Origin of the sequence: Streptomyces sp. SYP-A7185, from assembly GCF_046103685.1 — a bacterium.
Lineage (GTDB): Bacteria > Actinomycetota > Actinomycetes > Streptomycetales > Streptomycetaceae > Streptomyces.
Genome location: NZ_CP122310.1, coordinates 745698 through 802022, shown reverse-complemented (window position 1 = coordinate 802022; position 56325 = coordinate 745698). Strand labels below are relative to the sequence as shown.

Here is a 56325-nt window from a genome sequence, read left to right as displayed (position 1 = left end):
CCGTCGCCGACGCCGACAAGTACCTGCCCGATCTGCGGTCCATGGGCGTCAACACCATCCGGACCTGGGGCACCGACGCCTCCAGCAAACCGCTCTTCGACTCGGCGGCCGCCCACGGCATCAAAGTCGTCGCGGGCTTCTGGCTCCAGCCCGGCGGAGGCCCGGGAAGCGGCGGCTGCGTCAACTACCTGACGGACACCGCGTACAAGAACCAGATGCTCCAGGAGTTCCCCAAGTGGGTGGACACCTACAAGGACAACCCCGGTGTCCTGATGTGGAACGTCGGCAACGAGTCGGTGCTCGGGCTCCAGAACTGCTACGCCGGTGACGAGCTGGAGAAGCAGCGCAACGCGTACACCACCTTCGTCAACGACGTCGCCAAGAGGATCCACGCCGTGGACCCCAACCACCCCGTCACGTCCACCGACGCCTGGACCGGCGCCTGGCCGTACTACAAGAAGAACGCCCCCGACCTCGACCTGTACGCGGTCAACTCCTACGACGCCGCCTGCGACATCAAGGCCGACTGGGAGAAGGGCGGGTACACCAAGCCCTACATCGTCACCGAGTCCGGGCCCGCCGGTGAGTGGGAGGTGCCCGACGACGCCAACGGCGTCCCCACCGAGCCCACCGACCAGGCCAAGGCCGCCGGATACACCAAGGCCTGGGACTGCGTCACCGGTCATCGGGGCGTCGCGCTCGGCGCCACAATGTTCCACTACGGCACCGAGTACGACTTCGGCGGGGTGTGGTTCAACCTGCTGCCCGCGGGCCAGAAGAGGCTTTCGTACTACGCGGTGAAGAAGGCCTACAAGGGCAGCACCGCCGGGGACAACACCCCGCCGGTCATCTCCGGCCTCGAGGTCGACGGCGACGCGGGCAAGGTCCCCGCGGGCGGCCCGCTCACGCTCACCACCAAGGTCAGCGACCCCGACGGCGACGCGCTCTCCTACGAGGTGCTCGCCAACAGCATGTACATCGACAAGAACAAGGACCTCACCCCGCTGACGGCGACGGACCTCGGATCGGGCCGCCTGAAGGTCACCGCCCCCGACAAGCCGGGCGTCTGGAAGATCTACGTGAAGGTCTCCGACGGCAAGGGCAACGTCGGCATCGAGACCCGGTCCGTGCGCGTGGTGGTACCGCCCGTCGACGGGACGAACATCGCCCAGGGCAAGCCGGCGACGGCCTCCTCCTTCCAGCCCGGCAGCGGCGACTGCCCGTGCACGGCCGCCAACGCGGTCGACGGCAAGCAGAGCACACGGTGGGCCAGCGACTGGAGCGACCCGCAGTGGCTCCAGGTCGATTTGGGCTCCACCACCTCCTTCAAGCACGTCCAGCTCACCTGGGAGACCTCGTACGCGAAGACGTACACGATCCAGACCTCGGACGACGGGCAGAACTGGCGGACCGTCCACGAGGTGCGTGGCGGCAATGGCGGCGTCGACGACTTCGACGTGAACGGGTCCGGCCGCTATGTGCGGGTCAACGGTACGGAGCGGGGCACCGGATACGGCTACTCGCTCTACGAATTCGGCGTCTACAAGTGACCTGACGCCGACGCGCGCCTCCTGTCGGGGGCAGGAGGAGCACGAATGACGCGGGACGAATTGCTGAAGCTGGTGGGCACGCTCGATCTGGAGCGCAAGGTGGGGCTGCTGACCGGAGCCACCGTGTGGCGCACCCGTGCCGAACCGGCGGTAGGGCTGCGGGAGATGGTCTTCTCCGACGGTCCCGCCGGGGTGCGGGGGGAGGAGTGGGACGAGCGCCGCCCGTCGCTGCTCCTGCCCTCCGCCTCCGCGCTGGGCTCCCTGTGGGACGAGCGGCTGGCCGGTGAGCTCGGCGAACTGCTGGCACTGGAGGCTCTGCGCAAGGGGGTGCACGCGGTCCTGGCGCCCACCTTGAACCTGCACCGCACCCCGCTGGGCGGGCGCCACTTCGAGTGCCTGGCCGAGGACCCGGAACTGGCGGCGCGCACCGGGGCCGCCCTCATCCGGGGCATCCAGGCGCACGGGGTGGCCGCGACCGCCAAGCACTACGTCGCGAACGACGCGGAGACCGAGCGGCTCACCGTGGACGTACGGGTGGACGAGCGGACCCTGCGCGAGGTGTATCTGGTGCCCTTCGAAGCCGCCGTCCGGGCGGGCGTCTGGCTGGTCATGAGCGCCTACAACGGCGTCAACGGCACGACGATGACCGCCGGTGAACTGCTGGCCGAACCACTGAAAGGAGCTTGGGGATTCGACGGGGCCGTCGTCTCCGACTGGGGCGCGGTGCGGCTGACGGAGGAGAGCGCGGCGGCCGCCCAGGACCTCGCCATGCCCGGGCCCGACGGCCCGTGGGGCGCGGCCCTGGTGGCGGCGGTCCGCGAGGGCCGCATCGCCCGGACGGCGATCGACGACAAGGTGGTGCGCCTGCTCACCCTGGCCGACCGCGTCGGAGCGCTCGGCGCGCGGCGAAGGATCCCGCCGCGCGCCTGGCCGAGCGGCACGGCCCGCCGGCTGCTGCGCCGGGCCGTGGCGGCCGGCACCGTACTGCTGCGCAACGAGGACGTCCTGCCGCTGGAGGCCGCCGCGCTGCGCGAGGTGGCGGTCATCGGACGGCACGCGGCCACTCCCCGGCTCCAGGGGGAAGGCAGCGCCGGTGTGTTCCCGGCGGACGTCGTCACCCCGCTGGAGGGGATCCGGGCCCGGCTGCGGGGGCGGGCCCGCGTCGTATACGCACCAGGACCCGACCTGGGGGGTCGACCGAGGCCGCTGGACCCCGCGCGGTCCGCCAACCCCCGCACCGGGGAGCCCGGTGTACTGCTGCGGGTGCTGGCGGCGGACGGGCGCGAGCTCTGTGCCCAACACCGTCTATCTGGACGGCAGTTGGAGCCTCCGCTGGCGCCGGAAGCCCACACCGTCGAGATCAGCGCCCTGGTACGCACGGACAGCGAGGGAAAGTGGACGTTCGGGATCGGCGGCTACGGCCGGATGAGCCTCGCGGTGGACGGACAGCCCCTGGTGGAGGGGGAGGTCACGCGTGACACCGAGGACCCGGCGGTCATCCACCTCGACCCGCCGCGCCAGCACGCCGCGGTGTGGCTGCCCGCGGGCCATCGCGCCCACGTCGTGGCCCGCCGGGAACTCGCGCCGGACACCGGGCGGGCCGTCCTCGTGACGGCCGCGGCCCCCGAACCGGACCCCGACCAAGCGCTGTCCGAGGCGGTCCGGGCCGCGCGGGACGCGGACGTGGCCGTGGTCGTCGTCGGCACCACCGAGGGCAGCGAATCCGAGGGCCACGACCGCACCTCGCTCACCCTTCCCGGCCGGCAGGACGAACTGGTCGCGGCGGTCGCCGCCGTGAATCCGCGCACCGTGGTGGTCGTGAACGCGGGCGGGCCGGTCGAGCTGCCCTGGCGGGAGCAGGCCGGGGCGGTACTGCTCTCCTGGTTTCCCGGACAGGAAGCGGGGTCGGGTCTGGCCGACGTCCTCTTCGGGCGGGCCGAGCCGGGCGGCCGCCTGCCCACCACGTGGGGAGCCGAACTGGCCGACGCGCCGGTCACAGAGACCCGGCCGAAGGACGGCGTGCTCGTCTACGCCGAAGGGCTGCACATCGGCTACCGCGCCTGGCTGCGGGCGGGCCGCGAGCCCGCGTACTGGTTCGGCCACGGCCTGGGCTACACGACCTGGAACTATGACCGCCTGCGGGTCACGAGCTGCCGCGACGCACACGAAGACGTACACGAGGGCCCACACGGCGCACACGGCGAGGGGCACGTAGAGGAGGCGGCCCTGGCCGTGGAGGTGCGGTTGCGCAACACCGGCACGCGCCCCGGGCGTGAGGTGGTGCAGGTCTATCTCGCCCGGCCCGGCTCCGCGGTGGAGCGCCCGGTGCGCTGGCTCGCGGGCTTCACGGCGGTCAGGGCGGAGCCGGGGGCGACGGTGACGGCGACGGTGCGGGTCCCGGCCAGGATGCTGCGCCACTGGGACACGGACGAGGGCAGGTGGCGCATCGAAGCCGGCGAGTGGCGGGTCCACGTGGGCCGCAGCGCGGGAGATCTGCCCCTGACGGCGACGCTACGCAGGTCAGACAACCATCCGTAGGAGGCGGACGGGCAGGGGAGGGGTGCGCCTGACGGTCGGGAGAGCGCTCTATGACGCCCGGTGGCGGGGCGTTAGGGTTCCCGGATGGACAGACAGATGCCGACGCTGGAGGACGTGGCGCGCGAGGCGGGGGTGTCGCGCGCCACCGTCTCCCGGGTGGTCAACGGCGTGCGCAATGTCGCCCCCGCCATCCAGGACGTGGTGCGGGCGGCCATCGAGCGGACGGGGTACGCCCCCAACCGGGCGGCGCGCTCCCTGGTGACCCAGCGCGCGGGCACCATCGCCCTGGTCGTCTCGGGCGCGGGCGACCGCACGGACACGGCACAGAACGCGTTCGCCGCGCGGGTGTTCGCCGACCCCTTCTTCGGGCGGGCCGTCAGCGGAGTGGTGGGATTCCTGCGCCCGCGGGCCATGCACCCGGTGCTGATGTTCGCGGAGACGGAGGACTCCCGCCAGCAGGTCCTGACGTTCCTGCGCCAGGGCAACGCGGACGGCGCCCTGGTGGTCTCGACCCATGCCAAGGACCCGCTGCCCGAGCTGCTCGCCGAAGCCGCTCTGCCCGCGGTGTTCTTCGCGCGCCCGGCTCTGCGCGCCCGCGTCACCTACGTCGACTTCGCGCACCGGGACGGGGCGCGGCTGGCCGCCGAGCATCTGCTGGGCCGCGGCTGCCGGCGCGTGGCGAGCATCTCGGGCCCGCTGGACATCCCGGCGGGCCGCGAACGGCTCGCCGGGTTCCAGGAGGGCATGGAGCGGGGCGGGCAGCCCTACATCCCCGTGGCCGAGGGGGGCTTCACCCTGGAGAGCGGGGCGCGGGCGATGCGCCGGTTGCTTGCCGAGCACCCGGACATCGACGGGGTGTTCGCGGCCAACGACCTGATGGCGCAAGGGGTGTGCCAGGTCCTGAGGGAGCAGGGCAAGCGGGCACCGCAGGACGTCGCGGTGGTCGGGTTCGACGACTCCAGCGTGGCGGTCACCTGTGCGCCGCCGCTGACGACGGTGCGCCAGCCGGTGGAGGAGATGGGCGCGGAGATGGCGCGGCTGTTGCAGGAGCAGATCGAGGGGGTGCGGTCCGATCCCACCTCGGTGATCTTCGAGCCGGAGCTGGTGGTGCGCGAGTCGGCGTGAGGCCCGGTGACGGGCTGACGCGGGCGCCACCGGGGTCCCGTACCAGGAATTTCCCGGGACGCCCGCGCGGCTGCCCGGTGGAGGAGGGGCTTCGGCCAGCGGATGCGGATCGTGGCCCGTGATGTGAGCCTGGTGGTGGGGGCGACACAGAGAGGCGGTTGCCCATGTCAGTCATGGACAAGCTGAAGCAGATGCTCAAGGGGCACGAGGACAAGGCCGGGCAGGGAATCGACAAGGCGGGTGACTTCGTCGACGGGAAGACCCAGGGCAAGTACTCCAGCCAGGTCGACACCGCCCAGGACAAGCTCAAGGACCAGTTCGGCCGGGACCAGGACAAGCCTCCGCAGTCGTAGGCCGCCCGCGGTTGTCAGTGCCCGCCGATAGGCTGGACGCTTCCATCCGCGCTGTGGCTGCAGCGCTGCCGCCCCGCCCCCGTGATGCAGGGGCGGGGCACTCGGCGTTCTGGGGTCCGCGGAGTGCTGCCGGGTCAGGAACCCTGGGCGCGGATGTGGGCGAGCAGGGCGTCGAGGGCCTGCTCCGTGGCGGCCGCCATGTCCACCGCCGCCGGGTCGAGGAGCCACTGGACCTGGAGGCCGTCCATGACGGCGATGATCACGTTGGCGGTGTTCTCGACGTCCAGATCCGCCCGCGCCTCGTCCAGTTCGCACGCCTCGGTGAGGGCCTCGGTGACGAAGGTGCGCAGGCCCGCGTAGCGCCGGCGGAAATAGGGCTGGGCCGGGTGGTCGTCGGTGACGCTCTCGGCGCACAGGACCGTGTAGAGCCGGACGATGCCCTCGCGTTCGGTGTTGTGGCGGACGGTGTCCACGAGGTGGCGCAGGAAGGCGAGTCCGCGGGGCCGCTCCGGGCCCAGTGGTGCGATCTCCGCGCTGTCGCGCAGGTCGAGGACCTCGGTGAGGAGGTTCTCCTTGGTGCGGAAGTAGTGCAGGACGCCTGCCTGGGTCAGCCCCGCGCGCTCGGCTATCTCGGCCAGCGACGCTTTGCCGTACCCACGGGCCGCGAATGTCTCCATGGCGATCTGGAGGATCTCGTCGTGGCGGTCCCGGGCGGCCTGGCTGCGGCCGCGGCGGGTGGGCTCTGCCTGGCGTCGGCGGTCTGCTGAAGTCTTCGCGCCCGCGGTCTTCGCCGCCTTTTGCGTGCTCACCGTCCGGAGTCTAGGCGGGAGTTGATCGCCCGGAAAGAACCGCGCTCCCACCACTTACTGAGTACTTAGTAAGTGTGCTTCCATGTTGCCCGTTCGCGCCGCCTCCGGGCCCTCCACGGCCCTGCGGCACAGGTCGGCCGGCCCCACACGTACGCGTCCAGCGCAGACCAAGGAGCTCGCACATGAGGACACGCACCAGAACAAGGCCCGCGACAGGCACCGCGACAGGCACGGCGCCAGGCGGCCGGTTCGGCCCGAAGGCCGCCGGGGTGGCGGCGGCCCTGACGCTCGTCGGCGCGGCCGTCGCCTACGGTCCGCTCGACGAGGCGCAGGCCCGCCCGGCCCCGGCCACGGCCGAGGCCACGTCCCGGCACACGGCGGCCGATCCGGCGGCGCAGGTATGGATCACCACGCGGGACGGGAGCAGGCGGCTCGCGCACGCGGGCGAGGCGCCCTTCACCGGCCGCCCCCAGGGCACCGACATCCGCATCGACCCCGGCGCCGTCGGGCAGCGCTTCACCGGCGCGGGCGCCTCGGTGACGGAAAGCTCCGCCCACCTCATCCGGCGGCTGCCCGCGGACCAGCGCAAGGCGCTCTTGACCTCGCTGTTCTCACGCGAGGGCGACGGCATCGGCCTGAACTACCTCCGCCAGCCCCTGGGCAGCAGCGACTTCAACACGGACGCGAACTTCACCACGTACGAGGACACCAAGGGCGCCTTCACCATCGACCGGGACAAGAAGGAGACCCTCCCCGTCGTCAGGGAGGCGCTCGCCGTCAACCCCCGGATCCGCTTCATGGGCTCGCCGTGGTCGGCGCCCGCCTGGATGAAGAACGGCGGCTCGCTCAAGGGCGGCAGCCTCAACTCCGCCCGCTACCAGGACTACGCGGACTACCTGGTCAAAGCCATCAAGGCCTACCAGGCCGAGGGGGTGAAGCTCACCGACCTCACCGTGCAGAACGAGCCGGAGTTCGCCAACTCCACCTACCCGTCCATGTCGATGACCTCCGGAGAGCAGGCCGCCTTCCTCAAGGTCCTCGACAAGACCCTGACGGCCGCCGGTCTGAACACCAACGTCCTGGCCTACGACCACAACTGGGACCACCCGAACTATCCGCTCGACGTGTTCGGCCGCACCACGGGGATGAAGCGCCTCATCGGCGCCGCCTTCCACTGCTACGGCGGCAGCCCCGAGGCCCAGCAGCAGGTGCGCGACGCGGGCAAGCGCGTGTTCTTCACCGAGTGCTCCGGCACCGACTCCTCCGACGCCTCCGCGACGTTCGGCGACACCTTGAAGTGGCACGCGGAGAACCTCGTCGTACGGAACATGCGCAGCGGCGGCGAGACCGTCGTCAGCTGGAACCTCGCCCTCGACGAGAACGGCGGCCCGCACCAGGGGCTGTGCGCCACCCGCTGCAACGGCGTCGTGGAGACCAGGAGCAACGGCACGGTGAGCAGGAACGCCGAGTTCTACATGCTGGGCCATCTGACCAAGTTCGTGGACGAGGGGGCCACCCGGATCGGTTCGACCGGGGACTCGACCATCCAGAACGTGGCGTTTCAGAATCCGAACGGCTCGCGCGTCGTGTACGCCGTCAACACCGGCTCCGCGGCGAAGGTCTTCTCGGTGACGGACGCGGGCCGCACCTTCACCTACACGCTGCCCGCCGGGGCGGTGGCCACCTTCACCTGGCGTCCCTGACCGGGAGAGGGGGGAGGCCACCCCTGGTGGTCTCCCCCCGTCCGGCGCGCGCGGGCCGGGATCAGGGCAGGACGCGGTAGTGCGTGGTCAGACGGTGGTCGTCGTCGAGGACGTGGAAGGCGAGACCGGGGGGCTGCTCGCGGTCCGCGGGCCGGTCGCCCTCCCACGGCAGACGCAGGGTCCATGTGATGGCCGGGCCGACGATCAGCGGGCGTGCGGCGAAGGTGCTCGCGGCCGCGGTGTGGGCGTGGCCGGTCAGGACGGCGGCCACGTGCGGGTGTGCTTCGAGCAGCGCGGCGAGGTGTTCGGGGTGCCGCAGGCGGTGGGCGTCGGGCAGCGGGTGGTGCAGTTCGACCGGCGGCTGGTGGAAGGCGATGAGTGCGGGGGTGCCCTCGGGCAGCGCGGCGAGCGTCGAGTCCATCCAGGCGAGCGTCTGCGGGTCGAGGAGACCTTCGTCCCGGCCGGGGAGCGTGGAGTCGCACATTAGGACGGCGGTTCCGGCGATGTGGTGGACCTCGTTGACGGGCCCTTCGTCGGGTGCCACGGCGAGCAGCGCCTTGCGGTAGGCGGGGCGGACGTCGTGATTGCCGGGGCAGGCCAGGACCGGGAAGGGGGCGTCCAGGATGCGGGCCGCCTCCTCGTACTCGGCCTCGTCGCCGTGGTCGGCGATGTCGCCGGTGACCAGGAGGGCGTCGACCGGCCGGGGAAGAGCCCGCAGGTAGTCCATGACGTGCGTGGCACGGCGGGTCGCCCGGTCGCTGCCGTCCAGGTGCAGATCGCTGATGTGGGCGAACAACGCTGTCATCGCTCTGTCTCCATCCATGCCGCCATCGGTGTCTAACGGTAATTCTCAGTTATCCGTTAGGGAGAGTAGGGTGTGCCGGGCACGGCGATCAAGTGGTGCACGGCGGAGCCCGGAAACGGGCGCAGGCAGGCGGAGCCCGGGAACGGGCCGAGGCAGAAGGAGGGGCCCGTGGAGCGCTGGCTGGCACTGGAGTTGGCGAGCACGATCCGCCACGACGGGGACGGCGGCGTCGCCGACGATCTGGCCACGGTCGACGGGGTCAGCCGCTGGCTCGACGACCAGCAGGGCCTGCTGCCCGCCCCCTTCCGGACCGTGGACCTCACCGCGGACGAGGACCTCAGGCTGGCACTGACCGAACTGCGCCGGGCGGTACGGGCGCTGTTCGCGCGCGCGGTCAGCCCCGCGCCGCCCAGCCCGGCGGACGCCGGCCGTCTGATGCCCGCCGGCCAGGCACTGGCCCACCTGAACGCGGTCGCCGCCCGCGAACCGGTCCGCCCCCAGCTGGACTGGCCGCAGGAAGGAGAGCCCGCCGCACGGCTCCTGACGGAACCGGGCGATCCGCGCACCGCGCTCACGGCCGCCCTGGCCCGCGCCGCCATCGACTTCCTCGGCGGCCCGCGGCGCGAACAGCTGCGCGCCTGTACGGCACCTCGGTGCGTGCGCTACTTCGTCAAGAGCCACGGCCGGCAGGAATGGTGCAAGGCCTCGTGCGGGAACCGGGCCCGCGCGGCCCGCCACTACAAGCGCCATCACGCGGCCGACTGAGAGACCGACTGAGAGGCCGACTGAGCGCGCCCGCGGGCCTCGGCGAGCCACCTACGAGCGGTCAGGGACGGGGCTCTTGCCCGAAGTTCCAGACGCCGACGTCGCGGTAGTGGATGGGCCCAGGGCCGCGCCCGAAGTTGCTGGCGACCAGATGCAGACGCTCGGCCCGCCAGGAGCGGCCGGTGAACCCGGCGAGCCCGGCAGCGGCCCGCACCGCGCACGCGGGGGTGTCCCGGCGGGCGCGGGCCAGCGTCAGATGAGGCCGGAACGGCCGGCCCACGTGGGGCGCCCCGCAGTCGTCCGCGACGGCCCGCACCTCGCCGGCCAGCAGGCCCAGCTCTTCGAGATCTCCGTCGACCCCGCTCCACAGCACCCGCTCGTCGAAGTGCCCGCCCCCGCTCAGCGCCAGGTCGAGGGGCTTTCGCGCGGCCGCGAGGCGCGCCAGCGGCGTCCGCAGCAGCGGCACCACCGCGGCGGGCACCTCGCCGAGGAACGCCAGGGTGATGTGCCAGTCCTCGATGCGGTTCCACCGCATCCGCGGATGGGTCCGGTAGGCGGGGCCGAGGGCCCGCTCCAGTTCCTGCTTCGCGTCGTCGGGCGGGGCGAGAGCGATGAACACGCGAACGGTCGCGGGCTGGTTCTGTTCGTTCACAGAAGACTTCGTACCGCATCCGGTCGGCGCACCGATCAGCGCCCCGTCCCCGCCCCCGTCTGTATCCCCGTCCCCGGCTCTGTCTTCGTCCCGTCCGGGGAGGCAGGCTCCGGTCAGGTGGTCCCGGGCTCCTCGTTGATGAGCCTCCTTGTCTCGTCCGCCTGGCGGCGCACGGTGGCGACGACATGCGGCCTGAACTTCGATTCGGCGTACTGCACCAGGGTGTCGAGCACGCCGTTCGCCCGCTCGGGATCGCCCACCTCGGCGTGCGCCCGGGCGAGACGGCGCATCACCATGTTCAGGGTGATGTCGTCGACGCCGTTGCCGTGCAAGGACGCCTCGACCACGGGTGACAGCAGACTCACGGCTTGTTCGGGGACGGCGAGGCGCACCTTCAGGGCGCTCTTGTCCGGCGTCAGGTACTTGAAGTCCCGCTCCGCGTTGAGCCCTTCGACCATGCGGGCGTACAGGGCGAGCGGGTGCTTCTCGTACTGCTGCAAGACCTCTTGGAGGGCGTCGTTGCCGGCCTGGAGCGAGGGTGCGTCGGATCCGCGAAGGGCGAAGAGAGTGCCCTGCTCATCGCCCAGCATCAGCTCGCCGACCTGCTCGTCGGTCTCGTTGTGGGGCGTGCGCACGGTCGTGCGCAGCACCGGCGAGACGATGCGGGAACCGTCCGAGGCCAGGTAGGAGGCACGCAGCAGATAGGTGCCCGGCTGCTCGAAGTAGTGCCCGTCCTGGCCGTACCCCACATAGGCGCTCGCGTAGCGCGGCGGACCGGCCACGGCGAGGTGGACCGTGGCGTCCGCCTCGACGCACCGGCGCAGCAGCGGCCGGTAGAGCAGCGTGCGCCCGGACGGCTGGCGGATCGCGATGTTCACCAGGTCGTAGTCCGGGTGCAGGAACGCGTGCGTGTCCCGGCCGCGCAGGTCGGTCGTGTCCAGCTTCAGCTCCACGACGACGGGTTCACCGAACGCGAAGGTGCGCTTGCCCCGCAGGTCGAGCCGGAGCCCGGAGTCGTCCGCCACGGGCTGGTCGAACAGGTCGGGGTCGATGTCGGCGGCGCCCCTGCCGAAGGCGTTGGCGCCCATGATCACGTCACGGTAGAAGCCGTGCCGCAGATGCGTGAGCTCGTTGGCGGTGAACTGGAAGGGGAACGCCCTCCAGTACGCCGCCGTCCCGGTCGGAGCGCCGCCGCCGGGGTTGAAGTTCTGGGGGTAGTTCATCCACGACAGGTCCCCGAAGCCGTTGTTGGGGCCGAGCGGAGCCGGGGGTGTGGCGAGGCCCTTCTGCCACGAGTGCAGCAGGTTGAACGCGTGGCCGAGCTCATGCACGTACGTACGCAGCTGGGCGCGCACCGCTTCGGGGTCGGTGCCCTTGATGATGTCGTAGAAGACGGCACAGCCCTGCCGCTGGAAGGCGTCCGCCGCGTCGAACATGATGCCGCGCACGCCCGGGTCGCCCTCGTAGCGGCTGGCGACCAGCAGCCACACGTGCCATTGGGGCACGTTGCGCCACAGGGAGAAGTTGGTCTGCATGGCGGCGTGCAGCTCGGCGTTGCTCCAGCCGGCCGGGCTGTCGCCGAGGACGTTGGCCGCGCCGGACACCAGCACGTCGATGCCCGCCTCGGCGTAGGCCCGCGGCACGGTCAGCGTCCGTGCCGGGCTGCCGGGCGGCCCGGGCAGGGAGCCGGTGTCGTACGACACGAAGGGCACCTTGCCGGCGACGGAGTCCTGCTCCCACTGCACGGTGCGGAAGTAGGGCGACCTGAACGCACAGGCGTACGCCGCGCCCACCTGGCCGGACGTGCGGAGGAACTGCACGGTGGCGGCGGCCTGCTGCTGGCCGACCCGCCGGCGCGGGATGGTCACCCGCACGACCGGGAAGCTGGTGGTCGCGGTGAAGCGGCCCTGACCGGTGATCACGACGTGGGTGGGCGACCAGGTGACGGCCGGCGCGTGCACGACGAACGAACCGGCGTAACTCGTGGTGCCGCCCCCGGAAGCGAAGAAGTCCCCGCTGACCTTCCGCAGCGTACGGGGACCGTCGACGTCGACCCGCAGTTCCAGGACGCGGGTGCCGACGCTGCGGTAGCTGCCGCGGACGAGGAGGTGGGAGGGCGCGGCGGTCGCGGCGGGGGAGTCACCGGTCCCGGTCGTCGGTGGTTCGTCGACCGGTAATGCGGAACCGTCGAAACCGGCTGCGAAACCGGCGTCGCTTTCGAGATCGGAAGGGGGCGGTTCGGGAATCACGGATTCCGTGGTTTCGGCTGTGGGATCGCCAAAGGGCGTGGACATGGCGCTCACTCCTCCGACCTCTCGTGTGCTTTTGGCGGCGGTTCTTTTCGACGGCCGGTTTGACGGTCGGGTGGACAGTCGGTCGTGGTCAGCGAATGACGATCGAGTGATGCGTCTGGAACAGTCCGCACCATTCGTTGTAAGGGCGTCGGTCGCACGTATACGGATTGGTGATGGGGCGACCGGAGTTGTCGGTGTCGCGGGCCGGTGTCCCGCCCGGCTTGTGGGCCCACAGTCCGCCCGGGTGCAGGCGGTACCAGTGGTAGTCGCGCAGGTTGCCGGGGTAGGTGCCGGTGACGAGCGCCACCACATAGCGCAGTGATCCCGCCGGCTGGCAGTTGCCCCACAGCCGCAGACCGTCGCGCTGCGCCCCGGTGGAGACCTGCCCGCAGGTGACCGTGTCGGGGATGGTGTAGCCGTGCGCGAGGCCCGGCTGGGCGAAGGTGTTGGTGCGCCGGTTGACGGCGAAGTTGTAGCAGTTGTTGTAGAGCTGGGTGTCCGGCCGGTTCCAGAAGCCGGGGTTGAACGGCGTCACGTCGTACGCGCAGGTCAGCGCGGCCCGGTGCACGAGGGTCTGTAACTGCTTCTCCACCTCGGCGGCGTGCGCTTCGGAGAGGCCGCCCGACTCGGCGGGTTCGACGGTGGTCGCTCCGCCCGCGCCCTCGCGGGCCGTGCGCCGGATCTCGTCGCGGACCGACTCGCGGAAGTCCTCTGGGTAACGCTCGGCGCGCTCTTCGGGCGCCGGTGCGTCGCTCTCGCTCTCGGCCGCCCGTCGACCGCCGCCCTCCTCGGGCGGGCCGACCGGCATGGTCTCCAAGAGGCGCTCGGCGACGTCGGCGCCGGCGTACGGGTCGCGCCCCCCGCCTCCCGCGACCTTGAACACCGCGGGCAGCCCCGCGGTGTCGAGGTCGTCGGTGATCTCCACCTGGATTCCGCGGAACCCGAGTCCGGTAAATCCCGCGGACACGTCGGCGACCGCCGCTTCATGGTGGGCGATGAGCTGGATCAGTTCACGTACCTGTTCCTGATCCTGAATTTCCCACGTGGGATTGGTGCGCCCCGAGAAAATGTCCACAGTGATGCGCAGACCCATGATTTCCCCCTTCGTTCCGCGCTCGACGGCGCCGAACGGCCGGCAGTCCCCGTGGGACTTTTACTGCGGCCCTCAAAGGCAGTCAATGGCGGGGGAAGAGCCGCCGGTGCGGGGGTTGCGCACGGCGTACGGGCCGGTGATCCGGCCGTCGTGGATCTCACCGGCCGTGCGCACCGAGTTGCGCGTATTTCCCGCCGGGAAGGGTGTCGCCCCGGCCGGGCTCTGCTACGCAGGAAGGGGCCTGGCGCCGACGAGGCCTCGCCGCGGGGGCGCGGCCGGTGCGCCGGGGCGCGCCAAGGGGGAATCATGGCCGACTCCGTACGCCGTCAGGGGCCGCGGGTGCCCGAGTCGGACCCCAAGGTGGGGGTCGACGTCAGCACCCGGTGGACGGGCGAACCCCGGCACCGCCTGGTGACGCTGGGGGATTCGCTGACGCAGGGATTCCAGAGCGCGGCGGTCTTCAACACGGCGCTGTCGTATCCGGCGATCGTGGCGTACGAACTGGGCTGCCTCCCGCGCTTCCGTTTCCCCGTCTACGGGGGCTTTGGCGGACTGCCGTTCAACCTGGAGCTCTTCCTGCGTGACCTGGAGTCCCGCTACGGGCGCGACCTGGACTGGTGGGAGGCGCCGCTCGCGCTGTTCCGGGCCCGCAGCGTGATGGACCGGGTGGAGGACTACTGGGAGCGGGGGCCCGGCCGGGCCGTGCCGTCGACCACGGCGATCATGCACAACCTCGCCGTGTTCGGATGGGACCTGCGCGACGCGCTCACCAAGTCGGCGGACGAGTGCCGCAAGCGGATCGACACGCCGAAGGACGATCTGGTGAACCAGATCGTGCAGAACGCCGGCGAGCGCGCCGCCCTGCGCGTGCTGCCCACCCAGCCCCCATCGGCAGGCGCGCTGACGCAGTTGGGCGCGGCGGCCGAACTGGGCAAGGACACCGACGGCACGGGAGCCAAGCACGGCATCGAGACGCTCGTCGTCTTCCTGGGCGCGAACAACGCCCTGCGGGCGGTGACCGACCTGCGGGTGACGTGGAGCGAGGACTCCGGTTTCGACGACCTGGACGCCAAGCGGCGCTTCACGGTCTGGCGGCCGAAGCACTTCCGGTCCGAACTGCGCAAAGTGGCCGCGGAAGTCCTCGACATCAAGGCGCGGCACGTCATCTGGTGCACCGTTCCGCACGTCACGATCGCCCCGATCGCACGCGGTGTCGCCGGCAAGATCCAGCCCGGCTCGCGCTACTTCCCGTACTACACCCGGCCGTGGATCAGGGACCGGGACTTCGACGCCCGCAAGGACCCCAAGATCACCGCCGAGCAGGCGCAGCAGGTGGACGAGGCGATCGACGAGTACAACGACGCGATCACCGAGACGGTCCGGGCCGCCCGGCTCAAGGGACGGGACTGGTACCTCCTTGAGACCTGCGGTCTGCTGGACCGCCTGGCCTCGCGCCGGTACGCGGAGGACCCGTCGGCACGCCCGGACTGGTGGCAGCCCTATCCGCTGCCGTCGGCCCTGCGGGCGCTGTCACCGCCCCCGAACTCGCGCTTCCTCGCCGTCGAGAGCGGACGGCGCGCGGACGGCGGCCTGTTCTCGCTCGACGGCGTCCATCCGACGACGGTCGGGTACGGGATCCTCGCCCAAGAGGTGATCAACGTGATGCGCCTCGCGGGCGTCCGGTTCTACCGCCCCGACGCGAGCACCCCGCGCCAGGACCCGGTCCTCGTCGACTTCGACCGGCTGATCCGCCACGACACGCTGGTCAACCGGCCGCCGGGCAATCTGGGCTCGGCCCTGAACGCCCTGGGCTGGGCCGACGAGACCCTGGATCTGTTCCGGCGGGTGTTCTCCGCGTTCTGAGGGCGCGTCAGGCGACGCGCTCACGCGCGGGGGCGGGCACGGCTACCGCGGCGAGACGACCGCGGCCTTGGGCACGTCGGATGCCGGGGGAGGAAGGGGGATCGTGGTGGGCTCAGGTGGCGGGTCGCTGACGAGGTAGGCGCGCCGCCACCGCAGGAAGGGCCGCTCGATCCCGTTGTAGGTGACCACGGCCGCGACCAAGGTGAGGGGCAGCACCGCCGTCACCGCGGTGAGGAAGGCGTCCGCCACCGGCCGGCCGGTCAGCTCGAACCACCAGCCGCGGGAGACGATCGCGGTGATGACCATGTAGTGGAGCAGGTACACGGAGAAACTCATCTCGCCGACTGTGGCGATCGCCCGCGACACGATCCCCGTCGAGGAGACGGTGGCCACATAGGTCAGCACCACCAGGGCCCACAAAGCCCCTTCGACGTCCACCCACAGCAGACGCGAGGCGTGCCCTTCGTGGAAGGCATGGGTCTGGTTGAAGGCCCAGACGGCGCCTAGGACCAGTGCCGTCGCGACGGCGACCTTCGGCAGCCCCTGGAACCACCGCCGATGGTGCACGAAGAACCAGGCGGCCATCATGCCGAGCAGGAACTGGTCGATCCTGCCCGCGAGGCTGTAGTAGAGCATCGAGTTCACGCTGATGCTGCCGGCGGCCGACGCCCACACCAGGGCCCGGATCACGGCGATGCCGGCCAGGAGTCTGATCAGGGCCATCGGACCGCGCTTGGTGAGGAGCCTGCTGAACAGCGGGAAGAGCAGATAGAACTGCAACTCGACGGCGATGGCCCACCACATGCTCGACACCGCCCCCAGGCTGAGGGACCCGGGCAGGTTCCCCAGACCCACCAGGGACTGGAGCACGGCCAGCAGGTCCGCGCCCTGCTTGTGCGCGCCGAGACCCAGGACGATCAGCGTGAGGTAGAGCGGGAAGATCCGCAGCACGCGATTGCCGAGGAACCGGCCGTAGTGGACGTCCTTGCCCAGGGTGCCGATGGTGAAGATGAATCCGGACAGGACCATGAAGAGGGCCACTCCGGTGTGGCCTTCCAGCACCAGGGTGGCCAGCGGGTTGTCCGAATAGAGCCAGCCGTGCGGGTCGCCGTTGGGAACCTCTCTGAGGTACGGCGAGATCATGTACGTGCCGTGGCAGAGGAGCACCAGCACGGCGGCGTAGGCACGCAAGTGGTCCACGGACACGAGGTACTGCCGGTTACTGCTGCGCATGCCTGGGGCCGACCTCTCCTCACCGGCGTCGCGGCGGCCTCGCGGCGTGGAGGCGGCGGCCTCGCGACACAGAACAGATGAGGGACGACAACATCGCGCGGGCAGTCAATCCGGTAAATATGAACGAGCCCCGCCCAATCGCCGGATGATTTTCACTCCTCCGAGGGGTCGCAGGCCCACAGCGCGAGTCCGAGACAGCTGAACGCGGCACCGAGGACGCAGACCGCGCCCCAGCCGGCCGCCGTGTACAGGAAGGTCGCGGCGATGGCGCCGGTGGCGCTGCCGATCGAGTAGAAGACCATGTATCCGCCGATGAGTCTGCTGCCCGCCTCCGGGTGCAGGGCGTAGATCAGCGTCTGGTTGGTGACGTGGACCGACTGCACGGCGAGGTCGAGCAGGATCACCCCGACGGCCAGGGCCCAGAGCGAGCTGCGGGTGAACGCGAGAGGCAGCCACGAGGCGGCGAGCAGCGCCAGGGCGATGCCGGTGGTCCGCCGGGAGAGCCCGCGGTCGTTGAGGCGGCCCGCCAGGGGCGCGGCCATGGCGCCGGCGACCCCGATGAGCCCCAGTGCCCCGATCGCGGTGTGGGAGAGGAAGTACGGCGCCTCGCTGAGCGGGAGCGCGACGCTGCTCCACAGGGTGCTGAAGGAGGCGAAGATCAGAAGGCCGTAGAGGGCCCGCAGCCGCAGCAGTCGCTCCCGTGCGAACAGGGTGAGGGTGGAGCGCAGGAGCTGTCCGTACGGCAGCACCGTCGCCGGGGCGCCGTGCCGGGGCAGCACGCGGTGCAGAGTCAGGGCCAGCAGTGCGGTGAGCGAGGCCGACGCCAGGTAGACCGAGCGCCAGCCCGCCAGGTCGGCCAGGAGACCGGACGCGGTGCGGGCGAGCAGGATGCCGATGACCACGCCGCTGGTGACCAGGCCGACGACCCGCCCGCGCCGGTCGGCCGGTGCCAGCGATGCCGCGAAGGCCACCAGCGTCTGGGTGACGACCGCGAGAAGTCCCGTCGCGGCCACGCCCGCGAGCAGCACGGCCGCCGTCGGGGCGACGGCCACCACGGCCAACGCCAGGACGAGCAGCAGCAGTTGGGAGACGGCGAGACGTCTGCGGTCGAGCACGTCGCCCAGGGGCACCAGGAAGAAGAGCCCCAGACCGTAACCGACGTGGGTGAGGGTGACGACGCTGCCGACGAGGCCCGGACTCATGTCCAGGTCGTGGCCGATGGTCACCAGCAGGGGCTGGGAGAAGTAGACGTTGGCCACCGAGGCCCCGCAGGCGACGGCGAACAGCAGGACGACGCCCCGGGTCAGGACGAACGGGGGGCGTTGCGCGCCGTGGTCCTGGGCGGGCCGTCGTGTCGGAGCCTCACGGTTGCCGGGCATCGGCACCCCTCCACTTTCTGGTTTCAAGTTGCTACCATTGATGGCGGCGAAGGTAGCGCTCTTTGGTAGCATGTTGCAACCAGAATGAGAGTGAGTGCCGGAGAAGGAGGTGGGCACGATGGTGACCAGGACGCGCTTCGACGACAGCGAATGCCCCGTGGCCCGGTCGGTGGACGCGATCGGCGACTGGTGGTCGCTCCTGATCGTGCGGGACGCCTTCGACGGGAGCCGTCGCTTCGGGGAGTTCCAGCGCAGCCTCGGAGTCGCGAAGAACATCCTCACCGCGCGGCTGCGCACACTCGTGGCCGGGGGCGTGCTCGCATCCGTCCCCGCCTCGGACGGCAGCGCCTATCGCGAGTACGTGCTGACGCCGAAGGGCCAGGCGCTCTTCCCGGTCATCGTGGCGCTGCGGCAGTGGGGCGAGCAGAACTTCTTCGCCCCCGGCGAACCCCACTCGCAGTTGGTCGACCGCAGCCAGGGGCAGGGCCTGCGGCCCCTGGAGGTGCTGTCGTCGGACGGGCGACGCCTGGCCCCCGAGGACACCACGGTCCACAAGGTCCCGTCCACGTGAGTGACCGCGCCCGGCCCCGCGTCAGCGGACGCGGACGTCCGTGCCGTCGATGACCAGGGCCTGCCCGTCACGTAGCGTCCGGTGCGGCACCCCGGCGGCGCGGTAGCCGGCCGCCACGACGGCCACGGCCTCCGTCTCGGGATGGCCCGGCGAGTCGACGTGGGGCACGAACGCGAAGTCCAGCACCCCCAGCCCGTCCCAGACCACCGGAGCGGCGTACTCCTTGGCCACCACGCCCGGGTCGTCGCAGTGTTCGAGTCCACGCAGGCTCGGGGCGAGCACGCACCCACCGGCGCTGTATCCGGCGTAGACCACGGCGTCGCGCTCCAAGAGCGCGGTCACGGCGGCGTCGGCGCCGCTGCGGGCCAGCGCGTGCCGCAGCATGAACGCGTTGCCGCCGCGCACCCACAGCGCGGAAAAGCGGCGCAGCACGGCCTCGACCTCGTCCGCGGGCCGGTCGAAGAAGTCCCGCAGGTCCACTTCGCTCGGTTGCAGCCCCAGGGCGGCCAGCTCGCCCGACTCCCGCTCGACACCGGCCATGCGCTCGTCCTCGGGGCGGCCGTCCGTGGCGTTGGCGATGACGGCGACCTCGGGGCGCGCCCCCGCTCCGTCCAGCAGGCCGAGGAACTGCTCGGGGCGGTCCCCCATGCGGAACGAGGAGAGATACAGGCGCATCCCCCGACCCTATGCGGCGCCGCTCAACCCCCACGCCCGGCGGCAAAGTTGTCATCCGCCAGGCGGGATCACAGAATTTCGTCCCCAGAGGGATAGCCGGGGGTGGTCCGACCCGTCGTGAGGGGTGCAAAGAAGGGGAGGGTCGATGGAGGCCTCAAGTCACGACGAGTTCCGCGAGTTCGTAGCGATGCGCTCCACCGCGCTGCTGCGGCTCGCGGTGCTGCTCACCGGTGGGGACCGGCATGCGGCGGAGGATCTGCTGCAGATCGCGCTGATGAAGGTCTACGGACGCTGGGCGCACATCGAGCAGCCCGAGGCGTACGTCCGCCAAGTCCTGTACCGCCAGCAGGTCAACCGCTGGCGGCTGCGCAGACACCGGGCCGAGACCACGGTGCCCGTACTGCCCGATGCCGGCAGCGAAGGCGGCGTGGACGCCGGTTCCGAGCTGCGGATCGCGCTGTGGGCGGCGCTGAGCCGCCTGACGAAGCGGCAGCGCGCCGTGGTGGTGCTGCGCTACTTCGAGGACCTGCCGGAGGGCGAGGTCGCGGCGCTGCTGAAGTGCCCGGTCGGCACCGTGCGCAGCACCGCGCACCGCTCGCTCGCCAAGCTCCGCGCGCTCGTGCCGGAGCTCGGCCCCGAAGGGCCCGCGGAACAGGCGCAGCCCCTCAGCTACACGCCGAAGGAGATGCAGGGATGACGACGGAGCGGGTGGAGGAGAAGGTCAGGGAGACGCTGCACGCGGTCGCCCTCGATCAGGTGCGGGCGCCGGGGGACCTGGCCGAGCAGGTGGTACGGCGGCGCGGCCGGCGCCGGATCTCGCAGGTCACGGGCGCTGCGGTGGCGGTTGCCGCGATCACCGTGGGGGCGCTGTTCGGCTTCGGCGACACCGGTGGGAGCGACCAGGACCGGCCCGTACGGCCCGCGATGTCGCCGCAGGGCTGGCAGCCGTGGCAGCAGGACGTCGCGGGCGCCGGTGAGCGGGGCTGCCTGGTGGCCGGACCGGCGCTGTACTGCGCCGGATCCAAGTACGACGCGGCCAAGTTCGACGCCAACACCGGCGAACGGCTGTGGACGGTCAAGGTCAACCGCGAGGGCGACGGACCCGATCACCCCTTCGCCGCACGCGACGGCGTGGTCTACGCCTACCGCAACCACACAGCGAAGAACGAACCGAGCGGCGACTACCGCGGCGGCACCGATCTGATGGCCATGGACGCCGACGACGGCGAGGTGCTGTGGACGGTCGAGATGCCCCAGGACGACCGCACCGACCAGGCCGCCATGCTCATCGACGGGGCGGTCCTGGCCAACACCCCCGATATTCGCACGATGTCGGCGCTCGACCCTCTGACGGGCAAGGAGAAGTGGCGCCACTCCTGGGACAAGGGCATCGCGTGCCAGCGGGCCGTGCTCGGCGGGGTACCCCATCTCGCCTGCCTGCGGGACGTCGAGAAGCCGCACGACACGAAGATCTTCCGGCTCGACCCCAAAGACGGCAGCGCCGTCAAGGTCGCGACACTGCCGGGCGGGCAGCAGCTCGTCGGAACCTCGGGGGACCGGATGGTCCTGACCGAGGCGAGGGCCGCGGGGAGCAGCGAGGACCTGCGGCTCACCATCGTCAGCAGCTCCGGAAAGCGGGCCTCGCACTCCTACCCGGTCCCGGGGAAGCTGGCCGCCTCCGACGTGGTCGGCGACCGCCTGTTCACCCTGACCTGGGAGGGGAAGGCCTCGGCCTACTCCCTGACCACGGGAAAGACGCTGTGGAAGGGGCGTCCCGTGGGCGCCGAGATGCCCGAAGAGGGCATCGTCCCCGGCATCCCGTCCCCCGTGGTGTCGGCGGGGCAGGCCGTCGTGTACTTCCTCGGCCTGAACGGAGATCTGTCCGGCCTCGACCTGACGACGGGAAAGCGGGTCTGGAGCGGTCACGTGGACACAGCCAAGCAGGCTGAGGGGCCCGGCTTCCAGGACTCGACGCAACTCCTCGCCTACGAGGACGTGTTGGTCGCCCGCAGCGGCAGCAAGATCGTCACCCTGCTGCCGCAGGCCGGCGACTGACCCGCGGGGCGCGGAAGCATCGGGGTTCTGGGGTGGTGGGGTGAGGCGGATTAGCGCCTTACCCCACCACCCCTGAAATACGCGGCACCCATCAGAGCATGATGAGCAGGCGCGTTTTCGGCTTGAGTTTCCTGTTCACCGAACGGCTCTGTACGTACACCTCCAGCTGAGGATTGTTTCCAGCCTTCACCGAGACGGTTCCCTGAATGCCCGAACCGAACAGCAGGCTGCGCGCGGCGTCGCCCGTATAGGCGCGATCGGTGTCCTTCTCGACGACGATGACTTCCTTGTTGGGCTGCACCTGGGCACGCGCGCCCAACTGGTAATAGCAGGAACCCCGTTCGTAGGAAACGCCCGGATGTGAATCGACGAAGGGACGGATCTCGACTTCCTTGTCGACTTTCAGGAGGCGGTATTTGTCGGCCGGGATCGGTTCGAGACTGGCCCGCACTTCGTCGATCGATATGTCCTGGCCGACGGCGAACAGGTTCTTCGTGCCGCGCACGCCCTTCTCCCGGGCCCGCAGGAAGCTGGTGGCCGCGGCGCGCACGGTGCCGATGGCCTCCTCGACGCCCTCTTGGGAGTCCGCGTCCCAGATGGCGATGTTGCCGGCCGGGAAGCCGTAGTTCTGCGCCGTCCGCTTGGCCAGGGAGTTCGGCACGAGGATGGCGGACGTCCAATGGCCCGGAAGCCCGCCCATCTTCGCCGAGATCTTGTCGAGCCAGGGCCCGAGGATCTTCATGTCGCCGTCGTGCCGCCGGTCGCCGCCGGAGGCGTTCTCCTCGCCGTCCGTCACCACGATCTGGAGGAAACTGTGCTCGCCGTATTCCTCCCAGATGTGTCCCAGGTCGTCCAGGGATTTCAGCGAAGCCTCGATGAGGGCCGTGGCGCCGTTGTTGACCTGATAGAGCCCCCGCATGGACGGAAGATGCTTCACGTCCATGTCCCAGACGAGGTTCTCCACCCGGTGGTCGAAGGAGTAAAGGCTAATGCGGGTCTCGTGACCGAGACTGTCCGACTCGGCCTTCAACCCCGCCACGAACTCGTCCACGACACGAATGAGTTGATTCTCGTGCGGACGCATGGAACCCGAACAGTCCACTACCAGCGCGACGTGATTCACCTTGTGCTGAATCCTGTTGGCGGACATGCTTCTGCTCCTTCTCCGAGGCTGCATCCCGAGCTGCTTCCCGAGTGATTTCCACTCTATGGGGAGGCACTGACAACGGAGCTTGATGAAGCGTCACCGGCCGCCACGCCCTGGCCGAGCGGCTGTCCGCACACCGGGAGCAGGAAGGGCAGTGCATGAAGGACAGTTCATGAGCGGGCAGCGGGCAGCGGGCGACGAATTGTCGTGCCGTGCGCACGTTCCACGTCAGCAGAGGAGGTGGGCGGCGCGGGAGAGTCCCGCCAGAGCGCGGCGCTCCTCGTCCGTCCAGCGCCGTGGCTGCTCGTCGTGGGTGGAGACCACCCCGAGCAGCACGCCGTCCCGGGACGTGATCGGCACCGAGGCGCACGCGCCGACGCCGGCCTCCTCCAGCACGTCCAGAGCCGGGGTGCCGAGGAAGAGCGGGGACGAGGCGACCTCGTCCACCAGGATGGGCTCGCCGTCCTGTGCCGCCACCCCGCAGGCGGACTCGCGGTCCGCCACCGTCTCGAAGAACGTCAAGAACGGGTGGTGGAAACCCTGTTGGGCCGCGATCCGCAGCACGCCGTGATCCGGCTCGTACAGCTGGGCGTTGCCCAGCCGGGCCCCGGTGATCTCGAACGCGGCGGACAGCGCCGCCGACACCACCGAAAGGCGCAGGCGCCGGTCGTGCAGCGACAGCGGTGCCGTCGCCAGCTCCTGGACGATCCGCAGGCCGTCGGCGTCGCCGCACAGTCGCAGCGGATGCAGCACCGCGCTGTGGGCCCGCTCCACCACCAGGCTGCCGCCCGCGGCGACGGCCCGCTGCCGGGCCTCCAGAAGCAAGGTCACGCCGTCGGTGCCGCAGAAAGTCACCCGGCTCAGGTCCAGTACGACCCGGCACCCCGGCATCTCCACGGCGCGCTGCAACTCGCGGGTCAGCACCGGCGCGGACGCCACGTCGAGCTCACCGGCCACACGGATGGTGATCCGGCCGTGCGCCCGGGCGACGCCTACCCGCACGGTTTGTGAGGGCTGGGACCACTTCACGTCCGCTCCGCCCGTGAAAATGCTCCCGTTGTCCATGCGCATCCACGGTAGAGGCGCCCTCACCTCTGCCGGGAGCACTTCACCATGACGGTCGATCATGGCCTGGATTCGGCCAAGAACGGACAGCTTCGCCGGTCCACCACCGTGGCGTTGGCATCGATGTGGTGAGAGCGGATCCCTGTTCCCCTAGGCTCCGGCGCACGTGCGGCCTCCCCTCCCGCGCGGTCCGCCGCCCTTCCCGATCGGAGCCGACATGGACTACCCGGACATCTCCGCCCTGCCCGAGGAACTCCAGGACATCGTGACGTCCTACGGATCGCTCAACGTCTTCCGGATGCTGATGCACTCACCGAACCTGGCGCCGGGCGTGCTGTCGCTCGGCGACGCGGTGCTGCAGCGCAACGCGCTGCCGGACACCTTGCGGGAGCTGGCCATCGTGCGGGTCGGCCACGCCTACGGAGCGGCCTACGAGGTGTACTACCACGAGGCCATCGCCCGCCATGTCGGCCTGGGCGAAGGGGCGCTCGCCGCCGCGAGGACCGGTGTGGCCGGGGCGCTCTCCGGCCCCGAAGCCGCCGTCCTGACCGCCACGGACCGGCTGCTCGCCCAGCACGCCCTCGATGAGGCCGCGCGGGACGAGCTGTCGGAGTTCCTGACGGTGAACCAGCTCGCCGACCTCGTCATCACCGTGGGCTTCTACCAACTGATCTGCGGCTTCCTCAACACCTTCGAGGTGACGACCGAGGGCGAGGCCTCCTAGCCCCGCGGCCCGGCTCCCTGGGCCTGGCCCCCGGTGTCGGTCCACCGCCGCGTCCTCGTCACAGATGGCGCGGCGGGCTGTTGCGGATGGCCGAGCGGCGGGCCCACAGCGCGCAGGCGAGCAGCACGAGACCGGCGAGGCAGAACGCCCAGGCGTTGGTGCTGCCCCTGGCCACGCCGACGCCCCACGCGACCGACCAGATGGCCAGCAGGACGGCCAGAGCGGTCCATGCCTGCGTCCACATGGTGTGGCGTGCCGCGAGACGTTGCGGAGTACCTCTTTCCATCTCGCCCATGTCCGGCGAGTCACGATGCTCATCACGAATCGTCATGCAGTGCCGAATGCCCCCGACTCGGGGAGCGAATCACGCCGGCGCCACCCGGCGCCCTGCGGCGGGCGTCGCGACGGCGGCCGCACCGCCCTGCCTCAGTCCCCGCGCTTACGTCCCTTCGCGGAGGTGTCGCGGCCGCCGCGCGGATGCCACAGCCGCAGCCACACGTCGCGGGCGTGACGCCCTGCCTCCGTGCGGCTGCGCGCCACCATCTCGCGCGCCTCGTCGTGGGTCTCGACCATGGGCCCGGAGCCGCGCAGCGGCCTGCCGGCGGTCTCGTGCAGGAAGAACGTCGAGACCAGACCGATCGCTCCGGCCACCATCAAGTAGAAGGCCGGCACGAGGGTGTTGCCGGTCTTCTCGACGAGGAAGGAGGCGAGCAGGGGAGTGGTGCCTCCGAAGAGCGAGACGGAGATGTTGTACGCGATCGACAGGGCGCCATACCGCAGCCGCGTGGGGAAGAGGGCGGGCAGGGTCGCCGCGGCCGTCCCGGCGAAGCAGACCAGGAGCAGGCCGAGGATGGCGCAGCCGAACGCGGGCAGCAGGATGCCGCCCTCCCGGATCAGCAGGAATGCCGGGATCGCCAGGGCGATCAGCGCGATGCTGCCGCCCATGAACATCGGGCGTCTGCCCCAGCGGTCGGAGCTGCGGCCCACCGTGGTGATGGCCAGGGCGACGAGCAGCATGGTGCCAAGGACCAGAAGCTGGGCCGTCGTGTCGCTCTCGCCCAGGGTGACCGTCATGAAGGTGGGGAGGTACGACGTCACCATGTAGTTCGTGACGTTGTAGAGCAGCACGAGGCCCATGCAGATCAGCACCGCCTGCCAGTGGCGGGTGAAGATCTCCTTGAGCCGTCCCTTGCCGGACTGGCGGGCCTGTTCGACGGGATCTTCCTCGCCGCGCTCGGGGCCGTCCTCGCGCTCGGCCGCCGCGTAGGCCGCCTCCTGCTGGAAGGCGGGCGTTTCTTCCAGCTTCAGGCGCATGTACAGGCCGATGAGCCCGAGCGGCCCCGCGATGAAGAAGGGGATGCGCCAGCCCCAGCTCTCCAGGCCGTCCGACCCGAGCGTGAGCGTCAGGACCGTCACCAGGCCCGAGCCCAGGGAGTAGCCCACGAAGGTCCCGAAGTCGAGCCAGCTGCCCAGGAAGCCGCGCCGCTGGTCGGGGGCGTACTCGGCGATGTAGGTGGTGGCGCCGGCGTACTCGCCGCCCGTGGAGAACCCCTGGACCAGCCGGCACACGAGCAGCAGCAGGGGAGCGGCGAACCCGATGGAGGCGTAGGTGGGCAGCAGACCGACGGCGAAGGTGCTCGCGGCCATCATGATCATGGTCGCGGCGAGCACCTTCTGCCGGCCGATGCGGTCGCCCAGCGGACCGAAGACCAGGCCGCCCAGCGGCCGGACGAGAAAAGCCGCGGCGAACGTGGCAAACGTGGCGACGACCTGCGCCCCGGGCGAGCTGGAGGGAAAGAAGACTTTTCCGATCGTGCCCGCCAAATAGGCGTAGACGCCGAAGTCGAACCACTCCATGGTGTTGCCGAGCGCGGCAGCCGTCACCGCGCGCCGCACCTTGGGACGGTCCGAGACCATCACGTCGTCGGCACTGAGCGCCTTCTTGCGGCGACGCAGCAGCGTGCGTGCCATGCGGTCGGTCGCCGACCGCGATCCGCGCGTCGATTCGGTCTCGGAATTCCGGGGCCGCCGGGGTGTTCGGTGCGGTAGGCCTTTCGCCATGAAGCTTTTCTCCCCTTGCCTGAGAAAAAGCTGTGCCGCCGCAAAATTAAGCCGATCAAGGGCGACCGGCAAATTGTCCGCCCGCCCTGCCAGGCAGCGCCTCGCACGCGCGTCACCGCCTTGACGGGTGATGCGATGGAAGGCGAGACTCGTCACTGGTGGAACCGGTGACGTTGCTTGGCCGGTTCCGGTGATGCCCGATGGCCGTGATGACGCCGAGATCGAGGAGAGAGCGGATGCCCGGAGCGGATGATGTCGACATCGAGGTGATCGTCTTCGACGTGCTCGGCACGATGGTGGACGAGACCGGGGGACTGCGAGCGGCCCTGGCCGAGGCGGTGTCCGCCGGCGAAGCCGCCGTGGAGCCGCTGCTCGCGCTCTGGCGCGAGCACGTCGAGCATGAGCAGCGGCGCATCGCGGCGGGCGACCGCGCGTACGCCGACAGCCAGGTCATCGACCGGGAGGCGGCCGAGCGGGTGGCCGAGCGTGCCGGGCTGAGCGATGCGGCGGCCGTCGGCCGGCTGGCCACGGCGTCGCAGCGCCTGAAGCCGTGGGGTGACTCCGGCGCCGGACTGGCCCTCCTGGCCGGACGGTTCCCCGTACTGGGGCTGTCGCACGCAAGCCGCAACACCCTGCTGCGACTGAACGCGTACGCGGGTTTGCGCTGGCACCAAGCGCTTTCCGGCGAAGAGGTGCGGGCCTACAAGCCCGCGCCGGAGGTCTACCGGCTCGCGATCGACGCGGCGAGATGTCCGGCCGAGCGGGTGCTGATGGTCGCCGCCCATGCGTGGGATCTGCGGGGCGCTCAGGCGGTGGGGATGCGAACGGCCCATGTCCGGCGCCCGGTCGGCGACCTGCCCAGGGGCGAGGACTCCTTCGACTGGCAGGTGGAGAGCCTGAAGGAACTGGCGGACGTGCTGGCGACGGCGTGAAGGCGATGGCTCGGCGGGGGGCTCTGCCCGGCGCCTGCACGGCATCCCCCTGGTGCTGCAAGGAACAGTGCGGACCAGCGCGGGTGGCGAGGTCAGTCCTGGCCGCCCTGGCACAGCACCGGAACCCGCTGCACGGCGTTGTTGCCGAACCCTCCCCGGTTCCACGGCTGTTCCAGGGGCTGCGTACGCCCCTCGGCGTCGGACGCGCGGGCGGTCAGGACGTGCCGGCCCGCGGTCGCGTCCCACGTCGTGTGCCAGGACTGCCAGCCCCAGCGGTGCGGGCCGCGGGCAGTGACTTCGGCGTCGGTCCAGGTGCGGCCGTCGTCGGCGCTGACCTCGACCCGGGTGACCGGACCGTATCCGGACCAGGCGCGCCCGGCGAGGACGACCGGGCCGGGGCGCACGACCCGCGCCCGTGACATGAAGTCCGGGAAGCCCGGCGGTATCAGCAGGGCGCGCGGCGCGATGCGGGTGACGGGCTCGCCGGGGTCATCGGGGGACTGCCGGTAGCGGTATGCGACGGCTTGCTGGAAGCCCGTGAACGGGGCGTCGACCACGTCGATCCGGCGCAGCCATTTGACGCTCGCCATGCCGTACCAGCCGGGGACCACGAGACGCAGCGGGTGGCCGTGCTGGGGCGGCAGCGGGCCGCCGTTCATCGCGTACGCGAGCAGGACCTCCGCCTCCACCGGGAGCGGCAGACTGCGCCGGTAGTCCTGTTCCACGCCTCGCTCGACCCCATGGTCCGCGCCCGTGAACACGGCCTCGACCGCGCCGTCCCCGACCCCCGCCGCCGCGAGCACGTCCCGCAGCGGCACGCCCGTCCAGTCGGCGGTTCCCACCGCCTCCACCAGCCAGGGCTGGCTCACCGGGCGCGGGGTCAGCCGGGCCCGGCCGTTGCCCGCGCACTCCATCGTGACCCGGTGGGTGACGGCGGACATGGCCCGCAGCTCGGCGAGGCTCAGCTCCAGGGGCGTACGGACCCGGCCGCCCACGGAGAGCCGCCAGGTGTCCTCGTCGGTCGCGGGGATGTCGTAGTGGACCAGCACGTAGTGCAGCCCGGCAGGCGTGACGTCGTGCCGCATGGCCTCCAGCGGCAGGCCGTGATTGCGCGCCGCGAGCGCCAGTTCTTCCTCGCTGATGCCCTCACCGTGATCGGCGAGGCGACCCGGTGCGCTGACGTCACCCAGGGATGTCCGCTCCATGCCTCCATGGTGGCCCTCGCGGCGAGGGTCGGCACGGTCGATGACTGGACCGGTGGACGCCTGAGCGGCAGGCAGCGAAAAGCCCCGGACCGATGGGATCTGGTCCGGGGCTTCGCATGGAGCGCTGGGCAGGCCTTGCACCTGCATTTCCCCGCAGGAAGCGGGGCGTCTTTCCTTGGACGACCAACGCCGGGCCCGCTGCCGGATCGTTCCCCGACCGCAAGCTCAAGATCAACCATAGCGTACGGGAATCAGTGCTCGACGCCACGCCCGCAGCCGTGCTCCCCTTGCCGTGCCGAGGGGCGGGACAGCTGCTCGGGTCGGGCGTACGGGCGCTGAGGGATGGTCACATCGAGTGATCCGCCGTGGAGTTCTGGCCGCAAGCCTCAACCTCAGGTTCAGCGTCACTGTTCGGCTGTCGCGGGGTGCTCCTGCCGACGCCGAGGGTCGAAGACCAGGGCGCCGAGGATCATGGTGCCGCGGATCGGCGGCTTCAGCGGACCCCGGAGCCAACTCGGCCCGAGCAAGCCGTGTTCACCGGCTGGCCACCTTCGCACAACCCTTCGTACGCCTCATGAGTCACATCCCCCGCAAGCCCTTCCTCTGCTCCATTTCCCCCTTCGACTGACGGAGTTCCACCTTGCGTGTACGCACCTTGACCGCCACCGCCGCCGTCGTGGCCCTGAGCGCCACCGGTCTGACCCTGCCGCTCGCCGGGAGCGCGGCGGCCGCCACGACCGCGAAGTTCGACTTCAACGGCGACGGTTACACGGACATCGCGGTCGGCATGCCCAACGCCACGGTGAACGGCAAGGCCAAGGCCGGCTACGTCAGCGTGATCTACGGCGGCCCGCAGAGCCCGAGCCAGTCCACCGGTGTCATCAGCCAGGCCGAGGCCGGCATCCCCGGCACGCCCGAGGCGGGCGACCGCTTCGGCTCCTCCGTGGTGCCCGTCGACGTGGACGGTGACGGCACCTTCGAGCTGGTCGTCGGCGCCGCGGGTGAGTCGCTCGCCACCGACGGGATCGGGACCGAGGGCACCATCACGGTCCTGGACAACTCGGAGTGGAACATCAAGGGCACCACGGTGGCCCGAGGCGTCTCTGAGTTCAGCGGCATCGGCGATACCGTCGCCGCGGGCGACTACGACGGTGACGGCGACATCGACCTCGCGTACAACGAGCGCGGCGAGGAGCGCGGCGCTCTCCGCTTCCGCCCCGGGCCGCTCACCGCCGACCCGGTGACCACCACCACCCTGCGCAACTACCCCATGGGCGGGCGCACGCTCGACCTGGCCACCGGCGACTTCGACGCCGACGGCCGGGACGACCTCGCCACCAGCTGGAAGGCCATGGAGGACTCCGGGACCTTCATCACGCGCTGGGACGACCAGGCCAAGCCCGCCCAGTGGTGGGCCGACGCCGACAGCGGCAGCGCGCTCGCCACGGCCGACTTCGACCGGGACGGCACGGACGACCTCGCGGTCGGCAACGTCATGCCCAACGGCGAGTCGGAGACCACGCACTGCGAGGACCGCACCGGTGGCGCGGTGCTCCTGCTCAAGGGTTCCAAGAGCGCGCCCTTCGGCACCGAGAACGAGTGCTTCACGCAGTCCAGCCCCGAGGTCGGCGGCACGGCCGAGGACGGGGACGAGTTCGGCGTCGCGCTGGCCGCCGGTGATCTGAACGGCGACAGCCGTCCGGAGCTGGTGGTGGGTGTGCCCGGCGAGGACGTGGGCACGGTGAAGGACGCGGGCGGCTACGTCACCCTGAACGGCACCGAGCACGGCCTCTACGGCGGCCTGGCCCGCAGCCAGAGCACCGCGAACATGCCCGGCACGGCCGAGGCCGGTGACCGGTTCGGCGCCCAGGTGGCCGTCGGCGACTACAACCGCGACGGACTGCGGGACACCGCGGTGAGCGCGCCCGGGGAGAACGCCGGCGAGCCGCGTTCGGGTGGCGTCTGGTTCGCGCCGAGCAGCACCGAGGAGACGTACCCGGCGGGCAAGTCGCTGACCCCGTTCGGCTTCGCGCTTCCCAACGGAGCCCTCAAGTACGGCGAAGTACTGGACTCCTAGGCATCCGCCTGCCCCCCCGCGGGCACGGCCGAGGCCGCGGACAATGTCGGCATCGAGCTGGCCGCGGGCGACCTCAACGGGGACGGCCGCGACGACCTTCCAGGACTCCGCCGGGGTCCCGGGGCGTCGGAGGTCAGCGACGAGTTCGGCTCGGCGCCGGCCATCGCGGACCACGGTGACGGGGGCGGCGACGTCACCGTCGGCGCCTGCGACGAGAACAGCACGGAGTACGACCAGATCCTGAGCACGGGCGGTGTCCGGACTCTGCCGAACGGCGCCGGGCGGGCTCCAAGGCCCTGACACCGGCTGCTGTCCGGGCTGCGAGGAGTGCTGTACTACGGGCAGATCCTCGGGCGCTGAGACACCGGTGACGGGGACGGCGTGCCGTCGAAGCGGGCGGTCCGCCGCCGCCCCTCACGCATGATCACCCGGGTGTGCCGATCACGGCACGAGGAGATGACCGCGTACGACCCGGCCCGGGCGTTCTGTGATCCTGGCACCCTGCGCAGACGAACCGCCTCACGGGAGATGCCACAGCATGAGCACGCCGCCCACCCCGACCACCGCCGTCACGAGCCCAACTGACGGGGCGCCCCTTCCCATCGGCGCTCTCGTTCCGCTGTCGCGGCCCGGCTGGACCGAGGCGGGCCGGCAGCTGCTCGCCGGACTCGAACTGGGGGTGCGCGAGGTCAACGACGCGGGCGGGATAGCAGGCAGGCCGCTGGAACTGCTGGTGCGCGACACGGCGGCCGATCCGCACAAGGCCGCGGCGGCCGTGGAGGAGCTGGCCGGCCTGGGGGTGGCCGCCGTGGTGGGGGAGTACCACAGCGTCGTCGCCCGGTCCGCCGCCGGCCGGGCCGACGCCCTCAACGTGCCCTACCTGTGCTCGTCCTCCGTTCTCGACGCGCTCACCGACCAGCCGACGGACTGGGTCGCGCGCCTTTCCCCGCCGCAGTCCCGGGGCTGGCGCACCTACGCGGACTTCCTCGTCGGCGCGGGCCACCACCGCATCGCGGTGGCCACCCAGCCGAGCGTCTACTGGGCCTCGGGGACGCGCATTCTGCGGGAGCACCTCGCGCCGCACGGCGGGAGCGTCCGCGAACTCGACATGAGCGCGCTCACTCCCGATGCCGTGTGCGACGCACTCCTCGACACCGGCGCGACAGCTCTTCTGCTGCTGGCCGGCATCCCGGATCCTGTCGTGCCGATCGTCCGGGCCGTCCGGCGCGACAAGCGCCTGGGCGAGATCCTGCTCGGCGCACCGGCCGGACAGCCGGAGTTCGCCGCGTGGGCCGCGCTGCTGGGTGACGACGGCACCGCGATCCCGTTCCTGCGCTATCTGCCCGAGCGCCTCGGCCCTCTGGGCACTCGTGTCGAGGCGGTCCTGCGCGCGCAGTTGGGGGCGGCGCCCTCCTTCGTCGCCTTCGAGGGCTACGACACGGTCGCCGTCCTCGCCCAGGTCCTGCGCGGCCACGGCGTGGACCGGGCGCGCATCGCCGCGGCCTGGCCGCATGTGACGGTCGACGGCACCCGGGGGCAGATCGCGTTCTCCCGTACGCCGGGCGGCACCGTCTGGCAATGGGCGCGCACGCCGATCCAAGTCGTCGACCGCGATCCGGCGCGGCCAGACCACTTCCGGGTCCTTGCCTCCGGCTGAGACCCAGACAGCGGCGGGGCGCTGATCGCGTCGGGCCCGGCCGGTCGAAAACCGGATGCGGCCGGCCGGTGCGGTGAGGTGTGATCAGGGCATGACGATCGTGTTGAGGGAGCCCGGAGTTGACGGGTTGGACCAGGCCGTGGACGTCCTGCGGGAGTGGCAGTCCGAGGGCTTGGCCTTCCAGGTGCATCCGGGCGACCTGGGCTGGCTCTGGCGGTTCGGCGCGCAGGAGACGGCCGCGGGGGTCCGTACGTGGAGCCGGGGCGGGCGGACACTCGCGCTCGGGCTCGTGGACGGCGCCGGAATGCTGCGGCTCACCATCGCGCCGGACGCCCGCCAGGACGAGGAGCTGGCGCGGCAGTTGGTGGCGGACGTGACCCGGCCGGAGCGCGGCGTACTGCCCGAGGGGAAGGCGGCCATCGAGGCGCCGATGGAGGCGCTGTTCCAGGACCTGCTGGCCGAGGCGGGCTGGCACACCGACGAGCCGTGGACGCCGCTGCGCCGCGACCTCACGGAACCGGTGCGGGACCCGGGGGTGCGGATCGAGGTGACCGGGCCCGGGCAGGCGCACGAGCGGACGGCCGTGCACCGGGCCGCGTTCGACTCGCCGTCGTTCACGGACGAGCGCTGGCACGCGATGGCCGGCGGCCTGCCGTACGCCGATGCCCGGTGCCTGGTCGCGTACGACGCTCAGGGCGAGGCGGTCGCGGCGGTGACGGTGTGGTCGGCCGGTGCGGGCAAGCCCGGGCTGCTCGAACCGGTGGGCGTGCACCCGGACCACCGTGGCCGCGGCCACGGCAAGGCCATCACCGTGGCCGCCGCCGCCGCACTGCGGGACATGGGCTCATCCAGCGCGCTGGTGTGCACCCCGAGCGAGAACGTCGCAGCCGTCGCCACCTACGAGTCGGCCGGCTTCCGACGGCTCCCCGAGACCCGGGACCGCTGCCGGGCCGCCTGAGGGGGGCCCGCTCACCGGCGCGGCTCCCAGCGGAACAGGCGCGAGGCCAGCGCCACGGAGACGGCGACCCAGGCCAGGGTGGGCAGCAGCAGAGGCAGGGACGCGGACACCGGGACGCCGCCGTTCCAGGCGTTGAGGACGAGTTCGGTGGCCGAGCCGCCGGGGAGCAGCCGCTTGAGCAGGGTCATCTCCTCGGTGCCGGTGATGGCCACCCAGTTGGCCACGGCGATGGCACCCAGGCTGACGGGCAGCGTGGTCACCTGGGCGTGCTCGGGGGAGTTGGTCACTCCCGCGGTGGCGAGCCCCAGCGCGAGCAGCATGACCACCGTCGAGACGACGGCCGCCGCCAAGAGGGGGGCGTTGTCCGGTCGGCCCGCGACGGCGGCCAGGACGGCCAGGATCGCGGTCACCTGGACCAGCGCCAGGACGGTGACCGGCAGCACCAGGCCGGACAGGATGTCGGCGTCGCTCGCCGGGGTGGAGCGCAGCCGCTTGAGGAAGAGGGTCTGACGGCGAGAGGCCAGCGTGGTCACCGTGGTGGCGTACAGGCCGAAGGCGGCCACGGTGAACACCACGACCACCGCGATGTAGCCGAGGCTGCGCAGGTCGGCGAAGGTCTCGTGCTTGAAGACGAAGAACACGCAGACCGCCACGGGAATGATGAAGCTGTTGAGCAGAACCAACCGGTTCCGGAAGATCTGGGTGAGCTCGCTCAGGGCGATGGAGAGCATGGTGGGGGTCCTCTTTCGGTCCGGGGGAGCGCCGGGCAGCCCCGCGGGTGGCGGGTGCGGCTTACGCGCGGCTGCCGATGGCGCGGAAGACGTCGTCGAGCCGGGTCGGCCCGGCCTGGAGTTCGCGCAGCTCCAGCGCGTTCGCGTGCGCCCAGTCGAGCAGCACGTGCAGGTCCTTTTGCAGGCCGAAGGTCTCGACGAGGACCTTCCCGTCGCCCGTGCGCGTGGCGGGCAACGGGAGGGCCGGTGCGGTGGCGGGAAGGAAGAAGCTGATGGCGGCCGGCAGGGTCCGCGTCAGCTCGGCGACGGTCCCTTCCTGGTGGAAGGCGCCCTGGTGCATGAGGCCGATGCGATCGGCGCGCTGCTGGGCCTCTTCGAGGTAGTGCGTGGTGAGCACGATGGTGGAGCCGTCCTCGCGCAGCTTGTCCACGGCGTCCCACAGCGCGTCCCGAGACTGGATGTCCAGACCGGTGGTCGGCTCGTCCAGGAAGATCAGCTCGGGGCTTCCGTACACGGCGGTGGCGAAGTCAAGGCGCCGCTTCTCTCCGCCGGAGAGCTGGGAGACCTTGGTGCCGGTCTTGTGGGTGAGGCCGACGACCCCGAGCACGCGCTCGACGCGGTCCGTGCGCCGGGAGAGGCCGCCGATCAACCGCACCGACTCCCGCACCGTCAGATCCGGGGAGAAGCCGCTCTCCTGCAGCATGATGCCCATCCTGGGCCGTACCGTCCGCCGGTCGCGCGGGCTCTTGCCGAAGACCCGTACAGTGCCGGAGGCAGCCGTACGGTGGCCTTCGATCGTCTCCAGGGTCGAGGTCTTCCCGGCCCCGTTCGTGCCGAGCAGCGCGTACAGCTCCCCCTTGTTCACCTGGAAGGACAGGTCCCGCACGGCGTGGAAGTCGCCGTAGGTGAGATTCAGCCGGTCAACGTCGATGACGGGTGTCGAGGTCATGCCCCGATTCCAGCCCGGGAAGCGGCCGCCCGGCAGGGGCGTGGCGTCACCGCCGGGTCATGACATTCCTCGGGGCACACCCATGACGTGGTGTCACTGGTGCCGCCCACGGGGCCGGGCGAAACTGCGGGCAGTACCCGCTACCCGGCCCCACGGCTGCCCCTGTCCCCCCTGCGCTCGCCCCCGGAGACCCGCCCATGCACACCAGGCACCCGCGCCCCGCGGCGACCTATCCTGACCGGATGCGGCAGTGGTGCGGGGACAACCGGTGAGGACCGCCCCGGAAGCGGCGGGCACGGCGCCCGAGCACGCCCAGACCACGCAGGGACGCCTGCGGAACGTCAACCTGATCATGTTCATCCCGTCGCTCGCCCTGGTCGGGGCGCTGCTGGTGGCCGTCGACGCCCGGAGCTGGACCGAGGCGGCCGTCCTGAGCCTGGGCGTGCTGGCGGGCCTGCTGGTCGTCGAGCGGTGGACCGCGGGCGACACCTCGCGCGTCGTGATCCCCTGCCTGCTCGTCACCGCCGCCGTGTGGGTGCTCGGGGTGCTCGTGACCGACAGCCGGACGGCGTGCTACGGCATCACGATCGTGGGCCCCTACTTCCTCTCCCGGCGTTCGAGCCACCGGCTCGCGGCGACGCTGGGGCTGAGCGCGTTCATCGCCGGGGTCGGCGCGGCGAAGCTGCTGGAGACACCGGACGACGTCACCCGCGTGCTGCTCCTGTACGTCCTGCTGCCCACCGGCGTCACACTGGCGGCCACCGGCCTCATGTTCGTCAACCAGCGCTTCTACCGCGTCATCGAGCAGGCACGGGAGCGTGACGCGGAGCTGGCCGTCATCCGGGAGCGCATCCGGTTCGCCGGCGACCTGCACGACATCCAGGGCCACACCCTGCACGTCGTGAAACTGAAGGTGACCCTGGCCGAGAAGCTGCTGCACAGCGACATCGCGCGCGTACAAGAAGAGTTGCGGGAGGTGCACGCCCTGCTCAGCGACACCATCACCCAGACCAAGGAACTCGCCTACGCGCAGCGGCGGCTCAACTTGTCCGTGGAGCTGGAGAACGCCAAGAACCTCTTCGAAGCCGCCGGCATCGCCGTCCGCGTCCAGCGCGAGGCCGACGTGGACCAGCGCGTCGACGGGCTGCTGGGCCAGGTCCTGCGCGAGACGACGACCAACATCCTGCGCCACGCGGACGCCACCCGGGTGCGGATCACCCTGTCGGCATCGGGCCTCTCCATCGTCAACGACGGCGCACCCCAGGGCCCCGCCCCGCAGCTCCGCGGACTGGCCGCCCTCAAGGAACGGGTGGGCGAGCACGGAGGCGAACTGACGGTGGAGCAGAAGGAGGGGCGCTTCGTCACGGCCGCGCTGTTCCCCCGGCCCGGCACGGCGACACCGGCCCGCGCGGCCCGGAAGGACAACCGATGATCAGTGTGGTGCTCGCCGACGACGAGGCCCTGTTGCGCAAGGCGCTCGCGGCATTGCTGCCCCTCGAAGGGGAGATCACCGTGCTCGCCGAGGCGCAGGACGGCGCGACGGCGATCGAGGCCACCGTGCGCCACCGCCCCGACGTCCTCGTCATCGACCTGGAGATGCCCGGTACGGACGGCCTCGCCGCCGTCGCGGAGATCCGCCGCGAGCGGCCGGACCAGGTGATCCTCATGCTGACCCGCCACGCCAGGCCCGGTGTGCTGCGCCAAGCCCTGAAACTCGGCGTCCAGGGCTTTGTCAGCAAGGCGGCGGAACCCGCGCACATCACGTCGGTCATCACCACGCTGCACGCGGGCCGCCGGTGGATCGACCCGGACGTCTCCGCACGCGCCGTCGTCGACGACTGCCCCCTCACCGACCGGGAGATCGACGTCCTGCGCGTGACCGGCGAGGGGTACTCCGTCGCCGACATCGCGCTCCGCCTCCACCTGGCGCAAGGCACCGTCCGCAACTACCTCTCGAACGCCATGCAGAAGACCCAGACCCGAACCCGGCACGAAGCGGCACGCTACGCGCGGGAACACGACTGGCTGTAGGGCATTTCGCCCACCTCCAGCCGTGGCCAGGAGGCGAGGTCCTTCAGCAGCTGCCGGTCGTGGGTCGCCACGACGACGGCGGCGCCCGTGCCGCGCAGCGCGTCGGTCATTTCGTCCACCAGCGGTGCCGACAGATGGTTGGTGGGCTCGTCGAGCAGGATCAGGCCCGGCCGCCCGGCCAGCGCGAGCGCCAGATCGAGCCGCCGCCGCTGGCCCTGCGACATCCGCCCGACCGGCGTGCCCAGCGCGTCCGCGTCCAGCAGCCCGAGCGCACCCAGCGGTACGGCGTCGGCGTCCCGGATCACCCCACCGGCCACCAGGCGCCCCACGTGCGCGGCGTGCGCCTCGCGGGCGGTGAGACCGGGGTCCTGCCGGGCGGTCTCCTGGGTGACCCGCACGACCCGGGCGCCCCGCGCGGTCCACACGTGCCCGCGCGTGGGTTCCAGGGCACCGGAGAGCACCGCGAGCAGCGTGGACTTCCCGGCGCCGTTGGGCCCGGTGACCAGGAGGCGGTCACCGCCGTCCAGCGTGAGGCCGACCGGACCCGCCAGCCGCCCCTCGACGGCCACGCCGTGCGCCCGCACCTGCGGAGTGCCCGCCCGGACAGCCAGCTCCGGCCACCGCAGCACCGGCGGTGGCGGCGGCACGTCGATCCGGTGCGCCTCCAGGGCCTCTTGCTGCCGCTTCAGGGCCTGTACGACGCCGGGGGCGCGGGACTGGCGCTGATGCTTTCCGGTGTCCTTGTCCGGCCGCCAGCCGGTGGAGAGCCGGTCGCGGGCCGTCGCCACCGCGTCGTGCAGCCGCCGGCGTTCGGCCCGCTGCTCCTCGTGGTCCTGCTCCCAGCGCTCCCGCTCACGGCGCCGGGCGGTCTGCCAGGCGTCGTACCCGCCCGCGTACAGGCGCGGTCTGCCGTCGCGGGACGGATCGAGGTCCAAGAACCGGTTCGCGACGTCGCGCAACAGGGCCCGGTCATGGCTGACCAGGGCCAGACCGCCGTCGTGCTCACGCAGCCTGCGGGTCAGGAAGTCGAGGCCGTCGGCGTCGAGGTGATTGGTCGGTTCGTCCAGGAGCAGCACGTCGTGCCGCGCGCCGAGCAGGCACGCGAGACGGACCCGGTAACGCTGCCCGACCGACAGCGTCGACAAGGGCCGAGCACGGTCGGTGCACGCGCCGAGTGCCTCCAGGGCGACGCCGACGCGGCGCTCGGCGTCCCACGCATCGAGCCGGGTGGCGGCGTCGAGCGCGGCGGCATAGCGGTCGTCGGCGCCGCCGTCGCCTTCGGCCAGGGCGAGGGTCGCTTCGTCCAGCGCGGTGAGCGAGGCGGTCAGCGCCCGTGACGTGAGGGTGCCGACCGTCTCCCCGTCGGACACCGACAGCTCCTGGCGGGCCAGGCCGATCGTCCCCGTGCGGTGCACGGTGCCCGCATCGGGTGTGATCAGTCCGGCGAGGACGTGCAGCAGCGTCGTCTTGCCCCGGCCGTTCTCGCCCACGACGGCGATGCGTGAGCGGGCGGAGAGCGTGACCGAGACGTCGTCCAGGACACGCCGGGACCCGCGGGTGACGGTGAGAGCCTGGGCGCGGACGTGCGCGCTGCCGCCCGCCTCGACGGGCAGGGACAGGGTTTCGGGAAGGTGCGTGGGGTTCAAGGAATGCTCCGCAGCTCGCAGTGGAGCCGGGCACCGGAGAGCGGCCGCCCGGCGGGAACCGGGACGGCGGCGGATTCAACAGGGAGAAGGCGCCGCCGTCAGCGGGCGGAGCGAACCTTCTGCGACCAGATACCGAGTGCCATAACGATCAGGCTAACAGGACCGCCACCGCGGTCGTCCACTCCTTTTATGGGCGAAGCTGAGCGCGGCGCGAGACTCGGGTGCGGGGCGTGCGGAGCGCCGGGGGAGGGGAATGGACGACGTGACCGCGCGCATGGTCAAGGTCAACGTGACGCGTTGATCGTCAGTCTGAGACGCTGACCCGGCGCCGCTTCAGGGCACCCCGGGCAGCAGCACCGAGGAATCAGGCTCCCGCTGGGTGGCGAAGCCGCCGACGACGGCGAACCGGTCCAGATCGACGACGGCGATCCGATGGGTGTCCAACAGGGAGACGTACGCGAGGGGCTTGCCCGGATGCAGGGACACCGCGGCCGGGATGCCGTCGAGCCGCAGGGAGCGGATCGGCCGCAAGTCGGTGCTCCAGGCGGTGAGGGTGCGGGCGACGATGTCCGTCACCAACAGCCGCTCCTCGTCGAGGGGGTAGACGCGCAACGGATCGCCCTCCGTCTTCCTGGTCCGCCGCACCTTCATGGTGCGGGCGTCGACGGCGACCAGCGAGGAGCTCTTGCGGGCCCCCACGAACAGTGTCTTCTCGTCGCGGCTCAGACAGCTGCTCTCGGGCAGTTGACCGGGCGTGACAAGGACCGGCGGGACGGAGGCGTCATGCGGGCGGACGAGACTGACCGTGTGCGACAACAAGCCGGTGACATAGGCGCGTTCGCCGTCCCGGCTGAGCGTGAACAGGTGGGTCTTCACCCCGTGGGTGGGGACGGCCCTGGTCGGCGCGAGGTCGGTGGCCGGATCGTCGAAACCCAGCAGCACGGCCTTCTCCTCGCTCAGGGCGTACAGCCGGTCGTGGCGGTCGATGCCCATGCCGTGGATGCGGTGGAAGGGGCGGGTGTCGATCGTCCGGGACAGGGCCTGCTCGGCCAGGTCGATGACGAAGACGGCGGCGCCGCCCTCGCCGACGCCGGATGCCATGCGCACCCCGTAGTGCCCGACGTAGGCGAACCGTCCGCGCGAGTCGACGACCATCTCGTGCGGGTAGTCGGGCAACTGGACGGTCTGCCGCCGCCGACCCGACCCGGCGTCGTAGAAGCTGACCGCGTGGCTGCCCTTCTCCACCACCACCAGGACGTCGGCCGGTGCCGCGCGGGGCGCACCCGATGCGGACGTGGACACTCCGCTCGCCAGCGTTCCGGCCGTCCCCGCGGTCATCGCCTTGATCACTGTCCGACGTGTCGCCACAGTCCCGCACTCCACTCTCTCGCCGCTCTGCCGCTCTCGTTGCTCTCAGGTGTCTCGTTGTTCTCGTCCGTCTCGCCGATCCGGCCCGGCCGTCATCGTCTGCGGCAAGAGCGTGGTGACGTAGAGGAAATGCGCAGGGTCGACTTGTTTTCGACTCCGCCGGAGGAGGACGGTGGAGACAGGGCGTACCGTCCGCGATGAGCTCCCCTCCACGGCCGGTGCAGCCCGACCATGGGCGCCGACGCGGCGGGAATGCGTCGGCGTTCATGGGCGGGGAGGGCTGAGGATCCGCTTGCGCTGCCGCCCCGCCCCGCCTTCCGTCGCTAGGGTCGGTCCCATGCGCGATGTGCGGGTGGTGTTGATCGGCGGAACGTCGCACGTGGGCAAGTCGACCGTCGGTCGCTTGGTGGCGGACAGAACGGGGTTCGCCTACCGGTCGACGGACCAGCTGGCCCGGCACCCCGGACGCCCTTGGAGCACGCCGGAACGGGACCTGCCCGCGCACGTCGCCGAGCACTACGGCTCCCTCACGGTGGACGAACTGATCACGTCTGTTCTGGACCACTACGAGCGGCTGTGGCCCCGCATCGAGGAACTGATCACGGACTACGCGGCCGGGCGAGACGGCGATGCGGGCCTGGTCCTTGAAGGGTCGGCGCTCTGGCCCGTCCGCGTCGCCGGGCTGGCGGCCCCGCGCACGGCCGCCGTGTGGCTCACGGCGGAGGACACCGTCCTCCGTGCCCGCATGGACGCATCGAGCCACCCCGAAGAAGCGACCACCGAAGAACGCCACCTGGTCGAGAAGTTCCTCGCCCGCACGGTGCGCTACCAAGCACTCATGCAGGCCGTCCTCGACGGGCGGGGCCTGGAGCACATCGACGCGCCGGCCGCTCCCCCGACGAACTGGCCGACACGGTGCTCACGGCCGTCGGTTCGCAACGAACGATCGGCCACAGCCCCGCCCGCGCCCGCGCCCACGACGCCGCCGCGGCGCTCGCCGGGGAGGACGGCACCCGCCAGGTTCTCGACGCCACCGAACGGCGCGGGCGGTGAGGAGGCGCGGCGGGTGGAATCTCCACCCGGTATACGGAATCGGCTACTCCTTCCCGGCAGGGGCACATGAGGCCCATGACACTGGCGCGATCCCTTCCCGATGACCCGGCCGAGTGGTGGATCCTTCTCGGCGCATTGACCGTCTATCTGCTGGCGCGGTGGTTCTTCGCCTGGCGGCAGGCTCGACTGGAGGGCCGAAGACGCCCCGCGCGGGCCGCCCTCGACGAGCTGGGGGAGGACGACGACTCCAACGAGGTGACCCCGAGAGTCGCGACCGGGGGCTTCGACACCTGGCGGCAGTTCATCGGGTTCGTGGCCGGCGGGGTGGTGATCGCCCTGATCGCCGGCCTGACCGACGGCCCGCTGCGCGTGGTCCTGCTCTGCGTCGTCGCCCCGGTCCTGGTGGTGGCCCTCGCCTACCTGGACTTCCGAGAGGCCCGCAAGGCGCGCGCGAAGAAGACCGGGCGGACGGCCCAGGTCGGCTGACGGCGACGGTCCGCGACCAGGGCGGCCGCTCCGCCCCTCCGGCAGGCCGCGGGCTAAGCTGACCGCATGATCTTCCCGTTCCTCTTCGGCATCACCATCCTCGCCACCGTCGGTGCGGTGGGCATCTGGGTGTGCCTGGAATTCTGCAAGGCGTGCCGCGAGCGCAGGCAGACACCCGCCGGGACCGCGCCCGACGGGCGATGAGTCCGCTGGGCCGGAACGCGAAGCCAGTACGACGAAATCAGGTCGCGCCCGGTCCGTAGCGCGCGCCCGCGTCCCCGGACCCCGTCCACCGGCTGTGGGCCGGTTTTGATCTACAGCGGTCGGCCGATGCCTGGGATGATCTCCGGCATGGTCGACTCTGCCCTGTGGATCTCCTCGTTGACCGCCGGCACCGCGGTCATGGCCAGTTGGGTCACCAGCAGAGGGACCGCGGGCCGCGCAGATCCAGGCGGCCACGGCCGAGCGGATGCAGCGCTCGGTGCACGTGAGCGAGGCGCGGCGGGCCGCCTACGTCAGCCTCATCGAGCAGGCGCACAAGATGGCCGAGCTGTACTGGGCGGTGTCCGACATCCACGCCTCGGGCGGCTCCCGTGCCGAGCAGGTGCCTGCGCTCAAGGAGATCCGGATCGGCCTGCGTGAGGCCTACAGCAGGCTGCGCCATTGCATATGGGTCATCAGCCTCGAGGGGCCGGACGACGTCGCCGAGGCCGCGGAGACACTGCGGCTCGCGACCCGGCCGCCCTACCGCGCACTCGAAGAGGCGATCACGGACGACCCCCACGCACTCACGGACTTCGACCGGTACTACGACCCCTTCTGGCAGTCCCTGCTGGCGTTCGTCGCCACCGCCCGCGTCGCCGTACACAATCTCTGACGGGTGGAACTCGACCCCGCCGGCGGGTACTTCCTGTCGTGTTTCGTGCTGGAGGGGTGGTGGCCCTGGCTGATTATCTGCTTCCCGGGGGCTCTTTGGCGGCCGGTGTCAGTTGGTTGCGTCAGTTTGGTGCAACCGACACTCCGCTAACGGGCGAATTGGGGCTACTCCGGGGCATCGGCGGATGTACTTGCCTTTCTGGCAACTCACGTTTCGTCTTGGAGTGACATGCGTACCCGTAATCTCCCCCTCGCCCTGAGCCTCGCCGCCGCCGCGCTGGCCGGCAGTGCCGGCAGTGCCGCCGCCATCGGCGACGACACCGGCACCACCTCGCTCAGCGGCAACGGCGCCGAGCAGGCGTTCGGCAACAGCGTCGCCGACGGGGACATGAGCCCCCAGGGGAGCCTGGTGCAGGGCTCGTTGAACAAGCTCTGTGCGGGAGTGCCCGTCAAGGCGAACGTGGGCTCGCTGGTCGGCGTCCTCGTGCCCGTCGCGGTCCAGGACATCCCGGTCCTCTCGGCCCCGCAGAACCAGCAGTGCGCCGAGAACTCCACGCAGGCCAAGGGTGACGAGCCGCTGTCGCACATCCTCAGCGACATCCCCGCCCTCTCGGGCAACGGCGCGAACAACCACTGAGCCACGCCCTTCCCTTCTCCGCCCTCTGCGGGCCGGCCTGGCCCGGCCCGCAGACCGGCCGACACACGGCCGTAGTACCCCTGTCGTAATCCGCCTGCATGGTTGATCGTTGGGCCGTCGGAACCAGCCGAACGCCGAACAGGGGGACGATCGATGACCATCAGCCGCAGGGGACTTCTCGGAGCGGGCGCGGCGGTCGGACTGCTGAGCGCTTGTGGCTCCAACACCGGCCGCGAAGAAGGCGGTTCGGGCGGCGGACCCAAGTTGTCGCAGTGGTATCACCAGTACGGCGAGCAGGGCACCGAGCAGGCCGTCAAGAAGTACGCCGCCGCCTACAAGAAGGCGGACGTCACCGTCCAGTGGCGGCCCGGCAACTACGACGAGCAGACCGCCGCCGCGCTCCTCACCGACTCGGGGCCCGACGTCTTCGAGGTCAACGGACCCAGCCTCGACCAGATCCAGGGCAGACAGGTCGCCGACCTCACCGAGCTGTTCGACGGCGTCAAGGACGACTTCAATCCGGCCGTCCTCGCCCCGAAGACCCATGACGGCAGGATCTGGGGCATCCCGCAGGTCGTCGACATGCAGATGCTCTACTACCGCAAGAGCCTGCTCGCCGAAGCGGGAGTCCGCCCGCCCAAGACGCTCGACGAGCTCGTGGACGCCGCGAAGAAGCTCACGTCGAAGAAGACCAAGGGCCTGTTCCTGGGCAACGACGGTGGCGCCGGGGTCCTGGGCGGCACGCCCCTGTACGCGGCAGGCCTCGAACTGGTCACCGCCGACGGCGAGGTCGGCTTCGACGACCCGGCCGCCGCCCGCGCCCTCGGCAAGATCCACCAGCTGTACGCCGACAAGTCGCTGCTCCTGGGCGCGCCCGCCGACTGGTCCGACCCCTCGGCGTTCGTCCAGGGGCTGACCGCCATGCAGTGGTCGGGCCTGTGGGCACTGCCCGCCGTGCAGAAGGAACTCGGCGACGACTTCGGTGTCCTGCCGTTCCCGAAGGACGGGGCCGCGGGCGCACCCGCGGTACCGGTCGGCGCGTACGCCGCCGCGGTCAGCACCCGCAGCAAGCACCAGAAAGCCGGCAAGGACTTCCTCAAGTGGCTGTGGATCGACAGCACCGACCGCCAGGAGGACTTCGCCCTCTCGTACGGATTCCACATCCCGGCCCGCATCTCCCTGGCGAAGAAGGCCGCCAAGCTCAGGAAGGGGCCGGCGGCCGACGCCGTCCGCTACACCACGGACCACGGCCACGCCGAACCCCTCCTGTGGACCCCGGCCAGCAGAAGCGCCTACCAGGACGCCTTGAGCCGCATCATCAAGGACGGCGCGAACCCGGACGACGAGCTGAAGAAGGTCGTGCGCAAGGTGTCCGCCGAGCTCGGCCGGGTGAAGAAGAAGTCGTGACCACCACAGCCCCTCGCGAACGACAGGGAACGGGGAGAGGCACGGTGTGGGGGCACCAGAACCGCACCCTGTGGTTCTGGGTGTTCGTCGGGCCCTTCCTGCTCGGCCTGGGCGTCTTCACGTACATCCCGCTCGGCTGGAGCGTCTACCTCAGCTTCTTCGACGCGCACAACACCGTCACCCCGGACGACTTCGTCGGCCTCGGCAACTACACGGACATGCTGCGCAACGAGGCGTTCACCGACAGTCTGTGGACCTTCCTCGTCTTCTCGCTGTTCATCGTGCCCGCCACCTACGCGCTCTCGCTCGCGCTGGCCCTGATGGTCCACCGGCAGCGTCGCGCCCAGGCGTTCTTCCGCTCGGTCTTCTTCCTGCCCGCGGCCTGCTCCTACGTCGTGGCCGCGCTCATCTGGAAGATGTCGATCTTCAACGGGGTGCGGTTCGGGCTCGCCAACACGGTGCTCGGCTGGTTCGGCGGCGACCAGATCGCCTGGCTCTCGACCACCGATCCGCCCTGGTACTGGGCCGTCATCGTCACCGTGCGGCTCTGGCTCCAGGCGGGCTTCTACATGGTGCTCTTCCTCGCCGGACTCCAGCGCATCAGCCCCACCCTCTACGAGGCGGCGGCCGTGGACGGGGCGCGGCCCGGCTGGCAGGTCTTCCGGCACATCACCTTCCCGCAGTTGCGCGCCACGTCCGTGGCGGTCGTGCTGCTGCTGGTGATCAACGCCTTCCAGGCGTTCGACGAGTTCTACAACCTGCTCTCGGACTCCCGCGGTTACCCGCCCTACGCCAGACCCCCGCTCGTCTACCTCTACTACACGGCCCTGGGGCAGGGGCAGAACCTCGGCCTCGGCAGCGCGGGCGCCGTCCTGCTCGCCCTGATCATCGCGGTGGTGACGGTGGGGCAGGCGAAGTGGTTCGGGCTCGGCAGGAAGGACGCGGAATGAGCGACCACTGGGGGACCGACGCGCGGGTCAGGGCGGGCCGCGCGCTGCGGCTCTCGCTTCTGATCGCCCTCGCGCTCCTGTTCCTGATCCCCTTCTACCTCCTGGTGCGCAACGGGCTCTCGTCCGAACGCGACATCACCTCGCCCGAGTGGACCTTCTTCCCCTCCTCGCTGCGCTGGGGCAACGTCAAGGAACTCTTCGACGACACGACGGTGCCGTTCGCGCGGTCCTTGCTCAACTCCTCGCTCATCGCGGTCGCGACGACGCTGGGCACGCTGCTGCTGGCCTCCCTGGCCGGCTACGGCCTGGCCCGCATCCCCTACCGCCACGCGAACAAGGTGTTCTACGCGATCCTGGGCACCCTGATGGTCCCGGCGTCCGTCACCTTCGTGCCGACATTCGTCCTGGTGTCGTCGCTCGGCTGGGTCTCGACGCTGCGCGGCCTGATCGTCCCGACCCTCTTCTCGGCCTTCGCGTGCTTCGTCTTCCGGCAGTACTTCCTCGGTTTCCCGCGGGAGCTGGAGGACGCGGCGCGCGTCGACGGGCTCGGCTACTGGCGCACGTACTGGCGGGTGGTCGTGCCCAACTCCCGGCCGGTCTTCGCGGCCGTGGGCACGATCGTCTTCATCGGCGCGTGGAACTCGTTCCTGTGGCCGCTGGTCATCGGCCAGGACCGGAACGCGTGGACGGTGCAGGTGGCGCTGTCGTCGTTCACCACGTCGCAGGTGATCCGGTTGCACGAACTGTTCATCGCGGCCGCCGTGTCGATCGTGCCGCTGCTCGTGGTGTTCCTGTTCTTCCAGCGGTGGATCGTGGCGGGGGTGGAGCGGTCGGGCATCGACGACTGAGGGGGGATTACGCCGTTGCCGCGGTGGCCGTCTTCTTCCGCGCGCGGTAGGCGGCGGCCTTGAGCTTGTTGCCGCAGGACTCCATGCCGCACCACTGGCGCCGCAGGCCGCGGGAGCGGTCGATGTAGACGCGCGTGCACTCCGGGTTGCCGCACTCCTTCAGCAGGGGCACGTCCGGGCCGCTGAGCAGTTCGACGGCCTGCCGGGCGACGGTCGCCAGGGCCTGCGCGGGAGTCGCCTCGTTGTGCCGGCCGGTCACGGAGAGCTGCGGCGTGACCGGGGTCTCGCGGGCCGCGCCGTTGAGCACGGCCAGCGCTTCCCGGTCGAAATCCTCGCCGAGGCGGCGATGGGTGAGCAGGCGGTAGACGGCCTCGCGGACGGTGATCGCCGCCCGCACGTCGTCCTCGTCGGCAGGCGTGATCGCGTCCACGAGGCCGGACTCCAGGTACCAGGCGTTCAGCCGCTCCGGCGTCGCGAACATCTCGAACCGGCCGGAGCGCCGCGCGCGCAGCGTGGCCGCGAAGTCGAGGGCCGGGTGGCCGCAGACGAAGACATGGTCGAGATTCACGTCACCATCCTGGCAGGTGACCGTCGCGGAACGCAATCAACGTCACTGGTCCGGGCGGTGCCTCGCCGGCAGCTACCGGCCCACGCCCGCGTCCCCCGACGCGGCGGCTCCGTGCTCCAGGCGGAGCTCGCGGCCCTGCCACCGCCTTCGGAGCCAGCGGTCGTGGCTCGCCAGGACGATCGCGCCCGGACCGGTGCCCAGAGCCTCCTCCAGTTCGTCGCACAGGCGCGGGGAGAGGTGGTTGGTGGGCTCGTCGAGCAGCAGCAGCCGGGGCGGTCTGGCCACCAGCAGGGCCAGGGCCAGCCGCCGCCGTTGCCCCACGGAGAGCCGGCCGACCGGCTTGTCCAGGTCCGCCGCGTGCAGGAGACCGAGCGAGGACAGCGGTACCTCCTGGGCCCGGCCCGGGCCCAGCGACAGGGCGTAGGTCTCCTGGGCCGTGCGGTCGGGCCGGTCGAACACGGTGTCCTGGGCGAGCATGCCCACCGTCAGTCCGCGCCGCCGGCTTACCTCGCCCTCGGCGGTGAGATGCCCGGCCAGCACGGCGAGCAGCGTCGACTTGCCCGCTCCGTTGCCGCCCGTCACCAGCAGCCGGTCGGTCGCCGGCACCGTCAGGTGCGCGAGCACGAGCCGCCCCGGCACCCGCACGTCCCGCAGCGAGACCAGCGGCTCAGGGCCTTGCGGGGGCTGCGGGCCTTCCTCCCCCTGCGCGGCCAGCGCGCCCGCCGCGAACCGCAGAGGACGCGGCGGCTCACCCACCTGCGCGCGCTCCAGCTCCTCCAGACGCCGCGCGGCGTTGCGGACCCGGCGCGAGATCTGGCTCTGCACCCGGCCCGCCCGGTGGCCGTAGCCCATCTTCTCGTGGTCGCGCGGCCCGCGGTCCGGCGCCAGCCGATGCGCGGTCACGCCCGCCGAGCGGCGCAGTTCTGCCAGCTCCGTCTGCTCCTCGGCGTACCGCCGCTCCCAGCGTTCCCGCTCGGCCCGCTGCCAGCTCACATAGGCGCTGTAGGTGCCGCCGTAGCGGGCCGGTCCCTCCACGCGCGGGTCGAGGTCGATCAGGTCGGTGCAGACGGCGTCCAGGAACGCCCGGTCGTGGCTGGCGGCCACCACGCAGCCCGGCAGCTCGCGCAGCTGCTGCTCCAGGAAGGCGGCGGCCTCGTCGTCGAGGTGGTTGGTCGGCTCGTCCAGGAGCAGCGCCGACGGCCGCCGCACGAGCAGCGCGGCCAGGGCGAGCCGGCCGCGCTGCCCGCCGGACAGCGAGCCCAGCGTGCGTACATGCTCGAACGCGCCCAGGCCGAGGCCGTCGAGGACCAGGGCCGCGCGGCGGTCGGCGTCCCAGGCCTCGCGGTCCTGGGCTTGTTCGAGGCGTCGGCCGTAGGCGGTGAGGAGCTGCTGGTGGTCGGGCGCGCCCTCGGGGGAGCGGGCGAGTTCCTCGCCGAGCCGTTCGAGCTGGGCGAGGTCCTCGCGGGCCTCGCGCAGCGCCTCGTCCAGGACGGCCGCGATGGTCGCGTCGGCGTCGAAGGGCATTTCCTGGTGCAGGAAGCCGAGGTCGGCGGGGCGCGAGACGCTTCCCGCGTCGGGTGTGTCGGCGCCGGCGAGGACCCGCAGCAGGGTGGACTTGCCGACGCCGTTCTCCCCGACCAGACCGATGCGGTGACCGGGCGACGCCGTCAGGGAGACACCGTCGAGGACGCGCCGTCCGCCGAGGGTGCGGACGAGATCGTGGGCGAGCAGGGCGGGGTGGGGCCGGGCAGGGAACTGGGGCACAGGAGTCCGTCCGAGGGGGTCGGTGGTCGGCCCGCCGGGCGCAGGGCCTCGGCGCGGGCCTCTTGGCACACCGGTGGTTCACACCTCGGGGGCTCCGGTCTCCTTGAGCGTTCCCTCGGCCAGGCGCAGCCAGCGGTCGACTCCGATGTCGGCGAGGAACCGCTCGTCGTGACTGATCACCACGAAGGCTCCCCGGTAGGAGTTGAGCGCGCTCTCCAGCTGGCCCGCGCTGACCAGGTCGAGGTTGTTGGTCGGCTCGTCGAGCAGCAGCAGCTGGGGGGCCGGTTCGGCGCACAGTACGCAGGCCAGGGTGGCGCGCAGCCGCTCGCCGCCGGAGAGCACGCCCACCGGAAGGTGGGCCCGCGGGCCCCGGAAGAGGAAGCGGGCGAGCAGGTTCATCCGCTCCGCCTCGGGCCGTTCGGGGGCGAAGTCGGCGAAGTTCTCCGCCACGGTGCGCTCCAGGTCCAGCAGGTCGAGCCGCTGCGAGAGGTGGGCGATCCGGCCGTCGTTGCGCTTGATCTCCCCGCTGTCCGGCACGAGATCGCCGGTGATCAGCCGCAGGAGGGTGGTCTTGCCCGCGCCGTTGGGCCCGGTCAGTGCGATGCGCTCGGGGCCGCGGATGGTCAGGTCGACGCCCGCGTCGGCGAACACGGCCCGTCCGGCGAGGTGGACCTGCATCCTTGCGCCGAGGAAGAGGTTGCGCCCGGCCGGGACTTGGGTGTCGGGCAGCTCCAGGGTGATGCGCTGGTCCTCGCGCAGTGCGCGTCCGGCCTCGTCGAGCTTGGCCTTGGCGTCGCTGACGCGGGTCGCGTGCATCTGGCCCGCCCGGCCTGCCGACTCCTGTGCGCCGCGCTTCATGTTGCCGGCGAAGATGCGGGGCAGGCCGGCGCTCTTGAGGTTGCGCGCGGCGTTGCTCTGCCGGCGCTCCGCGCGTTCGCGGGCCTGCTGCAACTCGCGCTTCTCGCGCTTGAGTTCCTGCTCGGCGTTGCGGATGTTCTTCTCGGCGACCTCCTGCTCGGCGCGCACCGCTTCCTCGTACGCGCTGAAGTTGCCGCCGTAGAAGCGCAGTTCGTCGCTTCCGAGCTCGGCGATGCGCTCCATGCGGTCGAGCAGTGCGCGGTCGTGACTGACCAGCAGCAGGCAGCCGTTGAAGTCGGAGAGTGCGTCGTAGAGGTGGTGTCGGGCCTCCAGGTCGAGGTTGTTGGTCGGCTCGTCGAGCAGCAGGACGTCGGGGCGCTTGAGCAGTTGGGCGGCGAGGCCGAGTGAGACGATCTGGCCGCCGCTGAGTGTGTCCAGGCCGCGGTCGAGGGCCAGCCCGGACAGGCCGAGGCGCTCCAGCTGGGCGCGGGTGCGTTCCTCGATGTCCCAGTCGTCGCCGATGGCGGCGAAGTGCTCCTCGCTCACGTCGCCGGATTCGACGGCGTCCAGCGCGCGGATCACGGGCGCGATCCCGAGCACCTCGGCCACGGTGAGCGTGCCGGTCAGGGGAAGGCTCTGCGGGAGGTAGCCGAGCGTGCCGCTGACCGTCAACGAGCCGGTGGCGGCGGGCAGTTCACCGGCGATCAGCTTGAGCAGCGTGCTCTTTCCGGAGCCGTTGGGGGCGACCAGGCCGGTCCGGCCGGTGGCCAGGGTGAACGACAGATCCCGGAAGACCGGGGTGTCGTCGGGCCAGGCGAAGGAGAGGTTCGAGCAGGTGATGGCGGCATCGGACATGGATGTGACCTCGATGGAGTGAGGGCAGGCAGAGCTCTGCCCTGGGCAGCGGGGGAGAGGGGGTACGACGAAGCAAGCCACGGCAGCAGCGCCTCTGCGGCGCCGGCCCCTGGCCCGTCACATCCGGATCTCATCCGGAGATGTCGTCTTCACCCACCACGTCTGCGACTCCTCGGTCAAAAGTCCAGGTCTCTGGCAGCGTAACAAACGCCTTCCGGTCCATCGCCATCATTTCTCCCGGTGCTCACTTCCGTGTCCCCGCCGCCGGTGCGTGCCGCCTTGGTCCACTCTGGGAGCAGCGCACGTCCGACGAACAGGAGCAGGGAATGAACCGGCCTTTCAGCCGCGCCCCACGACGCAGGCGGCTGCGGTTCGACGGCTGGATCGCGGGCATGGGGACCTCGCGCGGGACACGGATCGTGCTCGGCCACTGGCCGCGTTCTCCCTTCGGACCGTTCAGCGACGTGATGCTGGAAGACGCCGACGGACGACGGCTGCTGCTGGCCCCGTCGCAGGAGACGGCGGATTTCATCAGCGGCACCTACACCTTCGACGCCGTACGCGTGGTCCCGGTCGACGTGCACGTCGGCCACGACACCTGGACGGTGGCCGCGGGCCCGCTCAGCCTGCGCTTCACCGTCGGCCGACGCGGTGGGCTGGGCCTGGTGCTGCGCGCCGTCCCCCGCTGGATCGCCCGCCGCCCGGCGTGGAGCACGGTGACGAATCGGCCGGCCCGCCTGCTGATGAGCGGGGTGCAGACCCGCGGCAGCGCGGGCGGCGGCCGCACGGAATGGTACGGAGCCCTGGACCTGCATCCGCTGCGCACCGTCTCGGCCACCTTCGACGGGGCGGACCTCGGATCCATCGCGCCCGTCACGCCACCGGTCCGCTTCGGGTTCGGCTCGGCGCCCAAGGCCCCGAGCCTCACCCGGATCACCACCACCGTGGCGTTGAGCCGGGACTGATCCGCGGCCAGGGCCTGGCATCGGGTACCTCGGGGGCCGCCTGCGGGGGTGCTTGCGCCGGTAGGGTGAGGCAGCGCTGTGGTCCGGCTCGGTCGCGCGCAGGGGACTCTCTAGGTGCAGGGGTGTGGCGAGCGATGAGGCGACCTGATCGATGGTGGGCGGCACCGGGTCTGGGAAACCGGCTGGCCGTGTCCTTGCCTCTGCAGCGCCCCGGGCGGGGCGGTTCCGTGGTCAACCTGTTGCGCAAGGCCGCCGGGCACGACGCGGTGTGGGCGGCCACCGCGGCCGTCCTGGCGGTGTCGGGTGACCGAAGCGCCCGCAGGGCCGCCCTGCGGGGCGCGGGTTCCGTGGCCATCGTCGCGGCGGTGAACCACGCGCTGGCCAAACCGGCCGCCCGCAGCGCGCGTCCGGTGCGGGACGCCTTCCCCGGTGTGTTCCCCCGCCCCAACACGGCTTCGCTGCCGTCGAGTGCCATGGCGTCGGCCGCAGCCTTCGTCACGGGCGTCGTCCTGGAGTCGCCCCGCGCCGGACTTGCCGTACTGCCGCTCGCCGGGGGCCTGGCCTATGTGCGCGGACGCAACGCACTGGACCACCGGGGTCGCGTGGCGGCCGGCGTGATGGTCGGGCTGGGCGCGGCGCTGCTCACCTGCCGCTGGTGGCCGGTCAAGCCGGAGGCCGCCGCGGCGGCGGCCCCGCCGCGCAGGCCGGCGCCCGCCCTCAAGGGCGGCAGCGGCCTGCACCTGGTGGTCAACCCGTCGTCGGGCATCGGCTGGACCAAGGACACCGCCGACACCCTGCGGACGCTGCTCCCCGAGGCCACGATCACCGTCTTCGAGCCGGGCGACGACCTGCTGGCCCTGCTGGAGGGAGCCGCGCTGCGGGCCGTCGCGGACGGCGGGGCGCTGGGGGTGTGCGGCGGCGACGGCACGGTCAACGCGGGGACCGCCACGGCCGCCCGGCACCGCGTGCCCCTCGCCGTGTTCCCCGGCGGCACGTTCAACCACTTCGCCGTGGACCTGGGCAACCTGACCATGGAGGACGTCGCCCGGGCGATCCAGGCGGGCGACGCGGTCACCGCGGATGTGGGCCGGGCCTCGTCGCCCGAGGGCGTCGTGGTCGCCGCCGATGCGGGCACCTCCTCCGACGCGGCGGGCGCGGCGCAGACCGACACCCCGACCGGGGCCGATGAGCAGCTGTTCGTCAACACGTTCAGCATCGGGGTGTACTCCGAGCTGGTCCACGCGCGGGAACGGCTGGAGAAGCGCATCGGCAAGTGGCCCGCGCTGGCCGTGGGGCTGGCCAAGATCCTGGCCACCGGCAGCCCGCTCTCCGTGATCATCAATGGCCGTACCCGCAAGATCTGGCTGCTGTTCGCGGGCAACGGCATCTACCACCCGGCCGGTTTCGCCCCGACCTACCGCACCCAGCTCGACGACGGGCTGCTGGACATCCGCGTCGTGGAGGCCGGCACTCCGCTGGCCCGCACCCGGCTCCTCCTCGCCGTGCTGACCGGCACCCTGCACAACTCCCGGGTGCTGAGGACGGCGCAGGTGCGCCGCCTGGACCTGCGGGTCCTGTGGGGCGAGCCGCACTTCGCGTACGACGGAGAGGTCACCGACGCCGCCTACCGGCATCTGGTCCTGGACAAGCTCCCGAAGGCGGTCACGCTGTACCGCCCCGCCGACCAGGACCAGTGGCTGCACTGAGGTGAGACAGCCGGGCCGCGTCAGACCTTGCGCCAGCGGGCGTTGGCCCAGGAGAACACGCCGAACGCCACGAGGCCGACGGCGATGAGCACCAGCAGCCAGGGGCCGACCGGCGTGTCGGTGAAGGAGCGCAGCGTGTCGTCCATGCCCTTGGCCTTGCCGGGCTTGTGCTGGACGGCCGCCGCGATGGCGAAGCCGCCCGCGACGGCGAAGACGATGCCGCGCGCCACACCGCCGAACACGCCGAGGAAGGTGACCACCTGACGGGTCCGTGTGGACATCTGGGACATCTTCAGGTGCTTCTTGAACTTGCGCATCAGGGCCCTGACGGCGATCCACACACCGGCACCGGCCACCACGGCGCCGGCGATGCCGACGATCCACTGCCCCGCAGGCCAGTCCAGTGCCTTCGCCGTGACGTCCCGGGAGCTCTTGTCCGAGCTGCCGCTGCCGCTGCCCTTGTCGCCGGCGGCGTAGGACAGCACGGAGTACGCGACGAAGCCGTAGAAGACACAGCGGCCCGCGGCCATGGCCCGCTTGTTCGCCTTGTGCCCGTCGGGCCCCGCCTGGCCGAACGCCGCCTCGGTCAGCCGCCACAGGGCCATGCCCACCAGGGCTATGCCGAGCAGCCACAGCAGAGCGGAACCGAAGGGCTTGCCCGCGATCTCGGCGACGGCTCCGCCCCGGTCGGCCTGTTTGCCTCCGCCGTCCGAGAAGGCGATCCGCAGGGACAGAGCCCCGATGAGGATGTAGATGATTCCGCGAGCGACGAAGCCCGCCCGGGCCCCCGCCGCGACCGCTTTGCTGTTCGCCGCGCGTCTCGCCTGACCGCGCCCACGTGCCGCTGCCGTTCCAGTAATCATTTTCACCGGATGCCCCCGAAGCCGGAATCGACGCCTGTCGGGTTGGCGGAGCGTGACGCGCACGGGAGCGCGTCGTCCGTGGTCATGCGGTACGTGAGCGCACGGATCGGGCGGGTGGCCCGGATGGGGGGTGTGAGGTGTGTCCGGTCGGGCAGGAGATGCGCAGCGGTACAACCGATCAAGGACGGGGTGGTCGCACATGAGCAACGTGAGTACGGGAGAGGCAGCGTCCAGAACCGTCGTCGTCGAGGGCGACAGCCCGGCGGAAGTGCACCGCACCCGAGATGTCGCGCGCGCCTTCGCGGGCAACCTCGATCCCGTCGTGGAAGACGACGCGGTGGAGGCCCTGACGCTGGTGGTGACCGAACTGGCCAGCAACGCCCTGCGCCACGGGGGCGGCCGGTACACCCTTCAGCTCGATGCCACCGCGCACACGTTGAGTGTCGCCGTCAGCGACCTCAACTCCGTGTCCCCGCACGAGCGGACGCCGGACATGACCGGCGCCACGGGGGGTTTCGGCTGGCGCATGATCCGCCGGCTGACCAACTACGTGGCGATCACTCCGGGCCCGCATCCGGGCAAGACGATCCATGCCTGCCTCACGCGGTGTCCGACCGGAGGGGCCGTGCCGGCCATGGCCTGAGCGCGTCTCGGCGGGCAGGTTCCGCACGGGTGGGCCGGTGTCAGGATCCGCCGAGACCGTGCAGCAGGGTGTCGACGACGACGTCGGCCGCTTGCCCGGGACTCAGCTGGGGCAGCTGCCGTGACACCAGGTGCATGAGCTGGGGAAGCAGCGCGCTCGCCCAGCCTTCGGGCTGGTCGCGGCGCAGCAGTCCGTCGTCGGTGGCTCGCCGCAGGAAGGCGTCCACCTCCTGGACGGAGGCGTTCCGGCGTCGGCTTACCGCGTCGTCGCCGAGCATGCGGGCGAGGTCGACGGGCCAGGTGCGGTTGACGGCGATGATGTTCTCGACGTAGCGGTGCAGGGCGACGGCGACGGGGGCTTCGCGCAACCGGGCGTCGTCGATGGCCCGTTCGATGGCGGTGAGGCGCGCTTCGTAGATGGCGGTGAGGAGATCCTCGCGCGAGGCGAAGCGCCGGTAGACGGTCCGCCGGTCCACGCCCGCCTCGGTGGCGATGCTCGCGATGCTGGCGCACCGCCCAGGAGGAGATCTTCGGTCCGGTCCTGGTGGTCATCGCGTACGACGAGGAGGACGACGCCGTCCGCATCGCCAACGACTCCCAGTACGGGCTCTCCGGGGGTGTCTGGTCCTCCGACGAGGACCACGCCCTCGCGGTGGCCCGCCGGGTCCGCACCGGCACCGTCACGGTCAACGGCGCCCCGATCGGCTTCGACGGCCCGTTCGGCGGCTTCAAGGCCAGCGGCATCGGCCGCGAGTACAGCGCGGTCGGCCTCGGCACCTACACGGAGTACAAGACGATCACCGTGTGACCCCGAGCGTGGCGCTCAAGAGGTCCGTCACCACCTTGATTGGTGACGCTCGAGGTGTGCAGGCTGAGGATCGCCCCGGGCGGCGGCCCTGCGGTCCGCCTTCCACGCGCACGATCGACGAAGTGGGGATCGGCCATGAACGAGGAACTGATCGGCGACGCCGTCACGACGACGCGGCACCAGCGCTACGGGCGCCTTCCCGGGCGCATCTCTTTCGATGACATGACCGAAGAGGTGAAGGCCGGACGAAGCGGCGGGGAGAACGGCTGCCACCCCGAGGGCTCATGGAAGCACTACTCGTGCCTGGCCCTCGACATGGGGCTGTAGCCGCACCGGACCCCGTCCGCCCCCGCGCGGCTCTCGTTCAGCCGGCGTCCGTGTGCCGGAGCTCCACCGGCGCCGCGGCGGGCAGCGTGGTGCGCAGGAAGGCCATGGTGGACGCCAGGCCTGTCAGCCGCATCGTCTGTGCTTCGGGGCGGGCATGGGACCAGCCCGGCCCCCCGAGCAGGACCAGGGGGTGGCTCCGGGCGCCTCGTATGCCCCACTCGATCGCGATGATGTCGCGCACGAGGCGGATGTCCGCGGTCTGCGGCGACTGCGCCCACAGGACGACCGCGCACGGACCCAGGCGGCGCACAGCCGCTTCCAGGGCGCCGGCGGGGACGGCCGCGCCGAACATGAGCGCCGGAACGCCGGCTTCGGCCAGGGCCGCGCCCAACGCCTCCAGAGGGAGCGTGTGCTGCTCGTCCGGCATGCAGGCGAGCAGTACCGGAGGCGCCGTGGTCCGCGCGGGGGCGGGCGCGGTGGTGCGCAGCGTGGTGGAGACGTGCCAGGAGAGGAAGTGCTCGACCTCGACGTAGCGTTCGCCCGACTCGGACCACTTGCGGCCCACCGCGTGCAGCGTGGGAGCGATGATCGATTCCCAGGCGACGACGACGCCGTGCTCGCGCACCGCGCTCGTCAGGAGTTCGTGGACCGTCGGACCGTCCAGGCGCAGCGCCGCCTTGGCCAGGCCGCGGGTCTCG

Annotated in this window: 52 protein-coding genes and 1 pseudogene (2 of these 53 running past the window's edge); 30 read left to right on the top strand and 23 right to left on the bottom strand. The window is 71.3% G+C overall.

Annotation, left to right across the window (positions count from 1 at the left end; all coding sequences use genetic code 11):
* The 4 genes from QBL25_RS03405 to QBL25_RS03390 all read left to right on the top strand — a co-directional run.
* Positions 1–1550, top strand: partial view of a discoidin domain-containing protein gene (locus tag QBL25_RS03405; RefSeq protein ID WP_409055456.1) — the 3' portion only. Its footprint begins 205 nt before the window's first position; 1550 of the gene's 1755 nt are visible here — the last part of the coding sequence; its start codon lies off the left edge, out of view; its stop codon occupies positions 1548–1550.
* 45 nt (positions 1551–1595) lie between these two features.
* On the top strand, positions 1596–4088 hold the full coding sequence (locus QBL25_RS03400) for a glycoside hydrolase family 3 C-terminal domain-containing protein (RefSeq protein ID WP_409055455.1): 2493 nt from the start codon (positions 1596–1598) through the stop codon (positions 4086–4088).
* An 84-nt stretch (positions 4089–4172) separates the two neighbouring features.
* Positions 4173–5213: a LacI family DNA-binding transcriptional regulator gene (locus QBL25_RS03395; protein ID WP_409055454.1), complete on the top strand. Its 1041-nt coding sequence runs from the start codon at positions 4173–4175 to the stop codon at positions 5211–5213.
* Positions 5214–5377: 164 nt separating this feature from the next.
* Positions 5378–5566, top strand: a complete 189-nt coding sequence (locus QBL25_RS03390; RefSeq protein ID WP_409055453.1) for an antitoxin — start codon at positions 5378–5380, stop codon at positions 5564–5566.
* 134 nt (positions 5567–5700) lie between these two features.
* Here the strand turns inward: QBL25_RS03390 and QBL25_RS03385 are convergent, their stop codons facing one another.
* Entirely contained in the window at positions 5701–6375 is a 675-nt protein-coding gene (locus tag QBL25_RS03385; RefSeq protein ID WP_409055452.1) for a TetR/AcrR family transcriptional regulator, read from the bottom strand.
* Between the two features lie 182 nt (positions 6376–6557).
* On the opposite strand from QBL25_RS03385, the gene QBL25_RS03380 reads away from it, so the two are divergent.
* The gene (locus QBL25_RS03380) at positions 6558–8078 is read left to right on the top strand and encodes a glycoside hydrolase family 30 protein (RefSeq protein ID WP_409055451.1); all 1521 of its coding nucleotides are present in this window, start codon (positions 6558–6560) and stop codon (positions 8076–8078) included.
* A 61-nt stretch (positions 8079–8139) separates the two neighbouring features.
* On the opposite strand, the gene QBL25_RS03375 is transcribed toward QBL25_RS03380, so the two are convergent.
* A complete protein-coding gene (locus tag QBL25_RS03375) occupies positions 8140–8883 on the bottom strand; it encodes a metallophosphoesterase (protein ID WP_409055450.1) in 744 nt (247 codons plus the stop codon).
* 168 nt (positions 8884–9051) lie between these two features.
* Here QBL25_RS03375 and QBL25_RS03370 point away from each other — a divergent pair, with 168 nt between their 5' ends.
* Positions 9052–9648, top strand: a complete 597-nt coding sequence (locus QBL25_RS03370; RefSeq protein ID WP_409055449.1) for a CGNR zinc finger domain-containing protein — start codon at positions 9052–9054, stop codon at positions 9646–9648.
* A 61-nt stretch (positions 9649–9709) separates the two neighbouring features.
* Here the strand turns inward: QBL25_RS03370 and thpR are convergent, their stop codons facing one another.
* From thpR to QBL25_RS03355, 3 genes are all read right to left on the bottom strand, one after another.
* A complete protein-coding gene (thpR, locus tag QBL25_RS03365; protein WP_409055448.1) occupies positions 9710–10300 on the bottom strand; it encodes an RNA 2',3'-cyclic phosphodiesterase in 591 nt (196 codons plus the stop codon).
* A gap of 113 nt (positions 10301–10413) precedes the next feature.
* Positions 10414–12594, bottom strand: coding sequence for a hypothetical protein (locus QBL25_RS03360; protein ID WP_409055447.1), 2181 nt, complete (start codon positions 12592–12594; stop codon positions 10414–10416).
* An 88-nt stretch (positions 12595–12682) separates the two neighbouring features.
* Positions 12683–13687: a hypothetical protein gene (locus tag QBL25_RS03355; RefSeq protein ID WP_409055446.1), complete on the bottom strand. Its 1005-nt coding sequence runs from the start codon at positions 13685–13687 to the stop codon at positions 12683–12685.
* Between the two features lie 306 nt (positions 13688–13993).
* Between QBL25_RS03355 and QBL25_RS03350 the strand changes: the two genes are divergently transcribed.
* Positions 13994–15550, top strand: a complete 1557-nt coding sequence (locus QBL25_RS03350; protein WP_409055445.1) for a hypothetical protein — start codon at positions 13994–13996, stop codon at positions 15548–15550.
* Between the two features lie 42 nt (positions 15551–15592).
* Here the strand turns inward: QBL25_RS03350 and QBL25_RS03345 are convergent, their stop codons facing one another.
* Positions 15593–16783 carry an acyltransferase family protein gene (locus QBL25_RS03345; RefSeq protein WP_409055444.1) on the bottom strand — a complete coding sequence of 397 codons (1191 nt, stop codon included), beginning with the start codon at positions 16781–16783 and terminating at the stop codon, positions 15593–15595.
* Between the two features lie 152 nt (positions 16784–16935).
* Positions 16936–18162 (bottom strand): MFS transporter, encoded by a 1227-nt coding sequence (locus QBL25_RS03340; RefSeq protein WP_409055443.1) that lies wholly within the window; start codon positions 18160–18162, stop codon positions 16936–16938.
* 118 nt (positions 18163–18280) lie between these two features.
* On the opposite strand from QBL25_RS03340, the gene QBL25_RS03335 reads away from it, so the two are divergent.
* Positions 18281–18733, top strand: a complete 453-nt coding sequence (locus QBL25_RS03335; RefSeq protein WP_409055442.1) for a winged helix-turn-helix transcriptional regulator — start codon at positions 18281–18283, stop codon at positions 18731–18733.
* A gap of 21 nt (positions 18734–18754) precedes the next feature.
* Here the strand turns inward: QBL25_RS03335 and QBL25_RS03330 are convergent, their stop codons facing one another.
* The gene (locus tag QBL25_RS03330) at positions 18755–19408 is read right to left on the bottom strand and encodes a Type 1 glutamine amidotransferase-like domain-containing protein (RefSeq protein ID WP_409055441.1); all 654 of its coding nucleotides are present in this window, start codon (positions 19406–19408) and stop codon (positions 18755–18757) included.
* Positions 19409–19553: 145 nt separating this feature from the next.
* Here QBL25_RS03330 and QBL25_RS03325 point away from each other — a divergent pair, with 145 nt between their 5' ends.
* Together QBL25_RS03325 and QBL25_RS03320 are read left to right on the top strand one after the other, a co-directional pair.
* Positions 19554–20105 carry a SigE family RNA polymerase sigma factor gene (locus QBL25_RS03325; RefSeq protein WP_409055440.1) on the top strand — a complete coding sequence of 184 codons (552 nt, stop codon included), beginning with the start codon at positions 19554–19556 and terminating at the stop codon, positions 20103–20105.
* On the top strand, positions 20102–21463 hold the full coding sequence (locus QBL25_RS03320) for a PQQ-binding-like beta-propeller repeat protein (protein ID WP_409055439.1): 1362 nt from the start codon (positions 20102–20104) through the stop codon (positions 21461–21463). The genes QBL25_RS03325 and QBL25_RS03320 overlap by 4 nt, the downstream gene beginning before the upstream one ends.
* Before the next feature lie 91 nt (positions 21464–21554).
* Here QBL25_RS03320 and QBL25_RS03315 read toward each other — a convergent pair whose 3' ends face one another.
* Entirely contained in the window at positions 21555–22613 is a 1059-nt protein-coding gene (locus QBL25_RS03315) for a VWA domain-containing protein (RefSeq protein WP_409055438.1), read from the bottom strand.
* Between the two features lie 225 nt (positions 22614–22838).
* A complete protein-coding gene (locus QBL25_RS03310) occupies positions 22839–23675 on the bottom strand; it encodes an STAS domain-containing protein (RefSeq protein ID WP_409055437.1) in 837 nt (278 codons plus the stop codon).
* A 217-nt stretch (positions 23676–23892) separates the two neighbouring features.
* Here QBL25_RS03310 and QBL25_RS03305 point away from each other — a divergent pair, with 217 nt between their 5' ends.
* Positions 23893–24399, top strand: coding sequence for a carboxymuconolactone decarboxylase family protein (locus tag QBL25_RS03305; RefSeq protein ID WP_409055436.1), 507 nt, complete (start codon positions 23893–23895; stop codon positions 24397–24399).
* A 58-nt stretch (positions 24400–24457) separates the two neighbouring features.
* Here the strand turns inward: QBL25_RS03305 and QBL25_RS03300 are convergent, their stop codons facing one another.
* Positions 24458–24730, bottom strand: a complete 273-nt coding sequence (locus tag QBL25_RS03300; RefSeq protein WP_409055435.1) for a hypothetical protein — start codon at positions 24728–24730, stop codon at positions 24458–24460.
* A 95-nt stretch (positions 24731–24825) separates the two neighbouring features.
* On the bottom strand, positions 24826–26370 hold the full coding sequence (gene proP, locus QBL25_RS03295) for a glycine betaine/L-proline transporter ProP (RefSeq protein WP_409055434.1): 1545 nt from the start codon (positions 26368–26370) through the stop codon (positions 24826–24828).
* A gap of 326 nt (positions 26371–26696) precedes the next feature.
* Here proP and QBL25_RS03290 point away from each other — a divergent pair, with 326 nt between their 5' ends.
* Positions 26697–27392 (top strand): haloacid dehalogenase type II, encoded by a 696-nt coding sequence (locus tag QBL25_RS03290; RefSeq protein ID WP_409055433.1) that lies wholly within the window; start codon positions 26697–26699, stop codon positions 27390–27392.
* A gap of 92 nt (positions 27393–27484) precedes the next feature.
* Here QBL25_RS03290 and QBL25_RS03285 read toward each other — a convergent pair whose 3' ends face one another.
* Positions 27485–28597, bottom strand: a complete 1113-nt coding sequence (locus QBL25_RS03285; protein ID WP_409055432.1) for a sulfite oxidase — start codon at positions 28595–28597, stop codon at positions 27485–27487.
* 640 nt (positions 28598–29237) lie between these two features.
* Between QBL25_RS03285 and QBL25_RS03280 the strand changes: the two genes are divergently transcribed.
* The 3 genes from QBL25_RS03280 to QBL25_RS03270 all read left to right on the top strand — a co-directional run bounded on the left by QBL25_RS03280 (position 29238) and on the right by QBL25_RS03270 (position 33289).
* The gene (locus tag QBL25_RS03280; RefSeq protein WP_409055431.1) at positions 29238–30674 is read left to right on the top strand and encodes a VCBS repeat-containing protein; all 1437 of its coding nucleotides are present in this window, start codon (positions 29238–29240) and stop codon (positions 30672–30674) included.
* Between the two features lie 538 nt (positions 30675–31212).
* Positions 31213–32331 (top strand): ABC transporter substrate-binding protein, encoded by a 1119-nt coding sequence (locus QBL25_RS03275; protein ID WP_409055430.1) that lies wholly within the window; start codon positions 31213–31215, stop codon positions 32329–32331.
* A gap of 91 nt (positions 32332–32422) precedes the next feature.
* Positions 32423–33289, top strand: a complete 867-nt coding sequence (locus tag QBL25_RS03270) for a GNAT family N-acetyltransferase (protein WP_409055429.1) — start codon at positions 32423–32425, stop codon at positions 33287–33289.
* 11 nt (positions 33290–33300) lie between these two features.
* Here the strand turns inward: QBL25_RS03270 and QBL25_RS03265 are convergent, their stop codons facing one another.
* Together QBL25_RS03265 and QBL25_RS03260 are read right to left on the bottom strand one after the other, a co-directional pair.
* Complete coding sequence (locus QBL25_RS03265; RefSeq protein WP_409055428.1) at positions 33301–34020, bottom strand: ABC transporter permease; 720 nt, start codon at positions 34018–34020, stop codon at positions 33301–33303.
* Positions 34021–34081: 61 nt separating this feature from the next.
* Positions 34082–34969, bottom strand: a complete 888-nt coding sequence (locus QBL25_RS03260) for an ABC transporter ATP-binding protein (protein ID WP_409055427.1) — start codon at positions 34967–34969, stop codon at positions 34082–34084.
* A 268-nt stretch (positions 34970–35237) separates the two neighbouring features.
* Between QBL25_RS03260 and QBL25_RS03255 the strand changes: the two genes are divergently transcribed.
* Together QBL25_RS03255 and QBL25_RS03250 are read left to right on the top strand one after the other, a co-directional pair.
* Positions 35238–36401, top strand: a complete 1164-nt coding sequence (locus QBL25_RS03255) for a sensor histidine kinase (RefSeq protein ID WP_409055426.1) — start codon at positions 35238–35240, stop codon at positions 36399–36401.
* Positions 36398–37000, top strand: a complete 603-nt coding sequence (locus QBL25_RS03250) for a response regulator (RefSeq protein WP_409055425.1) — start codon at positions 36398–36400, stop codon at positions 36998–37000. The genes QBL25_RS03255 and QBL25_RS03250 overlap by 4 nt, the downstream gene beginning before the upstream one ends.
* On the opposite strand, the gene QBL25_RS03245 is transcribed toward QBL25_RS03250, so the two are convergent.
* Positions 36973–38646 (bottom strand): ABC-F family ATP-binding cassette domain-containing protein, encoded by a 1674-nt coding sequence (locus QBL25_RS03245; RefSeq protein ID WP_409055424.1) that lies wholly within the window; start codon positions 38644–38646, stop codon positions 36973–36975. The two genes, QBL25_RS03250 and QBL25_RS03245, sit on opposite strands and share 28 nt — an antisense overlap.
* A gap of 333 nt (positions 38647–38979) precedes the next feature.
* Positions 38980–40014 (bottom strand): YncE family protein, encoded by a 1035-nt coding sequence (locus QBL25_RS03240; protein WP_409055423.1) that lies wholly within the window; start codon positions 40012–40014, stop codon positions 38980–38982.
* A 337-nt stretch (positions 40015–40351) separates the two neighbouring features.
* Between QBL25_RS03240 and QBL25_RS03235 the strand changes: the two genes are divergently transcribed.
* The 8 genes from QBL25_RS03235 (at position 40352) to QBL25_RS03200 (ending at position 46271) form a co-directional block, all read left to right on the top strand.
* A complete protein-coding gene (locus tag QBL25_RS03235) occupies positions 40352–41137 on the top strand; it encodes a hypothetical protein (protein ID WP_409055422.1) in 786 nt (261 codons plus the stop codon).
* A gap of 5 nt (positions 41138–41142) precedes the next feature.
* A complete protein-coding gene (locus QBL25_RS03230) occupies positions 41143–41553 on the top strand; it encodes a hypothetical protein (RefSeq protein ID WP_409055421.1) in 411 nt (136 codons plus the stop codon).
* 66 nt (positions 41554–41619) lie between these two features.
* Positions 41620–41757: a hypothetical protein gene (locus tag QBL25_RS03225; RefSeq protein ID WP_409055420.1), complete on the top strand. Its 138-nt coding sequence runs from the start codon at positions 41620–41622 to the stop codon at positions 41755–41757.
* Positions 41758–42022: 265 nt separating this feature from the next.
* Positions 42023–42430: a hypothetical protein gene (locus QBL25_RS03220; protein WP_409055419.1), complete on the top strand. Its 408-nt coding sequence runs from the start codon at positions 42023–42025 to the stop codon at positions 42428–42430.
* Between the two features lie 228 nt (positions 42431–42658).
* A complete protein-coding gene (locus QBL25_RS03215; RefSeq protein WP_409055418.1) occupies positions 42659–43066 on the top strand; it encodes a rodlin in 408 nt (135 codons plus the stop codon).
* A 153-nt stretch (positions 43067–43219) separates the two neighbouring features.
* A complete protein-coding gene (locus QBL25_RS03210) occupies positions 43220–44473 on the top strand; it encodes an ABC transporter substrate-binding protein (RefSeq protein ID WP_409055417.1) in 1254 nt (417 codons plus the stop codon).
* A gap of 44 nt (positions 44474–44517) precedes the next feature.
* Positions 44518–45423, top strand: coding sequence for a carbohydrate ABC transporter permease (locus tag QBL25_RS03205; protein ID WP_409062534.1), 906 nt, complete (start codon positions 44518–44520; stop codon positions 45421–45423).
* The gene (locus QBL25_RS03200; protein WP_409055416.1) at positions 45420–46271 is read left to right on the top strand and encodes a carbohydrate ABC transporter permease; all 852 of its coding nucleotides are present in this window, start codon (positions 45420–45422) and stop codon (positions 46269–46271) included. Before QBL25_RS03205 ends, QBL25_RS03200 begins: the two co-directional genes overlap by 4 nt.
* Positions 46272–46278: 7 nt before the next feature.
* Here QBL25_RS03200 and QBL25_RS03195 read toward each other — a convergent pair whose 3' ends face one another.
* The 3 genes from QBL25_RS03195 to abc-f all read right to left on the bottom strand — a co-directional run bounded on the left by QBL25_RS03195 (position 46279) and on the right by abc-f (position 50316).
* The gene (locus QBL25_RS03195; RefSeq protein WP_409055415.1) at positions 46279–46839 is read right to left on the bottom strand and encodes a CGNR zinc finger domain-containing protein; all 561 of its coding nucleotides are present in this window, start codon (positions 46837–46839) and stop codon (positions 46279–46281) included.
* Between the two features lie 72 nt (positions 46840–46911).
* A complete protein-coding gene (locus QBL25_RS03190; protein ID WP_409055414.1) occupies positions 46912–48603 on the bottom strand; it encodes an ABC-F family ATP-binding cassette domain-containing protein in 1692 nt (563 codons plus the stop codon).
* Positions 48604–48681: 78 nt separating this feature from the next.
* Entirely contained in the window at positions 48682–50316 is a 1635-nt protein-coding gene (gene abc-f, locus QBL25_RS03185; protein ID WP_409055413.1) for a ribosomal protection-like ABC-F family protein, read from the bottom strand.
* Positions 50317–50642: 326 nt separating this feature from the next.
* On the opposite strand from abc-f, the gene QBL25_RS03180 reads away from it, so the two are divergent.
* Together QBL25_RS03180 and QBL25_RS03175 are read left to right on the top strand one after the other, a co-directional pair.
* Positions 50643–51281, top strand: a complete 639-nt coding sequence (locus QBL25_RS03180; protein ID WP_409055412.1) for a hypothetical protein — start codon at positions 50643–50645, stop codon at positions 51279–51281.
* Positions 51282–51469: 188 nt separating this feature from the next.
* Positions 51470–52987 carry a diacylglycerol/lipid kinase family protein gene (locus QBL25_RS03175; protein ID WP_409055411.1) on the top strand — a complete coding sequence of 506 codons (1518 nt, stop codon included), beginning with the start codon at positions 51470–51472 and terminating at the stop codon, positions 52985–52987.
* Positions 52988–53007: 20 nt separating this feature from the next.
* Here the strand turns inward: QBL25_RS03175 and QBL25_RS03170 are convergent, their stop codons facing one another.
* Positions 53008–53850, bottom strand: coding sequence for a DUF1206 domain-containing protein (locus QBL25_RS03170; protein WP_409055410.1), 843 nt, complete (start codon positions 53848–53850; stop codon positions 53008–53010).
* Positions 53851–54049: 199 nt separating this feature from the next.
* On the opposite strand from QBL25_RS03170, the gene QBL25_RS03165 reads away from it, so the two are divergent.
* A complete protein-coding gene (locus QBL25_RS03165; RefSeq protein ID WP_409055409.1) occupies positions 54050–54493 on the top strand; it encodes an ATP-binding protein in 444 nt (147 codons plus the stop codon).
* A gap of 40 nt (positions 54494–54533) precedes the next feature.
* On the opposite strand, the gene QBL25_RS03160 is transcribed toward QBL25_RS03165, so the two are convergent.
* A complete protein-coding gene (locus QBL25_RS03160) occupies positions 54534–54995 on the bottom strand; it encodes a TetR/AcrR family transcriptional regulator (RefSeq protein ID WP_409062533.1) in 462 nt (153 codons plus the stop codon).
* A 5-nt stretch (positions 54996–55000) separates the two neighbouring features.
* Between QBL25_RS03160 and QBL25_RS03155 the strand changes: the two are divergent.
* Both QBL25_RS03155 and QBL25_RS03150 read left to right on the top strand, forming a co-directional pair.
* A pseudogene (locus tag QBL25_RS03155) lies at positions 55001–55300 on the top strand (aldehyde dehydrogenase family protein); the annotation flags it as partial.
* Between the two features lie 135 nt (positions 55301–55435).
* Positions 55436–55627 (top strand): hypothetical protein, encoded by a 192-nt coding sequence (locus tag QBL25_RS03150; RefSeq protein ID WP_409055408.1) that lies wholly within the window; start codon positions 55436–55438, stop codon positions 55625–55627.
* A gap of 37 nt (positions 55628–55664) precedes the next feature.
* Here QBL25_RS03150 and QBL25_RS03145 read toward each other — a convergent pair whose 3' ends face one another.
* Positions 55665–56325: the 3' portion of a MerR family transcriptional regulator gene (locus tag QBL25_RS03145; protein ID WP_409055407.1), read on the bottom strand. Its footprint extends 377 nt past the window's final position; the window shows 661 of its 1038 coding nt (coding positions 378–1038); its start codon lies off the right edge, out of view; its stop codon occupies positions 55665–55667.

Excerpts from the sequence above, each read along its gene's own strand:
- QBL25_RS03400 (WP_409055455.1), top strand. The coding sequence starts at position 1,596 with ATGACGCGGGACGAATTGCTGAAGCTGGTGGGCACGCTCGATCTGGAG.
- QBL25_RS03395 (WP_409055454.1), top strand. The coding sequence starts at position 4,173 with ATGGACAGACAGATGCCGACGCTGGAGGACGTGGCGCGCGAGGCGGGG.
- QBL25_RS03390 (WP_409055453.1), top strand. The coding sequence starts at position 5,378 with ATGTCAGTCATGGACAAGCTGAAGCAGATGCTCAAGGGGCACGAGGAC.
- QBL25_RS03380 (WP_409055451.1), top strand. The coding sequence starts at position 6,558 with ATGAGGACACGCACCAGAACAAGGCCCGCGACAGGCACCGCGACAGGC.
- QBL25_RS03375 (WP_409055450.1), bottom strand. The coding sequence starts at position 8,883 with ATGACAGCGTTGTTCGCCCACATCAGCGATCTGCACCTGGACGGCAGC.
- QBL25_RS03360 (WP_409055447.1), bottom strand. The coding sequence starts at position 12,594 with ATGTCCACGCCCTTTGGCGATCCCACAGCCGAAACCACGGAATCCGTG.
- QBL25_RS03355 (WP_409055446.1), bottom strand. The coding sequence starts at position 13,687 with ATGGGTCTGCGCATCACTGTGGACATTTTCTCGGGGCGCACCAATCCC.
- QBL25_RS03350 (WP_409055445.1), top strand. The coding sequence starts at position 13,994 with ATGGCCGACTCCGTACGCCGTCAGGGGCCGCGGGTGCCCGAGTCGGAC.
- QBL25_RS03345 (WP_409055444.1), bottom strand. The coding sequence starts at position 16,783 with ATGCGCAGCAGTAACCGGCAGTACCTCGTGTCCGTGGACCACTTGCGT.
- QBL25_RS03340 (WP_409055443.1), bottom strand. The coding sequence starts at position 18,162 with ATGCCCGGCAACCGTGAGGCTCCGACACGACGGCCCGCCCAGGACCAC.
- QBL25_RS03335 (WP_409055442.1), top strand. The coding sequence starts at position 18,281 with ATGGTGACCAGGACGCGCTTCGACGACAGCGAATGCCCCGTGGCCCGG.
- QBL25_RS03330 (WP_409055441.1), bottom strand. The coding sequence starts at position 19,408 with ATGCGCCTGTATCTCTCCTCGTTCCGCATGGGGGACCGCCCCGAGCAG.
- QBL25_RS03325 (WP_409055440.1), top strand. The coding sequence starts at position 19,554 with ATGGAGGCCTCAAGTCACGACGAGTTCCGCGAGTTCGTAGCGATGCGC.
- QBL25_RS03320 (WP_409055439.1), top strand. The coding sequence starts at position 20,102 with ATGACGACGGAGCGGGTGGAGGAGAAGGTCAGGGAGACGCTGCACGCG.
- QBL25_RS03315 (WP_409055438.1), bottom strand. The coding sequence starts at position 22,613 with ATGTCCGCCAACAGGATTCAGCACAAGGTGAATCACGTCGCGCTGGTA.
- QBL25_RS03310 (WP_409055437.1), bottom strand. The coding sequence starts at position 23,675 with ATGGACAACGGGAGCATTTTCACGGGCGGAGCGGACGTGAAGTGGTCC.
- QBL25_RS03305 (WP_409055436.1), top strand. The coding sequence starts at position 23,893 with ATGGACTACCCGGACATCTCCGCCCTGCCCGAGGAACTCCAGGACATC.
- QBL25_RS03300 (WP_409055435.1), bottom strand. The coding sequence starts at position 24,730 with ATGACGATTCGTGATGAGCATCGTGACTCGCCGGACATGGGCGAGATG.
- proP (WP_409055434.1), bottom strand. The coding sequence starts at position 26,370 with ATGGCACGCACGCTGCTGCGTCGCCGCAAGAAGGCGCTCAGTGCCGAC.
- QBL25_RS03290 (WP_409055433.1), top strand. The coding sequence starts at position 26,697 with ATGCCCGGAGCGGATGATGTCGACATCGAGGTGATCGTCTTCGACGTG.
- QBL25_RS03285 (WP_409055432.1), bottom strand. The coding sequence starts at position 28,597 with ATGGAGCGGACATCCCTGGGTGACGTCAGCGCACCGGGTCGCCTCGCC.
- QBL25_RS03275 (WP_409055430.1), top strand. The coding sequence starts at position 31,213 with ATGAGCACGCCGCCCACCCCGACCACCGCCGTCACGAGCCCAACTGAC.
- QBL25_RS03270 (WP_409055429.1), top strand. The coding sequence starts at position 32,423 with ATGACGATCGTGTTGAGGGAGCCCGGAGTTGACGGGTTGGACCAGGCC.
- QBL25_RS03265 (WP_409055428.1), bottom strand. The coding sequence starts at position 34,020 with ATGCTCTCCATCGCCCTGAGCGAGCTCACCCAGATCTTCCGGAACCGG.
- QBL25_RS03260 (WP_409055427.1), bottom strand. The coding sequence starts at position 34,969 with ATGACCTCGACACCCGTCATCGACGTTGACCGGCTGAATCTCACCTAC.
- QBL25_RS03250 (WP_409055425.1), top strand. The coding sequence starts at position 36,398 with ATGATCAGTGTGGTGCTCGCCGACGACGAGGCCCTGTTGCGCAAGGCG.
- QBL25_RS03235 (WP_409055422.1), top strand. The coding sequence starts at position 40,352 with ATGCGCGATGTGCGGGTGGTGTTGATCGGCGGAACGTCGCACGTGGGC.
- QBL25_RS03230 (WP_409055421.1), top strand. The coding sequence starts at position 41,143 with ATGACACTGGCGCGATCCCTTCCCGATGACCCGGCCGAGTGGTGGATC.
- QBL25_RS03225 (WP_409055420.1), top strand. The coding sequence starts at position 41,620 with ATGATCTTCCCGTTCCTCTTCGGCATCACCATCCTCGCCACCGTCGGT.
- QBL25_RS03220 (WP_409055419.1), top strand. The coding sequence starts at position 42,023 with ATGCAGCGCTCGGTGCACGTGAGCGAGGCGCGGCGGGCCGCCTACGTC.
- QBL25_RS03215 (WP_409055418.1), top strand. The coding sequence starts at position 42,659 with ATGCGTACCCGTAATCTCCCCCTCGCCCTGAGCCTCGCCGCCGCCGCG.
- QBL25_RS03210 (WP_409055417.1), top strand. The coding sequence starts at position 43,220 with ATGACCATCAGCCGCAGGGGACTTCTCGGAGCGGGCGCGGCGGTCGGA.
- QBL25_RS03200 (WP_409055416.1), top strand. The coding sequence starts at position 45,420 with ATGAGCGACCACTGGGGGACCGACGCGCGGGTCAGGGCGGGCCGCGCG.
- abc-f (WP_409055413.1), bottom strand. The coding sequence starts at position 50,316 with ATGTCCGATGCCGCCATCACCTGCTCGAACCTCTCCTTCGCCTGGCCC.
- QBL25_RS03180 (WP_409055412.1), top strand. The coding sequence starts at position 50,643 with ATGAACCGGCCTTTCAGCCGCGCCCCACGACGCAGGCGGCTGCGGTTC.
- QBL25_RS03170 (WP_409055410.1), bottom strand. The coding sequence starts at position 53,850 with ATGATTACTGGAACGGCAGCGGCACGTGGGCGCGGTCAGGCGAGACGC.
- QBL25_RS03165 (WP_409055409.1), top strand. The coding sequence starts at position 54,050 with ATGAGCAACGTGAGTACGGGAGAGGCAGCGTCCAGAACCGTCGTCGTC.
- QBL25_RS03150 (WP_409055408.1), top strand. The coding sequence starts at position 55,436 with ATGAACGAGGAACTGATCGGCGACGCCGTCACGACGACGCGGCACCAG.